The 40,760-nt window shown below is 35.0% G+C and carries 48 protein-coding genes (1 of these 48 only partly in view); 24 read left to right on the plus strand and 24 right to left on the minus strand.

The annotated features are described in order from the left end of the window. From rpsH to rplQ, 15 genes are all read left to right on the plus strand, one after another. On the plus strand, nucleotides 1–359 hold the 3' portion of the coding sequence (gene rpsH / locus HGC4_RS08470; protein ID WP_050709698.1) for a 30S ribosomal protein S8. The gene continues 37 nt to the left of window position 1, outside the view; 359 of the gene's 396 nt are visible here — the last part of the coding sequence; its start codon lies beyond the left edge, outside the window; it ends in the stop codon at nucleotides 357–359. A 17-nt stretch (nucleotides 360–376) separates the two neighbouring features. After that, nucleotides 377–931 carry a 50S ribosomal protein L6 gene (rplF, locus tag HGC4_RS08475; RefSeq protein WP_050709699.1) on the plus strand — a complete coding sequence of 185 codons (555 nt, stop codon included), beginning with the start codon at nucleotides 377–379 and terminating at the stop codon, nucleotides 929–931. 21 nt (nucleotides 932–952) lie between these two features. Next, on the plus strand, nucleotides 953–1,297 hold the full coding sequence (gene rplR / locus HGC4_RS08480; RefSeq protein WP_050709700.1) for a 50S ribosomal protein L18: 345 nt from the start codon (nucleotides 953–955) through the stop codon (nucleotides 1,295–1,297). 5 nt (nucleotides 1,298–1,302) lie between these two features. Further along, nucleotides 1,303–1,821: a 30S ribosomal protein S5 gene (gene rpsE / locus HGC4_RS08485; RefSeq protein WP_050709701.1), complete on the plus strand. Its 519-nt coding sequence runs from the start codon at nucleotides 1,303–1,305 to the stop codon at nucleotides 1,819–1,821. Between the two features lie 20 nt (nucleotides 1,822–1,841). Then, on the plus strand, nucleotides 1,842–2,018 hold the full coding sequence (rpmD, locus tag HGC4_RS08490) for a 50S ribosomal protein L30 (protein ID WP_050709702.1): 177 nt from the start codon (nucleotides 1,842–1,844) through the stop codon (nucleotides 2,016–2,018). Between the two features lie 31 nt (nucleotides 2,019–2,049). Further along, the gene (gene rplO, locus HGC4_RS08495; protein WP_050709703.1) at nucleotides 2,050–2,499 is read left to right on the plus strand and encodes a 50S ribosomal protein L15; all 450 of its coding nucleotides are present in this window, start codon (nucleotides 2,050–2,052) and stop codon (nucleotides 2,497–2,499) included. 1 nt (nucleotide 2,500) lies between these two features. Next, nucleotides 2,501–3,826 carry a preprotein translocase subunit SecY gene (gene secY / locus HGC4_RS08500; RefSeq protein ID WP_050709704.1) on the plus strand — a complete coding sequence of 442 codons (1,326 nt, stop codon included), beginning with the start codon at nucleotides 2,501–2,503 and terminating at the stop codon, nucleotides 3,824–3,826. 19 nt (nucleotides 3,827–3,845) lie between these two features. Then, a complete protein-coding gene (map, locus tag HGC4_RS08505; RefSeq protein WP_050709705.1) occupies nucleotides 3,846–4,646 on the plus strand; it encodes a type I methionyl aminopeptidase in 801 nt (266 codons plus the stop codon). A gap of 10 nt (nucleotides 4,647–4,656) precedes the next feature. Next, on the plus strand, nucleotides 4,657–4,875 hold the full coding sequence (gene infA / locus HGC4_RS08510; RefSeq protein WP_050709706.1) for a translation initiation factor IF-1: 219 nt from the start codon (nucleotides 4,657–4,659) through the stop codon (nucleotides 4,873–4,875). Nucleotides 4,876–4,886: 11 nt separating this feature from the next. Next, nucleotides 4,887–5,003, plus strand: a complete 117-nt coding sequence (gene ykgO, locus HGC4_RS18420) for a type B 50S ribosomal protein L36 (RefSeq protein WP_006800238.1) — start codon at nucleotides 4,887–4,889, stop codon at nucleotides 5,001–5,003. 30 nt (nucleotides 5,004–5,033) lie between these two features. Further along, the gene (rpsM, locus tag HGC4_RS08515) at nucleotides 5,034–5,414 is read left to right on the plus strand and encodes a 30S ribosomal protein S13 (protein WP_050709707.1); all 381 of its coding nucleotides are present in this window, start codon (nucleotides 5,034–5,036) and stop codon (nucleotides 5,412–5,414) included. A 9-nt stretch (nucleotides 5,415–5,423) separates the two neighbouring features. Further along, complete coding sequence (rpsK, locus tag HGC4_RS08520; protein WP_050709708.1) at nucleotides 5,424–5,813, plus strand: 30S ribosomal protein S11; 390 nt, start codon at nucleotides 5,424–5,426, stop codon at nucleotides 5,811–5,813. Nucleotides 5,814–5,920: 107 nt separating this feature from the next. Then, nucleotides 5,921–6,529: a 30S ribosomal protein S4 gene (gene rpsD, locus HGC4_RS08525; RefSeq protein WP_050709709.1), complete on the plus strand. Its 609-nt coding sequence runs from the start codon at nucleotides 5,921–5,923 to the stop codon at nucleotides 6,527–6,529. 4 nt (nucleotides 6,530–6,533) lie between these two features. Next, complete coding sequence (locus HGC4_RS08530; RefSeq protein WP_050709710.1) at nucleotides 6,534–7,526, plus strand: DNA-directed RNA polymerase subunit alpha; 993 nt, start codon at nucleotides 6,534–6,536, stop codon at nucleotides 7,524–7,526. Between the two features lie 6 nt (nucleotides 7,527–7,532). Then, nucleotides 7,533–8,063, plus strand: coding sequence for a 50S ribosomal protein L17 (rplQ, locus tag HGC4_RS08535; protein ID WP_050709711.1), 531 nt, complete (start codon nucleotides 7,533–7,535; stop codon nucleotides 8,061–8,063). A 331-nt stretch (nucleotides 8,064–8,394) separates the two neighbouring features. Here rplQ and HGC4_RS08540 read toward each other — a convergent pair whose 3' ends face one another. The 8 genes from HGC4_RS08540 to purB all read right to left on the minus strand — a co-directional run bounded on the left by HGC4_RS08540 (nucleotide 8,395) and on the right by purB (nucleotide 17,569). Then, a complete protein-coding gene (locus HGC4_RS08540) occupies nucleotides 8,395–9,114 on the minus strand; it encodes a DUF3667 domain-containing protein (protein ID WP_082204121.1) in 720 nt (239 codons plus the stop codon). 20 nt (nucleotides 9,115–9,134) lie between these two features. Then, a complete protein-coding gene (locus tag HGC4_RS08545; protein WP_050709742.1) occupies nucleotides 9,135–9,731 on the minus strand; it encodes an HAD family hydrolase in 597 nt (198 codons plus the stop codon). A 2-nt stretch (nucleotides 9,732–9,733) separates the two neighbouring features. Continuing rightward, on the minus strand, nucleotides 9,734–10,624 hold the full coding sequence (locus tag HGC4_RS08550; RefSeq protein ID WP_082204122.1) for a decaprenyl-phosphate phosphoribosyltransferase: 891 nt from the start codon (nucleotides 10,622–10,624) through the stop codon (nucleotides 9,734–9,736). 95 nt (nucleotides 10,625–10,719) lie between these two features. Next, entirely contained in the window at nucleotides 10,720–12,033 is a 1,314-nt protein-coding gene (locus HGC4_RS08555) for a DUF6080 domain-containing protein (protein ID WP_050709713.1), read from the minus strand. A gap of 17 nt (nucleotides 12,034–12,050) precedes the next feature. Continuing rightward, nucleotides 12,051–13,325 carry a DUF6080 domain-containing protein gene (locus HGC4_RS08560; protein ID WP_157258198.1) on the minus strand — a complete coding sequence of 425 codons (1,275 nt, stop codon included), beginning with the start codon at nucleotides 13,323–13,325 and terminating at the stop codon, nucleotides 12,051–12,053. Nucleotides 13,326–13,388: 63 nt separating this feature from the next. Beyond that, nucleotides 13,389–14,792: an asparagine--tRNA ligase gene (asnS, locus tag HGC4_RS08565; RefSeq protein ID WP_050709715.1), complete on the minus strand. Its 1,404-nt coding sequence runs from the start codon at nucleotides 14,790–14,792 to the stop codon at nucleotides 13,389–13,391. Between the two features lie 133 nt (nucleotides 14,793–14,925). Continuing rightward, nucleotides 14,926–16,164: a pseudouridine synthase gene (locus HGC4_RS08570; RefSeq protein WP_050709716.1), complete on the minus strand. Its 1,239-nt coding sequence runs from the start codon at nucleotides 16,162–16,164 to the stop codon at nucleotides 14,926–14,928. 61 nt (nucleotides 16,165–16,225) lie between these two features. After that, nucleotides 16,226–17,569 (minus strand): adenylosuccinate lyase, encoded by a 1,344-nt coding sequence (gene purB, locus HGC4_RS08575; protein ID WP_050709717.1) that lies wholly within the window; start codon nucleotides 17,567–17,569, stop codon nucleotides 16,226–16,228. Nucleotides 17,570–17,839: 270 nt separating this feature from the next. On the opposite strand from purB, the gene HGC4_RS08580 reads away from it, so the two are divergent. After that, nucleotides 17,840–18,442 carry a ribonuclease HII gene (locus HGC4_RS08580; protein ID WP_050709718.1) on the plus strand — a complete coding sequence of 201 codons (603 nt, stop codon included), beginning with the start codon at nucleotides 17,840–17,842 and terminating at the stop codon, nucleotides 18,440–18,442. An 82-nt stretch (nucleotides 18,443–18,524) separates the two neighbouring features. Here the strand turns inward: HGC4_RS08580 and HGC4_RS08585 are convergent, their stop codons facing one another. The 6 genes from HGC4_RS08585 to HGC4_RS08610 form a co-directional block, all read right to left on the minus strand. Continuing rightward, on the minus strand, nucleotides 18,525–19,103 hold the full coding sequence (locus HGC4_RS08585) for a DUF4468 domain-containing protein (RefSeq protein WP_050709719.1): 579 nt from the start codon (nucleotides 19,101–19,103) through the stop codon (nucleotides 18,525–18,527). Nucleotides 19,104–19,290: 187 nt separating this feature from the next. Continuing rightward, nucleotides 19,291–20,439, minus strand: a complete 1,149-nt coding sequence (locus tag HGC4_RS08590; RefSeq protein WP_050709744.1) for a hypothetical protein — start codon at nucleotides 20,437–20,439, stop codon at nucleotides 19,291–19,293. Then, nucleotides 20,439–21,428, minus strand: a complete 990-nt coding sequence (locus tag HGC4_RS08595) for a D-alanine--D-alanine ligase (protein WP_050709720.1) — start codon at nucleotides 21,426–21,428, stop codon at nucleotides 20,439–20,441. Before HGC4_RS08595 ends, HGC4_RS08590 begins: the two co-directional genes overlap by 1 nt. 39 nt (nucleotides 21,429–21,467) lie before the next feature. Beyond that, entirely contained in the window at nucleotides 21,468–22,529 is a 1,062-nt protein-coding gene (locus HGC4_RS08600; protein WP_050709721.1) for an RluA family pseudouridine synthase, read from the minus strand. Further along, nucleotides 22,526–23,149, minus strand: coding sequence for a PASTA domain-containing protein (locus HGC4_RS08605; RefSeq protein ID WP_050709722.1), 624 nt, complete (start codon nucleotides 23,147–23,149; stop codon nucleotides 22,526–22,528). The genes HGC4_RS08600 and HGC4_RS08605 overlap by 4 nt, the downstream gene beginning before the upstream one ends. 147 nt (nucleotides 23,150–23,296) lie before the next feature. Then, nucleotides 23,297–23,761 carry an Lrp/AsnC family transcriptional regulator gene (locus HGC4_RS08610; protein ID WP_050709723.1) on the minus strand — a complete coding sequence of 155 codons (465 nt, stop codon included), beginning with the start codon at nucleotides 23,759–23,761 and terminating at the stop codon, nucleotides 23,297–23,299. A 385-nt stretch (nucleotides 23,762–24,146) separates the two neighbouring features. Here HGC4_RS08610 and HGC4_RS08615 point away from each other — a divergent pair, with 385 nt between their 5' ends. Both HGC4_RS08615 and HGC4_RS08620 read left to right on the plus strand, forming a co-directional pair. Beyond that, entirely contained in the window at nucleotides 24,147–25,916 is a 1,770-nt protein-coding gene (locus HGC4_RS08615; protein WP_050709724.1) for a coiled-coil domain-containing protein, read from the plus strand. 17 nt (nucleotides 25,917–25,933) lie between these two features. Further along, a complete protein-coding gene (locus HGC4_RS08620) occupies nucleotides 25,934–26,683 on the plus strand; it encodes a BT1926 family outer membrane beta-barrel protein (protein WP_050709725.1) in 750 nt (249 codons plus the stop codon). Nucleotides 26,684–26,756: 73 nt separating this feature from the next. Here the strand turns inward: HGC4_RS08620 and HGC4_RS08625 are convergent, their stop codons facing one another. Together HGC4_RS08625 and HGC4_RS08630 are read right to left on the minus strand one after the other, a co-directional pair. Further along, nucleotides 26,757–27,761, minus strand: a complete 1,005-nt coding sequence (locus HGC4_RS08625) for an FKBP-type peptidyl-prolyl cis-trans isomerase (protein ID WP_050709726.1) — start codon at nucleotides 27,759–27,761, stop codon at nucleotides 26,757–26,759. 26 nt (nucleotides 27,762–27,787) lie between these two features. Next, entirely contained in the window at nucleotides 27,788–28,372 is a 585-nt protein-coding gene (locus HGC4_RS08630; RefSeq protein WP_050709727.1) for an FKBP-type peptidyl-prolyl cis-trans isomerase, read from the minus strand. 163 nt (nucleotides 28,373–28,535) lie between these two features. Here HGC4_RS08630 and HGC4_RS08635 point away from each other — a divergent pair, with 163 nt between their 5' ends. Further along, the gene (locus HGC4_RS08635; protein WP_050709728.1) at nucleotides 28,536–29,246 is read left to right on the plus strand and encodes an SIR2 family NAD-dependent protein deacylase; all 711 of its coding nucleotides are present in this window, start codon (nucleotides 28,536–28,538) and stop codon (nucleotides 29,244–29,246) included. 17 nt (nucleotides 29,247–29,263) lie between these two features. Here HGC4_RS08635 and HGC4_RS08640 read toward each other — a convergent pair whose 3' ends face one another. The 8 genes from HGC4_RS08640 to HGC4_RS08675 all read right to left on the minus strand — a co-directional run bounded on the left by HGC4_RS08640 (nucleotide 29,264) and on the right by HGC4_RS08675 (nucleotide 36,008). Further along, nucleotides 29,264–29,506 carry a DUF4834 family protein gene (locus HGC4_RS08640; RefSeq protein WP_050709729.1) on the minus strand — a complete coding sequence of 81 codons (243 nt, stop codon included), beginning with the start codon at nucleotides 29,504–29,506 and terminating at the stop codon, nucleotides 29,264–29,266. A 279-nt stretch (nucleotides 29,507–29,785) separates the two neighbouring features. Continuing rightward, nucleotides 29,786–30,496: a CDP-alcohol phosphatidyltransferase family protein gene (locus HGC4_RS08645; RefSeq protein ID WP_050709730.1), complete on the minus strand. Its 711-nt coding sequence runs from the start codon at nucleotides 30,494–30,496 to the stop codon at nucleotides 29,786–29,788. Next, nucleotides 30,493–31,167, minus strand: coding sequence for a phosphatidylserine decarboxylase family protein (locus HGC4_RS08650; RefSeq protein WP_050709731.1), 675 nt, complete (start codon nucleotides 31,165–31,167; stop codon nucleotides 30,493–30,495). Before HGC4_RS08650 ends, HGC4_RS08645 begins: the two co-directional genes overlap by 4 nt. A 149-nt stretch (nucleotides 31,168–31,316) precedes the next feature. Then, on the minus strand, nucleotides 31,317–32,252 hold the full coding sequence (locus tag HGC4_RS08655; RefSeq protein ID WP_050709745.1) for a ribose-phosphate pyrophosphokinase: 936 nt from the start codon (nucleotides 32,250–32,252) through the stop codon (nucleotides 31,317–31,319). A 140-nt stretch (nucleotides 32,253–32,392) separates the two neighbouring features. Next, nucleotides 32,393–33,199 (minus strand): patatin-like phospholipase family protein, encoded by an 807-nt coding sequence (locus HGC4_RS08660; RefSeq protein ID WP_050709732.1) that lies wholly within the window; start codon nucleotides 33,197–33,199, stop codon nucleotides 32,393–32,395. A 160-nt stretch (nucleotides 33,200–33,359) separates the two neighbouring features. Continuing rightward, nucleotides 33,360–33,848 (minus strand): CvpA family protein, encoded by a 489-nt coding sequence (locus tag HGC4_RS08665; protein ID WP_050709733.1) that lies wholly within the window; start codon nucleotides 33,846–33,848, stop codon nucleotides 33,360–33,362. A 107-nt stretch (nucleotides 33,849–33,955) separates the two neighbouring features. Next, the gene (gene rpmH, locus HGC4_RS08670) at nucleotides 33,956–34,108 is read right to left on the minus strand and encodes a 50S ribosomal protein L34 (RefSeq protein ID WP_050709734.1); all 153 of its coding nucleotides are present in this window, start codon (nucleotides 34,106–34,108) and stop codon (nucleotides 33,956–33,958) included. A gap of 187 nt (nucleotides 34,109–34,295) precedes the next feature. Beyond that, nucleotides 34,296–36,008: a SulP family inorganic anion transporter gene (locus HGC4_RS08675; RefSeq protein WP_050709735.1), complete on the minus strand. Its 1,713-nt coding sequence runs from the start codon at nucleotides 36,006–36,008 to the stop codon at nucleotides 34,296–34,298. Nucleotides 36,009–36,314: 306 nt separating this feature from the next. On the opposite strand from HGC4_RS08675, the gene HGC4_RS08680 reads away from it, so the two are divergent. The 5 genes from HGC4_RS08680 to HGC4_RS08700 all read left to right on the plus strand — a co-directional run bounded on the left by HGC4_RS08680 (nucleotide 36,315) and on the right by HGC4_RS08700 (nucleotide 40,721). Further along, nucleotides 36,315–36,977 (plus strand): DUF5715 family protein, encoded by a 663-nt coding sequence (locus tag HGC4_RS08680; RefSeq protein WP_050709736.1) that lies wholly within the window; start codon nucleotides 36,315–36,317, stop codon nucleotides 36,975–36,977. Between the two features lie 13 nt (nucleotides 36,978–36,990). Next, nucleotides 36,991–37,734 carry a tRNA pseudouridine(38-40) synthase TruA gene (truA, locus tag HGC4_RS08685; protein ID WP_050709737.1) on the plus strand — a complete coding sequence of 248 codons (744 nt, stop codon included), beginning with the start codon at nucleotides 36,991–36,993 and terminating at the stop codon, nucleotides 37,732–37,734. Between the two features lie 101 nt (nucleotides 37,735–37,835). Continuing rightward, the gene (nhaA, locus tag HGC4_RS08690) at nucleotides 37,836–38,975 is read left to right on the plus strand and encodes a Na+/H+ antiporter NhaA (RefSeq protein WP_087880157.1); all 1,140 of its coding nucleotides are present in this window, start codon (nucleotides 37,836–37,838) and stop codon (nucleotides 38,973–38,975) included. A 128-nt stretch (nucleotides 38,976–39,103) separates the two neighbouring features. Next, a complete protein-coding gene (locus HGC4_RS08695) occupies nucleotides 39,104–40,003 on the plus strand; it encodes an EamA family transporter (protein ID WP_050709739.1) in 900 nt (299 codons plus the stop codon). Between the two features lie 85 nt (nucleotides 40,004–40,088). Continuing rightward, nucleotides 40,089–40,721, plus strand: a complete 633-nt coding sequence (locus HGC4_RS08700) for a DUF3256 family protein (protein ID WP_050709740.1) — start codon at nucleotides 40,089–40,091, stop codon at nucleotides 40,719–40,721. Nucleotides 40,722–40,760: the final 39 nt, after the last annotated feature.

Consider the following 40,760-nt stretch of genomic DNA (forward strand, 5'->3'; position numbering starts at 1 on the left):
GAAATGCAATCCTTGCAAAGCACAGAGTGGTAGAAATACCAGCGTCAAATTTGAAAAGAGAAATTACTAAAATTCTCTTTGAAAAAGGCTACATACTTAACTATAAGTTTGTAGAAGAAGGTCCTCAAGGCTCTATAAAAATAGCTTTGAAATATGACCCCGTAAATAAAGTGAATGCGATTAAGAAATTAATTCGTATCTCAACTCCAGGTCTTCGTAAGTATACAGGATACAAAGAGATGCCAAGAGTACTTAACGGTCTTGGTATAGCTGTATTGTCTACCTCTCAAGGTATTATGACTGACAAAGAAGCTCGCGGTTTGAAAGTGGGTGGAGAAGTTTTATGTTATGTTTATTAATTAAGAGGAGGTATACTATGTCAAGAATTGGAAAATTACCTATTACTATCCCTGCGGGAGTTACCGTAAGTGTGGATAAAGACAATTTAGTTACTGTAAAAGGAGCTAAAGGTGAATTAACTCAAAGTGTAAATCCTGATATCAAAGTTTCTGTCGACGGTGAAGTGTTGACGGTTACTCGTCCCACTGACGAAAAAGAGCACCGTGCTTTGCATGGTCTTTACAGATCGTTAATAAATAACATGGTTATTGGAGTTTCTGAAGGATATCGTAAAGAGTTAGAATTAGTAGGGGTTGGTTACCGTGCATCTAATGCAGGGCAACAATTAGACCTTTCTCTAGGTTATACTCACAACATTCATATGTTGTTACCAAAAGAGATAATCATAGAAACTAAATCTGAGAGAAACAAGAATCCTCTAATCATTTTAGAATCTTGCGATAAAGAACTTATCGGTATGGTGTGTGCTAAAATCCGTTCATTCCGTAAACCAGAGCCTTATAAAGGTAAAGGTATTCGTTTTGTGGGTGAAGTTATACGTCGTAAGTCTGGTAAGTCGGCAGGTAAATAATTTACGTAAACTGTAAAAATCATGACAACGAAGACAGATAGAAGAAATAAGATAAAGTTAGATGTACGTAGTAAAATACAAGGTACAACTGAACGTCCACGTTTAACAGTTTTCAGAAGTAACAAGCAAATTTATGCTCAAGTTATTGATGATTTAACTGGAAAAACTTTAGCTTCTGCTTCTTCTCTTAAAATTGGAGATAAAGCTCCTAAAAAAGAGATGGCAGCAAAAGTAGGTGAACTAGTAGCTAAGGCTGCTCAAGAAGCAGGCGTAACATCTGTAGTATTTGACCGAAATGGTTATTTATATCACGGTAGAGTTAAAGAAATGGCAGATGCTGCCCGTAAAGGTGGACTTAAATTTTAATACAAATGGCAGGAATTAATAATAAAGTAAAATCGACCAACGATATCGAATTGAAAGACAGATTGGTGGCTATCAATCGCGTTACAAAAGTAACAAAGGGTGGTCGTACATTCAGTTTCGCTGCTATCGTCGTTGTAGGTAACGAAGATGGTATAGTTGGTTGGGGCTTAGGTAAAGCCGGCGAGGTAACTACAGCCATTGCTAAAGGTGTTGAAGCTGCTAAGAAAAACCTGATAAAAGTTCCAGTATTAAAAGGAACTATACCTCACGAACAACTTGCTCGTTTTGGTGGATCAGAAGTTTTCATCAAACCAGCTTCTCCTGGTACAGGAGTAAAAGCAGGTGGTGCGATGCGCGCCGTGCTTGAAAGTGTTGGTGTAACTGACGTTCTTGCGAAGTCTAAAGGTTCTTCTAACCCTCACAACCTTGTGAAGGCTACAATCGAAGCTTTAGGTGAACTAAGAGATGCTTATACTGTTGCTCAAAACAGAGGAGTATCTATGGCGAAAGTGTTTAAAGGTTAATTTGCAAGAAAATCAAAATTATGGCAACTATTAAAATTAAACAAGTTAGAAGCAGAATCAATAGCCCTATAGATCAAAAGAGAACATTAGATGCTCTAGGGTTGAGAAAATTGAATAGAGTGGTTGAACACGTAGATAATCCAGCAGTTAGAGGGATGATTGAAAAAGTAAAGCACTTAGTTTCTATAGTAGAGTAATAATCTAGTAAAAGATAAAAAATCTAAGCATATGAATTTATCGAATTTAAAACCTGCTGAAGGTTCTACTAAAACAAGAAAAAGAATTGGTCGTGGTACTGGTTCTGGTTTGGGTGGTACTTCAACAAGAGGTCATAAAGGTGCTAAGTCTAGATCGGGTTATTCAAAGAAGATCGGTTTTGAAGGAGGTCAAATGCCTATCCAACGTCGTCTTCCTAAATATGGTTTTAAAAATATCAATCGTATAGAATACAAACCTATTAATTTGAATGTACTTCAAGATTTGGCTGATGCTCAAAAACTAACAAAAATTGATATTCAGACCCTGATCAACGCTGGTTTTGTTTCATCTAAGCACTTAGTGAAGATTTTAGGTAATGGAGCATTAACTGTAAAGTTAGATGTTGAAGCTCATTCTTTCTCTAAGTCAGCAGAAGCTGCTATTACAGCAGTAGGTGGAACCGCAACAAAACTGAAGTAAGATGGGATTTGTAAAAACAATAGAAAATATATGGAAGATTGAGGATCTGCGCAAACGGATTCTCACTACTTTCTTTTTCGTAGTGATCTATCGTTTTGGTACACATGTAGTGTTGCCGGGCGTAAATCCAGCGGATTTGGAAGCTCTTCGCCATAGTGCGTCCGGAGGATTGTTAGGCTTGCTTGACATGTTCTCTGGTGGTGCTTTTGCAAACGCTTCTATTTTTGCATTGGGTATTATGCCTTATATCTCAGCTTCGATTGTAATCCAGCTGTTGGGTATAGCGCTTCCGTACTTTCAAAAACTACAAAAAGAAGGAGAAAGTGGACGTAATAAGCTTAACCAATATACCCGTTATCTGACATTAGTAATACTTCTTTTCCAAGGACCAGCCTATTTATTAGGTGCTTTGGGAGGAGCTGCTCCTGGAGGATTCTGGAGTTTTCTATTGCCTTCAACCATAATTCTGGCAGGGGGTAGTATGTTTGTACTATGGTTAGGTGAGCGTATTACAGATAAAGGTATTGGAAACGGTATTTCGTTTATAATACTTGTTGGTATCATCGCCCGATTGCCTCATGCCTTAGTTGGAGAGTTTACGTCTCGTCTAAGTGACAGTGCTGGTGGTTTGATCGTATTTTTGCTTGAAATGGTATTCTTACTGTTTGTTATTGCAATGGCAATACTTCTTGTACAAGGTACTCGTAAGATACCTGTACAGTACGCAAAACGTATCGTTGGTAATAAACAATATGGTGGTGCACGTCAGTACATCCCATTGAAAGTGAATGCTGCCAACGTGATGCCTATCATTTTTGCTCAAGCAATTATGTTTATCCCTGTTGCTGTTGCCGGATTTTCTACTGCAGATAAATCTGGATGGTTCATGCGTTCTATGACTGATAATACCAGTTGGTTATATTGTCTTATATTTGCTCTATTAATTATAGCATTTACATGGTTTTATACTGCGGTTACTATCAATCCAATACAAATGGCTGATGAATTGAAAAGAAATAATGGATTCATTCCTGGTATTAAACCCGGAAAGAAAACGGCTGATTATATCGATACTATTATGTCTCGTATAACTCTACCCGGTTCATTATTTTTAGCTCTTGTTGCTATCCTACCTGCTTTTGCAAGTTTAATTGGGATTAGTAAAGAATTCTCTCACTTTTTTGGTGGTACTTCTTTATTGATTTTGGTTGGGGTAGTATTGGATACTTTACAACAAATTGAAAGTCACTTGTTGATGAGACATTATGACGGTTTGTTAAAGTCAGGTAGAATAAAAGGTCGTTCAGGCTCGATTGCGGCATATTAAGTAAGTTTAGTATAGATCAATGATTTTCCTAAAAACAGAAGAAGAAATAGAATTAATGCGTGAGAGTAACCGCTTGGTTGGTATGACTCTAGGCGAACTTGCCAAACATATCAAACCAGGGGTTACTACTTTGCATTTGGATAAAATAGCTGAAGAATTTATCAGAAGTCATGGAGCAATTCCATCTTTTAAAGGCTATAAAGGTGCACCAGGTACATTTGATTTTACAGGAAGTATATGTGCTTCGGTTAATGATGTTGTAGTTCATGGTATACCTGGAGGTTATGTTCTTCAAGACGGAGATATAATATCTGTTGATTGCGGAACTGAGAAGAATGGTTTTTGTGGAGATTCAGCCTATACTTTTGCTGTAGGGGAGGTCTCGGAAGAAGCTAAGGCTTTGTTAAGAACCACAAAAGAATCTCTATATAAAGGTATAGAAAAAGCCATCGAAGGTAATCGTGTCGGAGATGTTGGTGAAGCCATTCAGACTTATTGCGAAAAACTACGATATTCGGTAGTGCGTGAATTAGTTGGTCATGGTATTGGACGCAAAATGCATGAAGCACCTGAAGTTCCAAATTATGGAAGAAGAGGTACTGGTCCTTTGTTAAAGAAGGGTATGTGTATAGCTATTGAGCCAATGATTAACCAAGGAAGCAAGAATGTTGTCTTTGAAAGTGATGGCTGGACAGTAAGAACAAAGGATAGAAAATTATCAGCACATTTCGAGCATACAGTTTCGATTCGTGAGGGTAAAGCAGATATCTTATCGACGTTCGAATTTATTGAGGCTGTACTAGGAAATAACGGAATCTAAATTAATTTTTATGGCTAAACAAGCATCAATAGAACAAGATGGCGTAATTATAGAGGCATTGTCTAACGCAATGTTTCGTGTAGAGTTAGAAAATGGACATGAGATTACTGCTCATATTTCGGGGAAAATGCGAATGCACTATATTAAAATATTACCCGGCGATAAAGTAAGAGTTGAAATGTCTCCATATGATTTGACTAAAGGTCGAATCTCTTTCAGATACAAATAAAAAAACAAAATATGAAAGTAAGAGCATCATTAAAAAAGCGTACTGCTGACTGTAAGATCGTCAGAAGAAAAGGTCGCTTATATGTAATAAACAAAAAAAACCCTAAGTATAAACAACGTCAGGGATAATTTACTAATTTTGCAAAAATAATCTAGTATATGGCTATAAGAATAGTTGGTGTCGATTTACCGCAAAATAAGAGAGGCGAAATTGCCTTGACATATATATATGGTATCGGACGTAGTAGTTCTAATAAAATTTTAGAACAAGCAGGTGTTGATAGAGATCTTAAAGTGAAAGATTGGACAGACGAACAAGCTGGTACAATCCGTGAATTAATTTCAAGCCAATTTAAGGTTGAAGGAGATTTGAGATCAGAAGTTCAATTGAACATCAAGCGCCTAATGGATATCGGTTGCTACCGTGGTATCCGTCATCGTATTGGTTTGCCTCTTAGAGGACAAGGTACTAAAAACAATGCTCGTACACGCAAGGGCAAAAAGAAAACTGTTGCAAACAAGAAAAAGGCTACAAAATAATAGTTTGATATGGCAAAAAAAACAGTCGCAGCTAAGAAGAGAAACGTTAAGGTTGATGCAAACGGACAAGTTCATGTGCATTCTTCATTTAACAATATTATTATTTCGATTACAAACAGCGAAGGTCAAGTGATCAGCTGGTCGTCGGCAGGTAAAATGGGTTTTAGAAGTTCTAAGAAAAATACCCCTTATGCAGCTCAGATGGCAGCGTCAGATTGTGCTAAAGTAGCATATGACTTAGGCTTGAGAAAAGTTAAAGTGTTTGTAAAAGGTCCTGGTAACGGACGTGAGTCTGCAATCCGTACAATACATGGTGCAGGTATAGAGGTGTCAGAAATAGTTGACGTTACTCCACTTCCTCACAATGGTTGTCGTCCTCCAAAACACAGAAGAGTTTAATCCCAATTTCTAAGTAGAAACATGAGTTGTGATTGATTGCAAGTAACCCTCTCTGTAATCGCGGCTGCACAATTCTCGCTTCTTTTTAATGTTTTAATTTAAAAAAAATGGCAAGATATACAGGACCAAAATCAAGAATAGCCCGTAAATTCGGTGAGCCTATCTTCGGACCGGATAAAGTTCTTTCTAGAAAGAATTATCCTCCGGGACAACATGGTAATGGTAGAAAGAAAAAGACTTCTGAATATGGTATTCAGTTGCGTGAAAAACAAAAAGCTAAATATACTTACGGAGTATTGGAAAAACAATTCCGTAACTTATTTGAAAAAGCTGCAAGTGCACGTGGTATAACAGGTGAGGTTCTATTACAATTCCTAGAATCAAGACTTGACAATGTTGTATTCCGCTTGGGTATAGCTCCTACAAGAGCTGCTGCTCGTCAGTTGGTTTCACACCGTCATATCTTAGTTGATGGAAAAATTGTAAATATTCCATCATACTCTGTAAAACCAGGGCAAATAATAGCTGTTCGTGAGAAATCAAAATCTTTAGAGGTTATTGATAATGCTTTATCAGGATTTAATCATAGTAAATATCCATGGATAGAGTGGGATAACTCTACTAAATCAGGAAAATATTTACATTTACCTGAAAGAGCAGATATTCCAGAGAACATAAAAGAACAGTTGATAGTAGAATTGTATTCTAAAGATTAATTTCATGGCGATATTAGCATTTCAAAAACCCGATAAAGTATTGATGTTAGAAGCGGACAACTTCTTCGGTAAGTTCGAATTTCGTCCGTTGGAACCTGGCTACGGTATTACTGTAGGTAATGCTCTTCGCCGTATTCTCCTTTCTTCACTTGAAGGTTTTGCTATTACCTCTATTAAAATTGATGGTGTTGAGCATGAATTTGCTACAGTACCAGGAGTTATAGAGGATGTAACAAATATAATCCTGAATCTGAAAAAAGTTCGATTTAAACAAATAGTCGAAGAAATAGAGAATGAGAAAGTAAGCATTACTATTTCGGGTTCGGAAGTGTTCAAAGCTGGAGATATAGGTAAGCATTTATCTGGATTTGAAGTTTTAAATCCCGAACTGGTGGTTTGCCACTTAGATCCAAGTGCGAATCTTCAAATTGAGTTGACCATTAACAAAGGTCGTGGATACGTTCCCGCAGACGAGAATCGTAGTCTTTCCGATGATGTTAATGTAATCGCAATTGACTCTATCTATACTCCGATCCGTAATGTAAAATACTCTATCGAGAACTATCGTGTAGAGCAAAAAACGGATTACGAAAAATTAGTGATAGAAATATCGACTGATGGATCTATACATCCAAAAGATGCACTGAAAGAAGCTGCAAAAATCCTTATTCACCACTTCATGTTGTTCTCTGACGAGAAAATCTTGTTGGAACAAACTGAAACTGATGGTAATGAGGAATTTGATGAAGAAATACTTCACATGCGCCAATTGTTGAAGAGCAAGTTAGTAGATATGAACCTTTCGGTTCGTGCTCTAAACTGTTTGAAATCGGCAGAAGTAGAAACTTTAGGAGAGCTTGTTCAGTTCAATAAGAATGACCTTCTTAAATTCCGTAACTTTGGTAAGAAATCTCTTACCGAGTTAGATGAATTACTAGATAGTCTGAACCTTTCTTTTGGCATGGATATTTCCAAATATAAATTAGATAAAGATTAATAAGCGATGAGACATAATAAAAAATTTAATCACTTAGGTCGTACTAATACGCATAGAAATGCCATGTTATCTAACATGTGTGCTTCTTTAATTATGCATAAGCGTATTTTTACAACTGTGGCAAAGGCTAAAGCTTTAAGAAAAGTTATTGAGCCTATAATTACTAAATCAAAGGAAGATACTACTCACTCAAGACGTTTAGTATTCCAAGATCTTCAAAGTAAGACAGCTGTAACAGAATTGTTCCAAAATGTATCTGTAAAGATAGCAGATCGTCCAGGTGGATATACTCGTATTATCAAAACTGGAAATCGTTTGGGTGACAATGCTTCAATGTGTTTTATTGAATTAGTAGATTATAACGACAATATGTTGAAAGAAACTACTAAAGCTGCAGCTAAACCTAAGACACGTCGTTCTAAAAAGAAAGCTGATGAAGGTACAGAAGTAGCTTCTGAAGTGAAAGAACCTAAAGCTAAAGCGCCAAAAGCAGCTAAAGCTAAAGTGGAAGGTGAAGACAAAAAGACTGAAGAATAATAATAAGATATTACTCTTTTATAAAAGCACTCTCATTTATGAGAGTGCTTTTTTTGTTTAAATTATTCTTTTCTAAACAAAAACAAAACTGTGATAAGAGGTTTTGCTGACAGCATTAAGGGGAGAAGTTGAGATAATAATTATATACTAGAATAGATTTGCTTTAAGCGATTATAATCACTTAACTCTAAGGGATGCGAATTTTGTGAGATAATAGACATAGGGGCTCTATTGTGTGTGAATCTTGAGTATTCACGACTAGTCTCAATAGATATTCTAAAATTTAATTAAGAATATTTACAAAAATCTCCTACCTTATTGGGATATGCTGTTATATAGCGAATAATAATCCTCCAAGAAGACCTAATATTAAGCCTAAAACACTGCTAAATATCGTGATTAATATTGTTTTAAAAATACTAATAAAGAAATGATTATTAAATGTTTGATGGAATGCCCATGCAAAATATAAGAAAGATACAATAGTTGGGAGAAAAAAGTAAAGGGATGTTGATATATAATTGAAAGGAAGAGATATTATTAATAGTATGATTTGGAATCCAATTAGATAAGCATTAATAACTAGATGTTCAAAATAGTTATACTTGCTTTTAAATAATAAGTATGACAATAATGCGTAAAATGGAATAAGTAAATATGTCGTTAATGCATAATGTTTATATAACCAATCAAAGGCTATGTCAGTTATTTTCTGTGATTGAGATGTGTCATTTAAAATTTGAATCTCAGGATAAATACGTAAATAATGGCTTAGCAAACCATATATAGTTGCTAGAATAGTTACAAAGGCAAATGGTTTGAAATGACTAGCTCTCTTCCCCGAAAGATATTCAGTTAATGTCTTTCCTGGTCTTAGAGCCAATTCTTTTATTGTATATAATATACCTTTGTCAACATGAAATATGCTATGTTGAATTTCATGAACTAGGTATTGTAAGTTGATGCGATGAGTATTCATTAATTGCCCACAAGAAGGGCAATATTTGCTATCTGATTGGTTATTGCAATTTTTACAATTCACTATATTCATTGTTATTATTGGCGCTAAGTTTACTTTATTAGAGTTGGATGGTCTGAGAAAGCTAACAATTCTTTATCTCCACGACTATCTCCGTAACCATATAGAACATACTCATCTCGGTTTGGATATTGGGCTATTAGACGATTTACTTTCTCTTGTCCATAGCAGTTCTTAGAGCTGAACACTCCTTCAATTATGTTGTTTTTGACTTCAATTTCAGTGCCAAGAACAGTTTTAATATTCATTTCTGAAGCCCAAGGTTTTATCCAATTTACGATGGAGGCACTTATAATAATAACAATATGATTCTGAGCTTGGTGCCATTTAATCTTTTCTAAGATCTCAGGTCTGACAATCTCTTTTATTCGTTTAGCATAGTCTATGCTAACTTTATTGAACTCCTGAATACTCTTGTCTTTGAAAAAATAAGAAAAGAGCTTTTGTTTTGCTATATCGTTTCTTGTAAAGCCTAATTTGTATGATATGAGTATTGGAGATAATATAATCAACCCTTTAAGTAAGTTGTGTTTTCCTATATAGAATCTAATGAAATCGAACAATGTATCTTTAGTGGTTATTGTTCCATCAAAATCAAAGGCTGCTATTGTTTTATTCTGTAATGACATTATTAAAGAGGCTTTAATATTGATATTGTAATGAAAGATATTATCCAGCATAGAATATCTATTTGCAAGAAACGATCCTTGAGGACTAGTTTAGTGGGGCTATCTCCTTTCTTTTCTACAAAAATAGCTTGAAGATATCTGAATAGTCCAAGTATTACAAATAGTGATGTAATATACATGTATTCACCATTTCGAACAACGATTTCAGGTGATATAGTATACATAATATAACTAAATATAATAATAGTTACAATTGTAATAATCATTGTATTTAGAAATTCAAGGTTGTAGCCTGATATACTTTTGCGTAATTCTTGTCCAGTCTCGCTGTATATTAAAACGTCATTGCGTCTTTTTCCTAATACTAACAATAGAGCCAAAAGGAAGGTTAAAATAATGAGCCAATGCGATAATATAATTGAAGTAACAATGCTTCCAATAAAGAGTCTGATAACAAATCCTATGGCAACAATTGTAACATCAATTATAGCGATTTGTTTTAATTTGAAGCAATAACAGATGTTTAATAAGAAATAGAAAGCCAATAGTGACGATGCAGTATAATCTTCTAAAACAAATAAATAAATTGAGAATCCTGAAATTACAAGAAGTAGACATGTGATAAAGGCATTCCTTATACTAATTGTTCCTGCAGCAAGTGGACGATTCTTTTTTGTAGGGTGCTGTTGATCAAGATGAATGTCTTTCCAGTCATTAATTATATATATTGAACTAGCAATCAGAGAGAAACCAATGAACGCGTAAAATGCGTTTACTATCGCTTCTATATTATAAAAATTAAAAGAAAAGAAGATTGGAGCAAATATGAAGAAGTTCTTAATCCATTGATGAGCACGAAGTAGCTTAAGATATGTATAAAGAGATTGAATCATTTTCTATTTATATTATTGGTTAGAGACATAATTTAAAATGCTAAAATACATCTAATTGATCAATTGAGACTATTATTCAGATACTAATATAATTACTAGGATATATTTCTTAGATCAACAGGATAGTGACTTTTCGCTAAATTTATAAATTCGAGTAAGGATTGAGTGTTATTTATTAATAGAACGATACACATCATAGTTAATAGAATAAGATAAGCTTTAGACCACTTATTCCCTAATGAGGAGTATAGCCAACCAAGTAGTAGTGGAATAACATATATCCAATGTCCTCCATAGATATAAGGCTCAGACGCTCCATATTTTAGGATAATATGTATAAGTATGTCTACGGAAAATAGAGAGGCTATTAAAAGAACTGTCTTATTATGCCTATTTCTAATAATAGAGATTAATAGTAGTAGTACCAATACAGATATGAATATATATTGCCATACTTGATTAAGAAATTTGACCTCTATAAGCTGTAAAGGATAGCTTATCCATTCTAATTGAACAGTTCTAGCATAGAGCTCAGAGAATATAATAGGTGTACCAATAAAAGATGCAATATACTCTAAGTAGGGTGTGTTATTTTGCTCTGTAGACACATATTTTAATCTGGTATCTACTTCATTTAATAAATTAATATTATTGATAAAGAGATATAGGATGGCTGCAATAAGTAGGATAGCTGCTATAATTCCTATCTTTCTAAAAATGAAATGTAATTTATCTTTAGTAAATAAGATTGGAATTATGCCTTTTATTGAGTTTGTTATGGTTATTCCACCTAAAATAATTGTAAAAATTAAGTTGGGTAGAAGTCTAACTTGCTTATTTGTGACAATGCAATGTGAATAATAATAAACCATAAAACTCAATAGAAATATAGATATAGTATATGTCTCAGTTGTAAAGCTTAAAATCAAATTTGTGAAAAAGATACTATAAAATACAATCAGTAGATATACAATATAGCCTTTTAAGCTAACAATCTCTTTGAGATATCTATATACATATATAATAGACATAGATATGAGAAAATTACATAACATCGTTAGTATGTATGTTTTGATTTTGTAATTTCCGACTAAAACCGTGATATTGTCGAGAATGTATATAATCGGGACACAAAATAACTTAAGAAGAGGATGAATACTGTTCTGATAGCTTTTTCCCTGATGGAATATAAAACCGGCATCAAAGCTAAAATAAAGATCACATTGTTTTAAAGAATAATCTTGTATTGATGTTCCATGAGCAATCATAAATCCAAAGAATCCATAGAAAGAAAAGAGAAATATGAAGAGTATTATTTCTTTTTTATCTTTAGGAAGCAATAAATTTAGAATGTTCTTTATTTGTTCAAAATTTGCTGTCCAGTTCCATTTTTCTAATAGTGCTGACATATTAATTAATTTGTCCTTCAACTTGCAGGGAAGAGTTCTTGTGCAAGCTTAATGAAAGTATTCATTTGAGTAATATTATTGACACAAAGAGCAATGAATAGTAAGGATAATAGGATTTCTAAAGCTTTTTGTTGAGCAGTCTTCAAAGATTTGTATAGCCATCCAATTAATACGGGAATAATAAAGATCCAATGTCCGCCATATATTATTCCTTCATTAATTCCATATTTCATGATAACATGTATAAATATATCTACCATAAAAAATAATATAGGGATGTATATTAATTTGTTTTTATAGTTTAAGATACTCCCTCCAATCATAAATATAAATATTAATGATACTATTAGGTATTGCCACCACCCCGTGTAAAAATCTGTAGAAATAACTTCAATAGGTCCTCCATAATAACCTGATTTTATAATTTCAGGAAAGAGGATAGCTGCGCCCCAAAAGAAATCAATAATGTACTTATAAACAAGAGTTGAATCAATAATAAAAAGATCGAGTCGGTTCTGAATATTCGAGAAAATATTCTCTTTGATTTCTAGGACAATAAGTATAGATATGAATATGGCACTGATTATCGAAACTCTTTTTATGATTAACTTTAGATCATTAGGAATAAATAAAATAGGAATTAAGCCTTTTACAAAATTAGTAATTGTTATTCCTCCTAATGATATTGCAAGTATAATATTTATAGAGAAAGGAGTTGCTAATTGATTTTTAATTCTATACGAATAGTAATATAAGCTAAATGTGAGAAGGAATAATGAATATGTGTACGATTCGAATGTAAATGATAAGATTATAAATGTGGATGTAGTTGCATAAAAAGAGATCAGAAGATATGTAATATAGCCATTTAAGTTTATAATCTCTTTTAGATAACGATATATATAGATAATGGATGAGCTAACTAAATATGTGCAAACTAATACAAGAAAAAGAGCCTTCGCTTTAACTGTTGCGAATGTTAAATTAAATATAATCCCAACATAAATAACTGGAAACGTAAATAATGCCATTAGAGGATGACCCTCTAAATTTTGAAATCCATGATGAGATATTAGAGCATTATCAAAAGAAAAATATGCATCGGTTTTTACTGTTGGTTGGTCTGTTATATTTGTAGCTAAAGCCATGAATGTGGCTAATGCTCCATAAATTAAAAAGAAAACAATAAAAAGAGTAACTTCAGATTTACCTCTTGGGAAAAATAATCTGAACATTTTCTTTAGTTGAGTTAAGTCTTCTTTATAATTCCAACCCTTTAAAAGTGATAGCATATTGTGGTGTGTAAAAATAGTGCAGCAGAATATAATTGATTCTGCTGCAAAATATTTGTTTCTTTAAAATTCAGCGTTGTGTGGCGTTCGAGGGAACGGTATTACATCTCTAATGTTAGCCATACCAGTAACGAATAGCATGAGACGTTCAAATCCAAGCCCGAATCCGGCATGAGGAGCTGTTCCAAATTTACGGGTTTCTAAATACCACCATATCGGATCTGCATTCATTTCTGTTTCTTTGATACGATTCATTAGTTTGTCGTAATCCGCTTCACGTTCAGATCCGCCAATTATTTCTCCAATTTTTGGGAATAAAACATCCATTCCACGAACAGTTTTGCCATCTTCATTTTGTTTCATGTAGAATGACTTGATCTCTTTTGGATAATCAGTCAAAATTACGGGACATTTGAAGTGTTGTTCTACCAAATAACGTTCGTGTTCTGATTGAAGGTCGGCACCCCAATAGACAGGAAATTCGAATTTATGCTTACTTTCCTCTAAGATCTTAACTCCTTCGGTGTATGTCAAGCGAATAAATTTATTATTGGTAACGAAGTTTAATCTATCAATTAATTCTTTGTCATATTTATCAGCTAAGAAAGCAATATCATCTTTACAATTTTCGAGAGCATATTTGATTAGATATTGTAAGAAGTCTTCAGCTAAATCCATGTTATCATTGATATCATAGAATGCTACTTCCGGCTCTATCATCCAGAATTCGGCAAGATGTCGAGGAGTATTAGAGTTCTCTGCACGGAATGTAGGGCCAAAGGTGTATATAGCACCTAATGCCATAGCTCCTAGTTCACCTTCTAATTGTCCTGAAACTGTAAGATTAGTCTGACGTCCGAAGAAATCCTGACTGTAGTCTACTGCACCAGTTTCGGTACGAGGTGTATTATTGAAATCTAATGTGGTTGCTTGAAACATTGAACCCGCACCTTCAGCATCAGACGCTGTAATAATAGGCGTATGCAGGTAATAAAATCCATGATCATTAAAATATTTATGGATAGCAAATGACATGTGGTGACGCATACGAAGGATTGCTCCAAAAGTATTTGTTCTTGGGCGCAAGTGTGCAATTTCACGAAGATATTCTAAAGACGGACCATTCTTTTGTTTTTGTAATGGATATTCTTCAGGATCGGCAATACCATAGATCTCTATTTCTTTAGCTTGTATTTCGCAATTTTGTCCTTGTCCTTGTGATGCTACTAAGGTTCCAACTACATGGATACATGCTCCGGTAGTTATCTTTTTTAGTATATCCTCATTAAATAGCTCATTATCTGCAACTACTTGTATATTATTGATTGTAGAACCATCATTTAAATGTATAAAGCTTACAAATTTGTTGCCTCTTCGGGTACGTACCCATCCTTTGGCACTTACGGTTGCTCCAAAATCATCTCTGCGGAGCAAGTCTGAAATTTTAGTTCTACGAATTGTTTCCATTTTTAATTTAAGTTTGTCCTAAACTAGGGTTATAAGTTCTCTAAAATATGTATTGCTGCGTTTTGCATGTATAGCCATCTCTGTCATTATACATGCAAAAGCAGCAACAAGGTTTGTTACCTTATACTATTGTTTATTCGAATGCACCCATGCGGAGCATGTTTACTTCCGATTCAGTTAAATATCTCCATCGACCACGTGTTACATTTTTCTTGGTAAGTCCAGCAAAATATACACGATCTAATTTTAGCACCTGATATCCTAATTTTTCGAATATACGACGTACTATACGATTTCTTCCTGAGTGAATTTCGATTCCTACTTCATCAAGTACATCTTCTCCAACGTACGCGATCGAATCTGCATGAATTTCTCCATCATCAAGCATAATACCGTCAGCAATAGCTTGCATATCTTCTATGGCCACTTCGCGGTCTAATCTTACTTGATAAATCTTTTTCTTTACATATTTTGGATGCATTAGCTTAGAAGCTAAATCTCCATCATTAGTAAGTAGTAATACTCCGGTAGTGTTTCTGTCAAGACGACCTACTGGATAAATACGTTCAGGACATGCTCCTTTTACTAAATCCATAACAGTTTTTCTGTTTTGTGGATCGTCAGAAGTTGTCACCGTGTTTTTAGGTTTGTTTAGAAGTACATAAACTTTACTTTCTAGACGAACTGGTTTGTCTTGGAAAGTAACAGTGTCACCTCTTTTTACTTTAGCTCCTAATTCTGATACAAGTTCTCCGTTAACTCTTACTACACCGGCTGTAATGAACGAGTCGGCTTCGCGACGAGAACATACACCTGCATTAGCTAAGTATTTATTTAAACGGATTGGTGTTTCTGGATCTAAATTTTCTTTGTATTTAACAGGTTTAAATAACTGTTTAGGTCCCTTAGATCTGTTTTGAGAATCGCCAGATCTTTGATCTCTGTCATAAGGTCTGCGATTATTGTCTCTTGACTGATAAGAACTGTTTCTACGGTCTCCCGAGTTATAATTACCACCCCTGTCTCCGCCCGCATTGTAATTACTGCGTCTGTCATCAGAGTTGTAATTACTTCTTCTTTCTCCTGAATTGTAGTTGCCACCTCTGTCTCCGCCAGAATTGTAGTTGCTACGTCTGTCATCGGAATTGTAATTACTTCTTCTTTCTCCAGAGTTGTAATCACTACGTCTATCATCCGCATTATAGTTGCTGCGTCTGTCGTCAGAGTTATTATTATCCCGGTTAATCACAGGGCGAGTATCGCCTACACGAGGACGTTTTTTCTTCGCTTCACTCTGATTATTCTTGTTAAGAGACGGTTTATTTGATGATGAGTAACCATCTCGGCTTTCATTATCTCTGTCTGTAATCATCTGTAATAAGATTTAAATTTTAATCAATCAATTAATTATAATAGCCTCGCGGCTATTTGAGTTATACTCCAGTATATGTATGAGGCGTTATTTTCCTTAATTCTTCTTTTATTTCGTCACAAACAGATAGTCCATTAATGAAATTAGAGATAGAAGTCATTGTAATAGCCTCATTGGTACGAGTCAATTCTTTAAGAGCTTCGTATGGTTTTGGATACCCTTCACGACGCAATATAGTTTGTATTCCTTCAGCTACCACTGCCCAATTTTTCTCTAGATCGTTATCTAAAGCATCTTTATTTAAGAGTAACTTTCCTAATCCTTTAAGTGTACTTTGCAATGAGATAATAATGTGTCCCACAGGAACACCCACATTTCTTAGTACTGTCGAATCGGTTAAGTCTCTTTGTAGACGAGATATTGGCAATTTTGCTGATAAGTGTTCTAATATAGCATTAGCTATGCCCAGATTACCTTCTGCGTTTTCGAAATCAATAGGATTTACTTTATGAGGCATGGCTGATGAGCCTATTTCTCCTGCTTTTATTTTTTGCTTAAAGTATTCCATCGAAATATACTGCCAGAAGTCGCGATTCAAGTCAATCATGATCGTATTTATACGCTTCAATCCGTCAAAGATTGCTGCCATATTATCATAATTAGAGATCTGTGTTGTATATTCTTCTCTTACTAATCCTAATTTATCAGATACAAATTTCGAGCCAAAGTCTTTCCATTTGTATTGAGGATAAGCAACAGTATGAGCATTATAATTACCAGTTGCTCCTCCGAATTTAGCTGAAAATGGAACTGATTTTACTAAATCAACCTGATTCTTAAGTCGACTCACAAAAACCATTATCTCTTTACCTAAGCGGGTAGGGGATGCTGGCTGTCCATGAGTCTTTGCTAACATAGATACTTCTTCCCACTCTTCTGCTCTGCTTTGAAGTAGGTTTATAAGTCCCTCTAAAAGCGGATAATACACATTTTCTAATGCTTCTTTCAAAGAAAGAGGGATTGATGTATTATTTATATCCTGTGAAGTCAATCCAAAATGGATGAATTCTTTGTATTGCTCTAAGTGTAGAACATCAAATTTTTCTTTGATGAAATATTCGACAGCTTTTACATCATGATTAGTTATGCTCTCAATTTCTTTGATGTGAGTAGCATCCTCTTTTGTGAAATTTGTAACTATTTTCCTTAATTCGGGAAAAATTGTATGATTGATATTCTTCAATTGTGGTAATGGAAGTTCGCATAAAGCTATGAAGTACTCAACTTCAACTAATACACGGTATTTGATCAATGCATATTCCGAGAAGTAGTTTGCTAATTCTTCGGTTTTGTTACGATAACGACCATCAATCGGACTAATGGCTGTTAGGGTATCTAATTTCATGATGGTTATTTTGAGTTTAATAGTAAGATATCATCCTTTTTGATGCTCCTAAGTGCCTTACAAAGGTAATTATTAAATCAATTATTTGTAGCCAATTACAAGAAAAAACTTGATAAAATATATGATTATTGGTGAAAATAGGATAATATGTTTATTTTTGAATGGATATATACTAATTCATATTTTAGTATTATATGCTCTAATATAGTTTCTGTCAATTCTATTGCTTCTTTATGAAGCAAGCAAATCTTACATTTCAATAGACTTAAAATGCTTCAATTATTCTTAAATCCTAATGTTGTAGAGGCTGGTTGTGATGAAGCCGGACGCGGATGCTTGGCCGGTCCTGTGTTTGCAGCAGCAGTAATTTTGCCACCCGATTTTAGTTGTGAATTATTGAATGATTCGAAACAACTAAAAGAAAAAACAAGGTATAGTCTACGAACGATTATTGAGGAGCAAGCTTTGGCATGGGCTGTTGGAATTGTCTCGCATTCAGAGATTGATGAGATAAATATTTTGAATGCATCTTTCTTGGCAATGCATAGAGCTGTGTCTGATTTAGCAATTGTCCCCGAACATTTACTCATTGATGGAAATCGGTTTAAGAAGTATGAAGATATACCTCATACTTGTATTGTAAAAGGTGATGGTAAATTTTTAGCTATTGCAGCAGCCTCTGTATTAGCAAAAACTTACAGAGATGACTTTATGATGAAATTAAATGAAGAATACCCTCAGTATGGGTGGAATCAGAATAAAGGATACCCCACTATGAAGCATAGGCTGGCGATTGAAGAACATGGGATAACGCCTTATCATCGTTTGACGTTTAATCTGAAAAACAAACAACTTAGTCTTGATTTTGAGTAATGTCAGCTTTTTGATGCTCTATATATGGTTGTAATAAACTACAGCTATTTTACTTGCCAAAGTAATAAAAAGGTCTGATTCCTTAAAGACTATCCGGTGCATTTAGTGCATCAGCTAAACTGTCGGCTAATTCGTTAAGGAAGAAAAGTGTGCTTCTTTGAATATTTACTCTTAGTTCTTGCTGTGGTCCTGCAGTTTCTAATGCCGATGGTGTAATAATATCTTCGGCTTTTACACTTTTCTTTACATTATGTAGTTTGTAAGTAATACCTTTTACTTCAAATACACATTTATCATTAAATATAAATGTATTGAGGTGGTAAGTCATAACCACTTTCTCTCTTATCTTATCATTATTTTCAGGAAGAAGAAGTTCTATTCTTGATTTTATAATAATCTCTTTATTAGTGTTATCGTATCTTATATTTGATATAAGAGGAGAAGAGGCATATCTTTCTTTACCCCATTCTTTTACCCTGTGAAAACTTTTTTCAATGTCATTATTATTTAGAGGGATCTCTCTTACCAATACTACTTGATTGTTGAATAGGGGGGCATAAGTAAATTTATCATTCTGAACTAATACTTGTGCAAAGATGTTGCCAGATAACAAGGTCAAGAAGAATACTAAACAGATTGTTATGCTTTTTAGTCTGGTCATAGTGTTTACTTATTTTATAATAATGAATTCCTGCTTATTTATGAGCTTGTTGTTGAAAGAAGTTTGTGTGAATTTTACTGCACTAGCTATACAGACAACAAAATAAGTCTTTTGTATTCTTGCAAATTTATGAAAAATATAATAGTGCAGTGGTAGTTTAACAATAAAAAAGAAAAAGGAAGAATAATTATTCTTCCTTTGCTTTTAGATAGTTTTTTAGCGTATTTGAGTACATCTCCAATATCTTATTCCTAAGGAAAGGAATATCTTTATTTTCGAGTTTTATCTTATCAATCTGTTTTGACATATACTCCTTGAAATCATTTATCTGTTGGTCGGTGTAATGCTCTTTGTATTTGTTAGAGCTTTCTAATAGATCGTGAGCAATGTAATTGCATGGATAAAATTCATAATTCAAATGAATTTCGCGATCAATAATTCGAGCTACTGCCGATGTACGTTCTTTTTTATCTAATGATTCTATTGAACCTAGCTTATCATTGATCTCATCACCAAAACGGAAGTGAATTTTTCCCTTAAAGCCAAGTAATCCGATTTCCATATTTCGAAGATCATCTATTTGAGCTTTTTTGTATTCGGGATTATCTCTTTTAAGCTGAAATTCCATAGCCTTAAGATAATCACAAGGGTCATATTCGTATGAAATAGACAGAGGTAATATGTTTAGGCTTTTAATTCTTTCAACGAATCCTCCTGATGGTGCAGATAATGCAAGCATTTTCAATACACTTTCCTGAGTTTTATCATTAGAATCTTTTGCACGTCCTTCTCTTTGAGCAAGCCAAACAGACTCCTTCTTTTCATTGATAACGTAATGAATATATTCCGACATATGGATTGATACTTCAAGCATTTGTCTAACGGATACACCACGTCTTACAAGGAAGCTTTTGTTGAGACGAACTAATTTCTCGATCCAAGGGTGGATTAGTAAATTGTCACCGATGGCAATTTCTGTTGTTTTCATCCCCTTCTCATTGCGGAGGATATTAAGTATCCCTGCATCCAGAATTATGTCCCGGTGGTTTGATATGATAAGGCGTGCTTTGTCTCCTAGTTTTTCCCATCCGGAACTAGTCACACCAGATGATGTTTTATTTGCTAATGCCCATACAGTAGGGGCAATCATTTTTGATTGAAAATCGAATTTTGTATTGTATTTCAACATCTCAGATGAAAACTCATCCCAATTTATATCCGGAAGTATATACTTAACAGCATACATAAACCCCGGATCTACTAGTAATTCTTGGATAGCTTTCTTTACGTCCTTGTCTTCTAAAGGGGCTATATCAACGAATTTATTATCGCTCATCATAAACTCTTTTGTGTTTTTTGAAATTCACATTCAATTATTTCACTTAAAACATCTGTCATGCTCAAACCGGCAGCTTTAACCTGCTGTGGAAGAAAGCTTGTCGTGGTCATGCCCGGTGTTGTATTCACCTCTAAAAAATAGGGGGTGTTTTCTGAAATTATAAAATCTGCTCTTATTATTCCTTTCGCTCCTACCAGATCATATACTTTAGATGTGAGCTGTTGTATATTCAATGTCATTTCTGGAGATAGATCGGCTGGAGTTATTTCTTGAACCTCTCCCATATATTTAGCATTGTAATCGAAGAACTCATTCTCTGTAATTACTTCAGTTATAGGAAATACTACTTCGTGTTCTTTCGTCTTGTAACAGCCACAAGTCACTTCTCTTCCACTTATAAAGCTTTCAATAATAACATCAGAGGCTTCGCCAAAAGCAAAATCTATAGCTTCTTGCATTTTATCGATCGATTTTACTTTAGTTGTAGCAAAACTCGATCCTCCTGTATTTGGTTTTATAAATACCGGGAATTTAAGGCTTTCAGCAATACTCTCGATATTGTACTTAGTTTCCCTTCTTAAGTATACTGATTTTGCAACGTTGAATCCGAAATTCTTCAAGAAATTATTGCATACAAATTTATTGAATGTAATAGCCGAAGTCATCCAGTCACAAGAAGAATAGGGGATGTCTAGCATGTCAAAATAACCTTGCAGACGTCCATCCTCTCCTGGAGTACCATGGATAGTTATATAGGCGAAATCAATTTTTATTTTTTCTGAATCGAAAGTAATACTGAAGTCGTTTTTATCAACATTATATTCTTTATCCTCAATATTTGCAGTCCATCCTTTTTTGTCTATTTTTATTTTATAGACATTATATCGGTCTTTGTCTAGGAACGAATATATTCCGTTCATGCTTTTTTCCGAGACTACAATCTCAGAAGAATATCCTCCCCATATAATTGCAACATTTTTCTTCATGGCAAGTATTTAATATTCTCAGATATATTATTGTTAAAGTTAAAAGTCTCTATTCGAAATGTAGCCTCTCCATTTATCAATCATAAGAGTCATATCTTCAGGTAGAGAAGATTCAAATAACATTTCTTCTCCTGTACGAGGATGGATGAAGCCCAATGATTTAGCATGGAGTGCCTGACGTGGACACAAATTGAAGCAGTTTTGGACAAATTGCTTGTATTTTGTAAAAGCAGTACCTTTTAATATAATATTGCCCCCATATCGCTCATCGTTAAATAACGTATGTCCTATATGTTTCATGTGGACACGTATTTGATGGGTGCGACCTGTTTCGAGACGACATTTAACTAGTGTTACATAGCCTAATCGTTCTAATACTTCGTAGTTGGTAACCGCAGGCTTTCCTAATTCGGGATCTTCAAAAACAGTCATTTGTAGTCTGTCTCTCACGTTCCTTCCTATGTTGCCTTCAATGCGACCAGAGTCTTGTTCGATTGCTCCCCAAACTAATGCGATATATTCGCGTTTAGTGCTTTTGTCAAAGAATTGTTTTGATAAGTGAGTTTTAGCTGCCGGATTTTTAGCAATTACTAATAAACCAGAGGTGTCTTTGTCTATACGATGCACTAATCCTAAACGAGGATCTTTAGCATCATATTCGGGAGTGTTTTGTAAGTGAAAAGCAATTGCATTCACCAACGTTCCGGTATAGTTACCGTGACCTGGGTGTACAACTAATCCTGCTTGTTTATTAATCACCATCAAATCTTCATCCTCATATACAATGTCAATCGGTAAGTCCTCGGGGATTATTTCAATCTCTCGACGAGGACGATCCATAACTATTGTTACGACATCGTTAGGCTTCACTTTGTAGTTTGATTTTACGGGTGTTCCGTTTACTAAAATACAATTTACATCTGCTGCATTTTGTATTCTATTACGCGATATTCCGTCTATACGTGTTGTTATAAATTTGTCAACACGCAGCAGTCCCTGTCCTTTGTCGGCTACAAACCGATAATGTTCAAATAATTCGGACGAGTCTTGTTCTGGATCTCCTTCTATGAGATCTTCTATATCTTCAAGCTGATTGGTCATTCGGTGGATGTTTCACTTCCTTCAATGTGTAAACTGTCTAGGGAAGTGTCGCTTCCATTGCCATTTCCTACTTTCAAGGTTACGGTTGAGCCCTTTGGTATTTTTTGCCCACCTTTAAGCGGAGTACCTTTGTATTCAACACCATAAACTAAATCTTGAAATTCGGATGGAACAGAAACTATATTAATTTGATAAATTCCTAATGCATTAAGCAGTGTTTCTGCCTGTCTTAAAGAAGCGTCTTCCAGATCGGGAATTGCTACCAAAGGTTCGTTTTTAGCTTGTATTGTGAGGTATATTGTACGCCCGTGTTTTACACTGGATTTTCCACTTGGGATTTGTTCTAGAATAGCTCCGGGTACACCGTCTTTTTGAAAAAGAGAGTCTACTATTTCGTATCTTAAGTTTTTCGCAGCAATCATAGCCGCTGCATCTTCAATTTGTAGTCCTTTCAAATCAGGAACTTCTATTGCCTGATCGTGGCGAGTGTATTTATTGACAAAAAAAAGCGTAATTCCGATAAGAACAATTGCAATGACAATCATTGCTGCTATGTTCTTTACGTATGTATTACTAATTACTTTTTTTAGAAAACTATTTGTTCCTTTATCTTTTCCCATCGTATCTCTAAAATCTCATGTTCTGAACTGCAAAAGTATTAAAAAAAAGACATGTAAGTTATAGCTTTTGTATTTTTTAGTAAACGAAAAGGATAATCTATTAGAATAGACTATCCTTTTTGTTTTATCTGAGTGTATATGTGTATGTTACTCAGGCTTTGTGATCGGAATCTGGCGTTTTACTCCTTGACTCAAAGAAATCATTGTTTCGGTTGCTACAACACCGGGTATCTCCTGTATTTTATTATTCAAGAGCTCCATTAAATGTTCGTTATCCTTAGCATATAATTTAACCAAAATAGTATAAGGTCCTGTTGTAAAGTGAGACTCTACTACCTCAGGTATCTTATCAAGTTCAGGTATTACAGTTTTATACATCGATCCTTTTTCTAATTTTACACCGATATATGTACATGTATTATAGCCTAAAACTTTAGGGTTGATAATATATCCTGATCCTACGATTACTTTCATTTCGATCATTCGCTGTACACGTTGATGTATAGCTGCTCTGGATACACCACATTCTAGGGCAACATCTTTGAATGGAATCCTTGCATTCTGCGAAATAATTTCGAGAATCTTTTTGTCAAGTTTATCAATCTTTTCCATATTCTTTCTTTTTATTCTATTTATGTGTCAAATATAGTAGTATTTTTTTAGCTACGTATTTTTTTAGGAGAAAAAATGGCTCTTTTGCTAGCATATTATTAAAATAATACGGCTTTATCGCATTGTAAAATGTAAGATAGGGTCATTTAAACTAAACTATATCTTTTTTTGCTCATTTATTTCTTGATATTGTGCTTGGTAAATTTCGCATTGTTAATTTAAAAGTATATTTTCGCACACAAATTAACCTTGGATAAGGTTTTTTAATAAAATATTTAAAATTGTCGTTTGATAATTGAGCCTTATTTCCGAAACATTAATAATTTATCACATACTAATTAATAACTGATTATATACTATTCACTACTAATAACAACAAAGCTCAATGAAAAAAATTAAGATTTATGTTTCGGCACTGATGGTGCTAGGAGGTTCCTTTGCGTTTACGTCATGCGTAGATGATAACGAATCGTCAAGTGTAAAGGAAGTTAGAGAGGCTTATGCAAATCAGCTAAAGGCTCAGGCTGAATTATTGAAAGCTCAGCTAGAAGCTGATAAGATAAAGGGGGCTGTTGAGGTCTTATTAATGGAGGCTCAAGTAGAGCAGGTGAAAAGCCAGACTAAACTAAATGAGGCTAATGCTGCTTTAGCAATTGCGCAAACTGAAGGAGAGAAGAAGAAAGCTGAATCGGATCAATTGATTGCAGCTGAAGAACTGAAAAGCCTTCAAGCAAAAGTTAAGTATGAACTTGAAGAGTATAAGTATAAACTTGAACAGGTTCAGATTGTAGCTGAGATTGAAATGTTGAAGCTTAAAGCTGAATTGGATAAAGCTAAAAATCAACAGGATGAAGTTCTTAATAAAGCTGTAAATGATTATAAGGTTTACATCGGAGAAGTAAATTTACTTAAAAAGACATTGGCTCAGGCAGAATTAAACTTAGCCTATGATAAAGCAGTATTGGCAGATCTGAAGATAACAACAGAAGCAAACACAGAAGCAAGTATTCGTCTATATAATGATTGGATTGTAAATCTGGAATCTAGAATAGCAAATGATAAGAAACGAATAGCTTCATGGAATCAGATATTAACAAATGTTGATGCTGCGAAACTTGAAAAAGAGATAGCTGAAAAGACCAAAGAATACGATGCTCTTTTGATTAAGCAGGCTACACTATATAAGGAGTATAATGCTGCTCAAGCCAAATTTGCAAATGGAGCAAGGAAAGATCTTGTCGATTTTCAAGATTTAGTAGGTAAGAATAGCACTTGGAATTCGATGCCTTATAATATGACTTATTATTCGATAGAAGAAATAAATGCAACTATAACCGAGACCACAAAAAATATTGCTGCTTATAAAACACAGATAGAGCAGAAAAATGCAGATGTAGCTAAATACAGAGCGAAAACGGCAACATTATATACTACTCTCAAGAGCACAGAGGCCGAAAAAGACAAACTTTATGCTTTGTATGATGAAGCCAGAAGTGCATACTATAACGATTGGTCTACTGCTAATTATAATAAAATGAATGCTGCTTACGATAAGTATCAAGCAGCATATAATACTTATAATAACGCGTCAAGCGCCTATTCTTCTAATCAAAGCATGATCAGTAATTTAGAATACAATATTTCGGATTTGCAGTATTCATTGAATTCGACTCAAAATTCATTGACCAAGGCTAATAACCAGAAAGCGGCTTACGGTGGAGATGCAAACAAAGCTACAAAATTAGCAGAGGCTTATATTGTTGCCGAAAAGATCTATAATGCAGCTTATACCGCACATGTAAACAATCGAAATGAAGTGTATAGTATGTCAGCTTATATTCAGGAGTTAACTACTATATATTATAGTGGAGATCTGATATATCCTGGAGGTAATAGCATTTGGACAAGTTCATTAGAGCAAGTGAAAGCGAGAATAAAAGAACTTGAAGCTAATGTTGTTAATAATGAAGCTAGTTTAGCTCAGTATAAGAGAGATATTACCAATGCTAAAGAGTTGAATAAACGTGCTCTTGCTGAACTTGATCAAAAAATCAAAAATGCAGATGCTGAAATTGCTACTCTAAAAACATTGCTTCCAATTGCTGAAAAACAGGCTAGTGATGCCAAAGCGATTATTGATGTACGTATGAAATAAATAAAAACAGAGAAATAATGAAAAAAATATTTAGTTCTATTGTGTTTTTATTTATCGGGTTTGGGAGTGTGTTATCTGCTCAGGAAGATGTAGCTAATTATGCACCCGAAAAAGGAGATGTTATGCTTTCAGTCAATTTTGGAGTAGGTTCTTATATTGGGATGTCTGCGCCAAAACCAAATCTATCTGAATATACTCTTTCTGCGCCCATGTCTGCTTGGTTTGATAAAAAGCCAATTTTAGATGTTGAAGCAAAATTGTTTGTTTCAGATGATTGGGCACTAAAGCTTACAGGAGGATTTACTTATAGTAATAATCCAGGGTATAGCGAAGTTGTAGGGACTGTAGGGATAGAATCGGGGTCAGGGTCAATACCAACTTACAAAGCTGTACCGAATAGCGATAATATTCAGTATGCTATTGGATTAGGTGCCGATCGTTATTATGCATCTAGGAGTGATCGTTTGTTCATCCGCTTTGGAGGAGAAGTAGGTTTTGCTTATGGTAAAGTGACAGCTAAGGCTGACAGCCAAGAGTATATGGGGGCTTCTATTGCCGAAGCGTATGGTTTTCGCATAGCTCCAGTATGCGGATTCGACTATTTCTTTGATAAATTGTTGTTTGTAGGTGTGGATGTACGTCCCGTGGCTTACCAATACACAGTTTATAAAGAACGCCCTCAAGCAGGATTAGGTAATTTATCTTCTGATAATCATACTTTCTCGTTTATCTCACAACCGATGATAAAGTTGGGGATTAAATTTTAAAGAAGAGATTGATCTATCATAAAAAAAGAGACTGATATATATCAGTCTCTTTTTTTATGAAGTTTTCGAAAAATTATTTTTCGATGCTCACTAATTCAATATCAAAGATAAGAGTTGAGAATGGAGCGATAGAACCAGCTTGTTGTGCACCGTATGCTAGGTCGTAAGGGATGTATAAAGTCCATTTTGAACCTGCAGGCATTAATTGAAGAGCTTCTGTCCATCCTTTGATTACTTGACCAACGCCAAATACAACAGGATCTTTACCTTCGTTAGTTTCAAACACAGTACCATCAATCAATGATCCTTTGTAGAATACCTTAACTCTATCGCTAGCAGTTGGTATTGCACCTGTACCTTGTTTTACTACTTTGTATTGAAGACCACTAGGAAGTGCTACAACGCCATCTTTAGCTTTGTTTTCTTCTAGAAATTTATTAGCCGCTTCGATTTGAGGACCGTTTTGTTTCTTAAGTTCTTCTTCTTGTTTAGCTTGAGCTTTAGCTTGAGAAGCCATCATTTTACCTTGAACTATTTCAGTTGCATTTTCAATAGCAAGTTTTTCATGTTTCAGAGAGTTAAGTAAACCTGCAAGTAAAGCTGATTTATTAACTTGTGCCGAATCTAATACTTGATTTTGGAAACCTTCAGTCATTTGTTTTAGTTGGCTTCCGATTTGAAGACCGCTAAAATATGCATCTTGATCTTTGCTATTGCTGTTGAAGCTTTCGCTTAATCCTTTGATGAATTGAACTAGGTTCTTAGAGTTAGCTTTGTTTAAAGAATCTATTTTTGAAACTAGAGCTTTTTCAAGTTGAGCTTTTTTTGCAGGATCTGCTTCTGCAGCAATACGTTGTCCTTCTACTGCTTTGAACATAGCAGTGTCTTGGATCACGCCTAGTTGTGATAGATACTGATTTAGTCCACCTTCTGATAGTTGTACTCCATAAGCATAAGAAAGAGAATCAACCTCAGTCTTTAAGGTTGCATTAGGAGTGCCGGCGCCTCCTTGACAAGAAACAGCCATTGTACCAATAGCAGCAATTGCACTAAGTGCAAGGATTTGAAATTTTTTCATTTGAAAAATTAATTATGATTTAATTATTATACAATATCCAATACTTCTACTTCGAATACTAATGCAGAGTTAGGTTCGATAGATTGTCCAGCTCCAGCTTTGCCATAAGCAAGATCAGCAGGTATAAACAATTTCCATTTTGAACCTACGGGCATTAATTGAAGAGCTTCTACCCAACCTTTGATTACTTGATTTACACCAAAAGTAGCAGGTGTGCCACGTTGTACGCTACTGTCAAATACAGTACCATCGATAAGTGTACCGTGGTAGTGACATTTTACCTGATCGGTAGCTTGTGGAAGTTTACCTTCTCCTTTAGTGATGATTTCGTATTGTAATCCGCTAGGAAGAGTTACTACTTCTGGGCGTTTTTTGTTGATTTCTAAGAATTCTTGACCAGCTTTTTCGTTGATGTCAAGTTTTTCTGCTTGTAGATTTGTAAAGTAGTCATTAATAACGCTCTTAGCTTCGTCGTAGCTCATAGATGGTTGATTATCGTTTAATACATCTGCAAGTGCTTTAGCAAATACTTCGATGTCGATTTTTTTGATACCTGAGCTTAAAAAATTGTTTCCAATACTAAGTCCTAAAGCGTAGCTTATTTTATCCATTGTTTTTCTATTATTCGGGATTTTCCTTTTTATACCCTACGTTGATTTCTGATTTTATAATCTTGCAAAAATAACTCTTTTAGCGATATTTTATCTAACTTTCATGCTTGAAAATCAAAGATCTTCGTGATTTATTTGTTAAATCTTATAAAAAATATTTGAAGTGAAAAATATTGTTGTTTTAACAGGGGCAGGAATGAGTGCCGAAAGTGGAATTGCAACCTTTAGAGACTCAGGTGGATTATGGGCACAACATCGTGTAGAGGATGTGGCTACACCCGAGGGTTTCCAAAGAAATCCTCAATTAGTTTTAGATTTTTATAATAAAAGAAGGAGGGAGTCTTTATTAGCTAAACCTAATAGAGGGCATATAGGGTTGGCTGAAATGGAACAAGAGTACAATGTGCAGATTATAACCCAGAATGTAGATAATTTGCATGAAAAAGCGGGAAGCTCTAGTGTTATTCATTTACATGGCGAATTGATGAAAGCCAGATCTTCAATAAATCCTTATAAGGTTTATCCTTTAGATCCTGATAATCCCGATATAAGTGTAGATGATAAGTGTGATGATGGGTCTCCACTTCGTCCGTATATAGTTTGGTTTGGAGAGGCTGTGCCATTAATGACCGAAGCTGAGGAGATTGTAAGAAGAGCAGATGCTTTGGTTGTTATAGGAACTTCTTTGAATGTGTATCCTGCAGCAGGACTTATTAATTATGTATATGCCGAAACTCCTATTTATGTAATAGACCCGAATGATGTATCGGTTTCTCGAGGTAGAGTGCATTTTATACGTAAGGGTGCATCGGAAGGTGTAGCTGAATTGAGAGATCTGCTTAAAGAGCAATTTGGACATAATAAAAATAAGTAATAAGTATTAACTTCTGCTTATTTTACTTCTTCGTAATCAATGTATTCGCCTTCTTCTTTGCTAAATACTTTTTGATGATTATTCTCTGTATGTGATCGTTGATCTTGCTGATCGTCGTATCTATTATTATGAGCTGATCTACTGTTATTGAAACCGCTTGTTTGCTTGGTAAACAAACGCACAAATCTCAATACAAAAGCTCCGATCAAGCCTATGATTGCAAAGAATACTACTAATATAAATAAAAAGAAACTTCCCATTTAGTATTTTACTAAGTTTACATTAAATGTTTATTGCTCTATTTTAATATTATAACCTTCTTTTTCGGTTATTGTTTAGCAAAGCAATAAAAGGCTTATGACCTTTTTTTAATCTATGAATGTAAATATACAATGAATACCGATTCAATAAAAAGCTTTTTGGAATATTTAACGACCTATTACCAATTCTAAGTAATTTCAACTCTTTAGTAATATAGCCTCTGTTTGTAGCAAATTGTCCTTCTTATGCTCATCAAAGAGATAAAAAGGTCTGAGGTCTTAAGGTTGCTTTAAGAATTTAGAAGTTGTTGCAGATAGTATTATGTAAAGTATTATCCCTGCCGAAATACCCAATACTCCCCAGAAGGAAATGGCTATTATCATAAAAAGAGCTAGAACGTATCGTAGCTCGTTTCCTCTTAGCTTCAGGCTCTTTATTTTTAAAGAGAACATCGGGATTTCCGCCGTTAGTAGAAGAGAAAATATAATAACAAGAGCTATTATCGGATAGAAACTTATTGTTTGAGTAAACTCGTCTCTTACACTAATTCCATAGCAGAAACTAATCCAGAAAAGAGCATTAGCCGGAGTTGGTAATCCAATGAATGATGTAGATTGGCGCTCATCTATATTGAATTTTGCCAATCGGAGTGCTGAAAATATAACCAAAAGAAAACTGATAAATGGTATATATTCGGCAATTGAGCAATCAAGAGTAGCGAGTACAGGTGAATCTGATAGAAATCTGAATACAACAAGGGCCGGTGCTACTCCAAAGCTAACCATATCAGCTAAAGAATCTAATTCTTTGCCGATTGGCGAATAAGCCTTAAGGATTCTAGCTGCAAACCCATCAAAAAAATCAAATATCGCAGCAATTATAACCCATATAACAACCCATAGATAATTACCATTGAATGCCATAACGCATGCTATGCAGCCCGAAAGGACATTCATTGATGTAAGTAAATTGGGGATATGTTTTTTCATGCGTTGTTTTGTAGAGGTAATTCGCCTATTACTGTTTGATTACCTGTAACTTTTTGATCCAGAGTTACATTTATTTTAGTGTCAAGTGGTAGAAATAAATCAACACGTGATCCTAATTTAATGAAACCCATGTGCTCATCAATATGTGCTTCATAGCCTTCGTCAGGATATGTTACAATTCGTTTAGCCATAGCACCTGCTATTTGACGCATAAGTATTTCTACACCATCTTCGCGTCTAATAACAACAGTGGAGCGTTCGTTTTCTGTGCTCGACTTTGGTAAGTATGCAGCTTGAAAACGTCCGTTATGATGTTTCTTCAATATAACAGTACCATTAATTGGATACCAATTGGCATGCACATTTAATGGAGACATGAATACGGATACTTGTAATCTGCTATCTTTAAAATATTCGGGCTCGAATACCTCTTCTATGGCAACAATTTTCCCATCGGCGGGAGCAACAATAGAATTGACCATATCACCTGTAAAGCGACGGTATGGGCTTCTGTAAAAATTGAGTACGATAAAGAAAAAAGTAACAGATGCACCTAATATTAAAAAGGTGAATAAGTTTTTTCCAAAAAAGTAAACCAAACTACCATTGAGTACCAATAGTATGCAGATTAGTATTGCTAGTTCGCTGCGCCCTTCGTGATGGAGCTTCATCGTTTAAATATATATTCGTTATTATTTAGCCTTCCAACAAGCAAAAATATTCTTATTTGCTGACATGGCAAAACATTATTTGCTTTTTCAAAAATAAAGATTGGGTTCAGTAATAGAATTACGAACCCAATCTTATTATATTTGTTGGTTTACAGAACGTACAAAGAGCTGATAGACTCGTTGTTGCATACTCTTCTGATTGAATCTGCGAAAACATCAGCTACGGAAAGAATTGTAACTTTTTCGCATTTCTTAGAGTAAGGAATACTGTCTGTAAATATAATTTCAGATAGGGCTGACTGGTCTACACGTTCCGATGCTGGGTCAGACATTACCGCGTGGCTAGCGATAGCTTTTACCGAGCGTGCACCATGCGATTTCATCAAATTGGCAGCTTTAGTAATGGTACCTGCAGTGTCAACAATATCATCAACAAGTAATACATCCATTCCTTCTACATCTCCAATGATTTGCATTTCAGATATTTCGTTTGCTTTTTTGCGAAGTTTGTAACCGATAACCATAGGAACACCAAAATATTTAGCGTATGAGCTGGCACGCTTTGTTCCACCTACGTCAGGAGTTGCTATTACAAGATTCTCGCGATCTAATGTTTTGATGTGATCAGAGAAGATTGCAGAAGCATATAAATGGTCTACCGGTACATCAAAGAAACCTTGTATTTGATCGGCATGTAAATCCATTGTAATAAGTCGGTTGATTCCTGCTGCACTTAGCATATCTGCTATAAGTTTAGCTCCGATAGATACGCGAGGCTTATCTTTACGATCTTGTCTTGCCCATCCAAAGTAAGGAATTACTGCAACAATAGAACGAGCTGAGGCTCTTTTGGCGGCATCCACCATTAATAATAGTTCCATCAGATTGTCTGAAGAGGGGAAGGTTGATTGAATCAGGAATACCTGACGTCCTCGGATCGACTCTTCGTATGATACTGAGAACTCGCCGTCAGCGAAGCGTTCGATATTCATATTGCCGAGTGGACAACCTAAACTATTACAGATTTTTTCAGCTAAGTAACGAGAGTTGGTTCCCGAGAAGATTTTGAATGGTATCTGTTCCATTTGTTCCATTGATGAGTTGTTTTATTGTAATTGTAGATTTATCGAGTGCAAATTTATAAAACTATTTGTTAGGAAATGAATATCAATGCATAAATTATGCCATTAACACTATTTCGGATATTCTTTGGGCTAGTTATTTGTTAGTAGGGAGCTAGTAAACTCTCGTATAACACCTTGTTTTTCTCTTTTTCTAACTCCTGCATAGCAACTTCATAGCCTACATTGAAAATATCTTTGGTGTGTTCTAAAGTGAACATGGCATAAGATGATAATCTATCGGGTTCTATTAATAGATCGCATAGTTTTCGATCTGCCAGAGAATTAGATACTGATATGTAGTGGAATGATCGCTCTGCAATATATAACAGCGAGTTTTTGTATTTTAGTTTAGTTAGAGGTGCTACATTTACACCTATTATGTTTTCGCATTCGAAGCGAATGGGTGTTACCGGAAAGTTTTTAAATAAACCACCATCTACATAGTGTACTTTTTCTATTTCTACGGGAGTAAACACAATAGGGTAGGCGCACGATGCGGTGATTGCCGGAATAAGTGGACCTTTGTCAAATACGGTACTTGTTCCATTGGCTATGTCAGTTGCCACTACTTTTAAAGGTGTTTTCAACTCTTCAAAAGTTCTGGCTTTTAGATGCGTTTTCAGAAATTGTCTGAATCGATCAGCCTTGAATATGCCTGTATGTGGAATAGTAAGCTCAGCAAATTCTTTGAAAGCTTTTTTATGAAAAAAAGAAAGTATTTCATCTGGACTATTACCATCGGCATATAATACTCCGGCAAAAGCTCCGGCGCTTGTTCCTGATATAATTGAAGGTGAAATTCCTTTTTCCTCAAGGGCTTTAAGTACGCCCAGATGTGCAAAGCCTTTTGCACCACCACCACTTAAGGCTAGTCCTAATTTATATTTATAAGTATTGGCTGTGCTCATAAAGAGTATATCTCAATTGAAATATAAAAGTAAAGGTTTTAAATGGAATACGAGGGCTAATTTGAATAATAACTAATAGAGGGTGTCTATTGTAAGTTTATTTATTCTGTAAATGCTGTACTATTTTAATGTGATAGTGCAGTAAAGAGGTGTTTACTTCTTAATCGAGACTAAATTTAAGAAAAGGAACTAGTTTAGGTGCAAAGGGTTGAATGTACTTATATGTAGCAGACCCATTCTGAATTTTAGGTGCTAATAATTGATGGTGCTCATCGGCTTGTACTATAAGATTTACAACAATACTTATAGCGAATAGCCATTTGGTAAGGCATAATGCAATCCCTGCTAATTTATTTAATGTACCCATTTTTACGGTCTTGAGTATTTCCTCCATCATAGTTCCGAGTAAGTAGAAGGATGTAATGATTATGAGAAAAGTTAAGGCGTATGACAATGGGGCTGCCATGTACTCGGGTATTTGTTTGATGTGTTGTATGTATGGAAGTACTAAGATAGAGAGTTTGCCAGACAGAACGGCTCCTACTATAAGACCTGCAAGTGTAGATAATTGCTTAACTAAACCTGTTTTATATCCTTTTATGATACAATATATTATCACTATGACTATGCAGATATCAAACCAATTCATCTATCGTAATTAGGTAAGTAATGGTACTTATATGAATGACAAAAGTAAGAATTAAAATTAATTCCTACTTTCATTTATACAGAAGACTAAACGAATAGTCTATTCAATTATTTCGCAGCTTCGTCAGATACAGTTAATTTGCCTCTGCCTTTTGCTCTACGAGAAGCTAATACTCTACGACCGTTAGCTGTAGCCATTCTCGAGCGGAATCCGTGTTTGTTTATTCTCTTTCTTCTAGAGGGTTGAAAAGTTCTTTTCATTGCTATATTATATTATTCGTTATTGTTTCTGATCGAATTTGGCTTGCAAAAGTAGATAGTTTATTTTAAATATACAAGTATATCTTTATTTTAAGTAGTGTAAATTATTTTATTGCTGTATTTTAATACTTTTACAATCCATCTATTTTGCAGCTAGTCTTTTCTGTTGTAAATAGTACGAGACACTTTAATCAATTGGTGTTTTGTTTGCCATAGCTTGCTCTCTTAAGATTTTTTCAGCTTTTGCCATAGCCAGATTAATATTGGGGCATATATTCTTTTCGCCTAATAGTTCACAGAATCCAAATTTTTCGAGTGCAGCCCTTACGTTTGGTCTTACCCCCGAAAGTATCATTCTTATGTCTTCGTCCTGAGATTTTTTACATAAACTTTCCAGATTGTGCATTCCCGTAGAGTCTATAAAAGGGACTTTACGCATACGTATGATTCTGACCAGAGGTTTATCTTCTATAACCCGCATACTTTCCTCAAACTTATTTGCTATACCAAAAAAGAATGGACCGTCTATTTCATATACTTCAACGCCTTTGGGAATGATGAGGTTGTCGTCGGAAGATGCTCCTTCTTTGTCCGAAGGGTTTAACTCGTCTGTAATAACCGATATTTCAGTAACATCCATGATGCGTTTCATAAATAGGAATACAGCTAGTAATAAGCCTATTTCGATAGCAATAGTAAGGTCGAATATTACAGTAAGTAAAAATGTTGTAACTAATACGATAACGTCAGCCTTTGAGTTTTTTAGTAAAGCTAAGAAAGATCTCCACTCACTCATGTTGTAAGAAACAACAATGAGTATTGCTGCTAAACAAACCATAGGTATATGCTGGGTTAAACTCCCCAAGAACATAACAACTAATAATAAAAATACAGAATGAACTATACCTGCAATCGGGGTTCGTCCTCCATTGCTAACGTTAGTCATAGTACGAGCTAAAGCTCCCGTTGCAGGTATCCCTCCGAATAGAGGTGCTACAATGTTTGCGATTCCTTGTGCTATCAGTTCCATATTCGAATTGTTCTTTTCGCCTGTAACGCCATCTGCAACATTGGCTGAGATGAGTGATTCTATTGATCCCAAAATTGCCAATGTGAATGCATAAGGGAATAGCGTATTGATTGCCTTTATGCTAAAGGTGATTTCTTGCATATGAGGTAATTCGCTATTTATGCTAAAACGGTCACCGATGGTTTGAACAGTATCGATATTTAGATAGTAACGCAGGAAGTACACAACTACGGTTATAAGAACTACGGCTATGAGCGATCCCGGGATTTTCTTCGAAACCTTATGGGCAAAGATAATGATGAGTAGACTTGAGACTCCAATACCAACAGTTACTAAATCGAGAGTGTTGAAATTGAGAATATATTGTTGCCATTTGCCTAAAAAGTCGGGAGGGATATTTTTTATGTCAAGCCCTAAGAAGTCTTTTATTTGAGTGGAGAATATCGTGACAGCTATACCACTCATGTAACCAACAATGATGGGGTAGGGTATATATTTTATAACAACACCAAGTTTTACAATGCCCATCAGAATGAGAATTACTCCAGACATAACTGTTGTAATAACCAACCCCTGAAAGCCGAATTGCTCTATAATATTATATACTATAACAATAAATGCACCTGTCGGACCTCCGATCTGGACTGTGCTTCCACCAAAAACTGAGATTATAAACCCTGCGATAATTGCCGTGTAAAGTCCTTTTTCGGGACTCACCCCTGATGCGATACCAAATGCAATAGCAAGGGGAAGTGCGACAACTCCAACAATGAGACCGGCCATGAGGTCGGCCATAAATTTCTCCTTATTGTAGCCTTTTAAGGAATCAATAATTTGAGGCCTGAATGTTTTTAAAAAATCCGTGTTCATAGCTTTATATCATAACCTATAATTATGAGTTTGCAAAGGTATGAAATGATTTCTGGTTTACCTCATAATAGAAAATCGATTTGTTTTAACATTCTTGATTCGTCCGAAAATCGTTTATTTTCTTTAAATTTGTGACTCAATGAGCTTTCCTAGATAAATGTATCCTGTCTTACGGGATTTTACCTATATATAAGTGCAATTAAAATGGGAGTTTGTATTTACACTGCATTCTTAAATTATAATAGTTTGTTGTACTTATACTCTCTAAAATTACTAATGGGTCTGTGACCTGATTAAAATATATTGATGAACTTTCGTGTTTTATTTTTCTTATCCGTTTTTTTCTTTCTGTTTGGAGCTTGCAAAGGCAAAAAAGAAGAGTCTACATCTGTCGATAATGTTGATGTCAAAAAATATACCCGATTTAGGGGAGCGTATAAGTCGTTTAATGATATGCCCGAATTGCATTTGGAGGCAGCTCAACGAAAAGGTATTCTTCCTATGGGAGTGAGAGGCGATACCTCTCGGGTGCTGAACGAGATGGTACATTTACCCATGGAGTTGGATTTATATAAAATAGCTAAATTGTCACATTCTGTCCCATACTTGGTGAACGATGCATCTAAGTTATTAGTACAAATCAGTTCCAATTTTAGAGATTCGCTTATTAGTAAAAAACTTCCCGTTTATAAATTAGTAGTGACAAGTGTTACTCGTAGTCTCGATGATGTGGCTTCTTTAACCAAGAGAAATGGTAATGCGAGTCATAATTCGGCACACTGCTATGGCACAACTTTTGATATTTCATGGAAAAGGTTCGAAAAGAGAGGACCTTCGGGAACGAACGACGTTACTACCGATCGATTGAAGCTTGTTCTGGGAGAAGTTTTGCATGACTTGAGACAGAGAGATCAATGCTATGTTGTGCATGAGAAAAAACAGGCTTGCTTTCATATAACAGTCAGATAAGAAAATTTAGAAGATGAATAGATACTTCATGTACTTAGGCTACAATGGTGGTAACTATTGCGGATGGCAGGTTCAACCAAATGGAGTTTCGATACAAGAAGAGATCGAAAAGGCATTAGCTATATTGTTACGTGTACCAACACCTATTCTGGGTGCCGGTCGCACAGATGCAGGAGTGCATGCCCGTCAGATGATAGCTCATTTTGATGCTGATGTTGAAGATACTGTCATGCTGACAGAGAAATTAAACAGAATCTTACCTAAAGATATTGCAATATATAAAACCGTTAGGGTGAAAGACGATGCTCATGCTCGTTTTGATGCTACATCGCGTTTATATAAGTATTATATAACTACACAAAAAGACCCGTTTATGTATCCATATAAATACAAGGTACATGGGAATATCGATTTGGATATAATGAATAGGTGTAGTGATATTTTATTTGACTATGCAGACTTTACGAGTTTTAGCAAGTTGCATACCGATGTCAAAACAAACGATTGCACAATAATGTATGCCCGATGGGAAAAAGAGGGAGAAGATTACATATTTACAATCAAAGCAAATCGATTTCTGAGAAATATGGTTCGTGCAATTGTTGGTACACTATTGGAAGCCGGACGGGGAAAATTGGATGAGGCAGGAATGCGACGGATTATAGAAGCTAAAGATAGAAGTGTTGCAGGATGCTCGGTACCGGGAAATGCATTGTTTCTGGAAGAGGTTGAATATCCCGATGAGATTTTTGGTTAAACGAAGAAATTAAAAATGAAAAGTTTGAGAGGTAGATATTAATGTATAAAGACCTTATACTATATCATAAGAATCAAAAGAACTTTAATTGAATGAATAAAATGTATAAACAACTGCAGAATATACTTAAAGATGAGAAATCTGGTGGAGTCATATTAATAATATGTACAATAGCATCATTGATAATCGCCAACTCTGCTTTTAAGGACCAATATCTTCATTTTTGGCATATCGCATTTGCAGGGCTAAGTCTTGAGCTGTGGATTAATGATGGATTAATGGCAATTTTCTTTTTAATGATCGGACTCGAACTGAAAAGAGAAGTTGCTGTTGGAGAATTTTCACGTCCGCGAAATGCAATATTGCCTGTCGCTGCGGCTTTGGGAGGAATGATAGTTCCTGTTGCTTTTTTTCTATTGTTTAATCTAGGTTTACCCTCTCAATCGGGTGTAGGTATACCTATGGCTACCGATATTGCGTTTGCATTGGGAGTGCTTTCATTGCTAGGGAAAAGAGTACCAACATCGTTAAAAGTATTTTTAATGGCTCTAGCTGTGGTAGATGATCTGGGTGCTATTATGGTTATTGCTATTTTTTATACCAAAGACCTTATGCTTCTCGATTTATCTATTGCATTGGGAATCTTCGCTTTCCTAGCTGTATTGAATAAGTTCAAAGTATATTCGCTTATACCCTATTTTATTGGAGGTGCAGCCATGTGGTATTTTATGCTAATGTCAGGTGTTCACGCTACTATTGCTGGTGTGCTACTTGCTTTAGTTATTCCTTCTGCCGATAGAAAGGATGGACGTTCTCCTGCTTTTTATGTGATGCATAAGCTACATTTTCCGGTTACTTTTCTTATACTTCCTATATTTGCGTTGGCAAATACAGCTGTAACAATATCCTCAGATTGGCATACTCTTTTTGCTGAGCCTATATCATTAGGTATTCTTAGTGGATTGCTTTTGGGGAAACCAATCGGTATAACATTGGCATCTCTGATTGTTATTGTTGCAAAATTATCGAAACTGCCCGAAGGAGTCAATTGGTATAATATGATTGGAGCAGGATTGCTCGGAGGAATAGGATTTACGATGTCTATTTTTATTACACTTTTAGCATTTGACGATCAGCAAATAATAAATACATCTAAGATAGTTATTCTTACAAGTTCTCTTTTAGCAGGAGTGCTTGGGTATATATGCTTACATATGACCTTAAAGAAGTCGTCGAATTGATATAATCATGAGAAGTTGTTTTAGTTGTAAGGGTAGATCTTTGTTTGTCTATCTATAAAGGCGAACGTATCGGTTTGCCTTTACTTGAATAATAAAAAGGGCTGAGGCCTTAAATGAACAAATAAATTATGTGGTTAGGTTTAGCGTTTCTGTCGGCTTTCTTTTTAGGGTGTTATGATATAAATAAAAAAATGTCGGTTCATAATAATGCGGTGATTCCTGTGTTATTTCTGAATACATTTTTTTGTACTTTATTTCTGTTGCCTTTATTCTTATTGTCCCGCGTTGCTCCTGCAACAATAGAGAATACTATTTTTTATGTTCCAACAGTCAATTTCGAGGCGCATGTTTATATTATACTCAAATCTATAATTGTATTATCGTCTTGGATATTTGGCTATTTTGCTGTTAAGCATCTGCCATTAACCATAACAGGTCCTATTAATGCAACTCGTCCGGTGATGACTTTAGTGGGTGCATTACTTATATTTGGAGAACGTCTCAACTTTTATCAGTGGATAGGTGTTATACTGACTATTGTTTCGTTCTTTTTATTGTCGGCTACAGGAAAGAAAGAGGGAATTAATTTTCGCCAGAATAAGTGGATATTTTTCATATTCATTGCTGCTATTTTAGGTGCCGCAAGCGGATTGTATGATAAATACCTGATGCAGCGAATAAGCTCTACGTCGGTTCAGTTCTGGTATAACCTCTATCAATGTATCATGATGTTTGTGATACTGGTTATATTATGGTATCCGAAACGAAAAAACTCGACTGCTTTTAGTTGGAAATGGAGTATTCTTCTTGTTTCACTTTTCTTGACTATTGCAGACTTTGTTTATTTCTATGCATTGACCGATCCAGATGCAATGATTTCTATTGTGTCTATGGTGAGACGTAGTTCAGTAGTAGTTTCTTTTATTGGTGGAGTATTTTTCTTCCATGAAAAAAACTTAAAAGGAAAGGCTATAGATTTGATCTTAATAATTATAGGAATGTTTTTCCTATATTTGGGTACAAAATAATTGATAGAAAGGATTTAAGGCTTAAGAGTTTTTTGTTTTTGTTAGAGTAACAAATGGTTTTGAGATCTTAGAAGATACACAACATATGAAAAAAATAGTATATACGTTTTCTTTATTGTTTATAGGTTTAGTGGCTCAGGCGCAGAATATAGCTCCTTTGGTTATTGCAATGCCCGACGATATGTTGATTGGTGTAACTTTAGAGCAACGTAAGCAACTTATTGCACCTGAAAAAGATACGGCTCAGGCTGTTGTTGTAAACGCAGTGGGTGATACAATAAAACGTCTCGGTTTTACGGATGATTATATTGCACTGCAAACATCTAAAGTTGGTACCTTGGAGGTTAAACTCTTGTCATTGGTAAATAACTCGCAGATTATTGGCGTGATTACAACGGTTTGTGGACCAGCTTGTGATAGTAGAATTGATTTTTATACAACCGATTGGAATCCTTTAGGGCAGCCCGATCTGTTTCCTCAAATAAATAAAGATATTTTCTTAAAAGGTGATATAGATCGTACATCGGACGATTTTCTGAATGCTTATGCATCATTGGATATGACTCCTGTAAAGTTGAATTTTTCTTTTTCTGATAAAAATATTGTGGCAACTTACGATATAAAGAATTATTTGTCGAAGGATGATTACAAGAAACTAGAGCCTTTTCTTAAAGAAGCACCACAAGTTTATACTTGGGATAAATTTGCTTATAAGTAAACAAGTTCGAAGATCTGATATAAGAGAAAAGGTTGACTT

The organism is Dysgonomonas sp. HGC4 (assembly GCF_001261715.1).
Taxonomy (GTDB): Bacteria; Bacteroidota; Bacteroidia; order Bacteroidales; family Dysgonomonadaceae; genus Dysgonomonas_A.

What these genes read in the sequence shown, in the direction of transcription:
- HGC4_RS08605 (WP_050709722.1), bottom strand. Translation starts at nt 23,149, where the DNA reads ATGGGAAAAGATAAAGGAACAAATAGTTTTCTAAAAAAAGTAATTAGT.
- purB (WP_050709717.1), bottom strand. Translation starts at nt 17,569, where the DNA reads ATGAAATTAGATACCCTAACAGCCATTAGTCCGATTGATGGTCGTTAT.
- rpsK (WP_050709708.1), top strand. Translation starts at nt 5,424, where the DNA reads ATGGCAAAAAAAACAGTCGCAGCTAAGAAGAGAAACGTTAAGGTTGAT.
- HGC4_RS08595 (WP_050709720.1), bottom strand. Translation starts at nt 21,428, where the DNA reads ATGAAGAAAAATGTTGCAATTATATGGGGAGGATATTCTTCTGAGATT.
- rplR (WP_050709700.1), top strand. Translation starts at nt 953, where the DNA reads ATGACAACGAAGACAGATAGAAGAAATAAGATAAAGTTAGATGTACGT.
- HGC4_RS08700 (WP_050709740.1), top strand. Translation starts at nt 40,089, where the DNA reads ATGAAAAAAATAGTATATACGTTTTCTTTATTGTTTATAGGTTTAGTG.
- infA (WP_050709706.1), top strand. Translation starts at nt 4,657, where the DNA reads ATGGCTAAACAAGCATCAATAGAACAAGATGGCGTAATTATAGAGGCA.
- HGC4_RS08590 (WP_050709744.1), bottom strand. Translation starts at nt 20,439, where the DNA reads ATGAGCGATAATAAATTCGTTGATATAGCCCCTTTAGAAGACAAGGAC.
- HGC4_RS08540 (WP_082204121.1), bottom strand. Translation starts at nt 9,114, where the DNA reads ATGAATATAGTGAATTGTAAAAATTGCAATAACCAATCAGATAGCAAA.
- HGC4_RS08530 (WP_050709710.1), top strand. Translation starts at nt 6,534, where the DNA reads ATGGCGATATTAGCATTTCAAAAACCCGATAAAGTATTGATGTTAGAA.
- HGC4_RS08665 (WP_050709733.1), bottom strand. Translation starts at nt 33,848, where the DNA reads ATGAATTGGTTTGATATCTGCATAGTCATAGTGATAATATATTGTATC.
- HGC4_RS08695 (WP_050709739.1), top strand. Translation starts at nt 39,104, where the DNA reads ATGTGGTTAGGTTTAGCGTTTCTGTCGGCTTTCTTTTTAGGGTGTTAT.
- HGC4_RS08555 (WP_050709713.1), bottom strand. Translation starts at nt 12,033, where the DNA reads ATGTCAGCACTATTAGAAAAATGGAACTGGACAGCAAATTTTGAACAA.
- rplQ (WP_050709711.1), top strand. Translation starts at nt 7,533, where the DNA reads ATGAGACATAATAAAAAATTTAATCACTTAGGTCGTACTAATACGCAT.
- rplO (WP_050709703.1), top strand. Translation starts at nt 2,050, where the DNA reads ATGAATTTATCGAATTTAAAACCTGCTGAAGGTTCTACTAAAACAAGA.
- HGC4_RS08620 (WP_050709725.1), top strand. Translation starts at nt 25,934, where the DNA reads ATGAAAAAAATATTTAGTTCTATTGTGTTTTTATTTATCGGGTTTGGG.
- rpsE (WP_050709701.1), top strand. Translation starts at nt 1,303, where the DNA reads ATGGCAGGAATTAATAATAAAGTAAAATCGACCAACGATATCGAATTG.
- HGC4_RS08675 (WP_050709735.1), bottom strand. Translation starts at nt 36,008, where the DNA reads ATGAACACGGATTTTTTAAAAACATTCAGGCCTCAAATTATTGATTCC.
- HGC4_RS08580 (WP_050709718.1), top strand. Translation starts at nt 17,840, where the DNA reads ATGCTTCAATTATTCTTAAATCCTAATGTTGTAGAGGCTGGTTGTGAT.
- ykgO (WP_006800238.1), top strand. Translation starts at nt 4,887, where the DNA reads ATGAAAGTAAGAGCATCATTAAAAAAGCGTACTGCTGACTGTAAGATC.
- map (WP_050709705.1), top strand. Translation starts at nt 3,846, where the DNA reads ATGATTTTCCTAAAAACAGAAGAAGAAATAGAATTAATGCGTGAGAGT.
- HGC4_RS08545 (WP_050709742.1), bottom strand. Translation starts at nt 9,731, where the DNA reads ATGTCATTACAGAATAAAACAATAGCAGCCTTTGATTTTGATGGAACA.
- rpmH (WP_050709734.1), bottom strand. Translation starts at nt 34,108, where the DNA reads ATGAAAAGAACTTTTCAACCCTCTAGAAGAAAGAGAATAAACAAACAC.
- HGC4_RS08585 (WP_050709719.1), bottom strand. Translation starts at nt 19,103, where the DNA reads ATGACCAGACTAAAAAGCATAACAATCTGTTTAGTATTCTTCTTGACC.
- HGC4_RS08615 (WP_050709724.1), top strand. Translation starts at nt 24,147, where the DNA reads ATGAAAAAAATTAAGATTTATGTTTCGGCACTGATGGTGCTAGGAGGT.
- HGC4_RS08640 (WP_050709729.1), bottom strand. Translation starts at nt 29,506, where the DNA reads ATGGGAAGTTTCTTTTTATTTATATTAGTAGTATTCTTTGCAATCATA.
- HGC4_RS08655 (WP_050709745.1), bottom strand. Translation starts at nt 32,252, where the DNA reads ATGGAACAGATACCATTCAAAATCTTCTCGGGAACCAACTCTCGTTAC.
- rpsD (WP_050709709.1), top strand. Translation starts at nt 5,921, where the DNA reads ATGGCAAGATATACAGGACCAAAATCAAGAATAGCCCGTAAATTCGGT.
- HGC4_RS08560 (WP_157258198.1), bottom strand. Translation starts at nt 13,325, where the DNA reads ATGCTATCACTTTTAAAGGGTTGGAATTATAAAGAAGACTTAACTCAA.
- secY (WP_050709704.1), top strand. Translation starts at nt 2,501, where the DNA reads ATGGGATTTGTAAAAACAATAGAAAATATATGGAAGATTGAGGATCTG.
- HGC4_RS08680 (WP_050709736.1), top strand. Translation starts at nt 36,315, where the DNA reads ATGAACTTTCGTGTTTTATTTTTCTTATCCGTTTTTTTCTTTCTGTTT.
- HGC4_RS08570 (WP_050709716.1), bottom strand. Translation starts at nt 16,164, where the DNA reads ATGATTACAGACAGAGATAATGAAAGCCGAGATGGTTACTCATCATCA.
- HGC4_RS08650 (WP_050709731.1), bottom strand. Translation starts at nt 31,167, where the DNA reads ATGAAGCTCCATCACGAAGGGCGCAGCGAACTAGCAATACTAATCTGC.
- HGC4_RS08630 (WP_050709727.1), bottom strand. Translation starts at nt 28,372, where the DNA reads ATGGATAAAATAAGCTACGCTTTAGGACTTAGTATTGGAAACAATTTT.
- truA (WP_050709737.1), top strand. Translation starts at nt 36,991, where the DNA reads ATGAATAGATACTTCATGTACTTAGGCTACAATGGTGGTAACTATTGC.
- asnS (WP_050709715.1), bottom strand. Translation starts at nt 14,792, where the DNA reads ATGGAAACAATTCGTAGAACTAAAATTTCAGACTTGCTCCGCAGAGAT.
- HGC4_RS08645 (WP_050709730.1), bottom strand. Translation starts at nt 30,496, where the DNA reads ATGAAAAAACATATCCCCAATTTACTTACATCAATGAATGTCCTTTCG.
- nhaA (WP_087880157.1), top strand. Translation starts at nt 37,836, where the DNA reads ATGTATAAACAACTGCAGAATATACTTAAAGATGAGAAATCTGGTGGA.
- rplF (WP_050709699.1), top strand. Translation starts at nt 377, where the DNA reads ATGTCAAGAATTGGAAAATTACCTATTACTATCCCTGCGGGAGTTACC.
- HGC4_RS08610 (WP_050709723.1), bottom strand. Translation starts at nt 23,761, where the DNA reads ATGGAAAAGATTGATAAACTTGACAAAAAGATTCTCGAAATTATTTCG.
- HGC4_RS08600 (WP_050709721.1), bottom strand. Translation starts at nt 22,529, where the DNA reads ATGACCAATCAGCTTGAAGATATAGAAGATCTCATAGAAGGAGATCCA.
- HGC4_RS08660 (WP_050709732.1), bottom strand. Translation starts at nt 33,199, where the DNA reads ATGAGCACAGCCAATACTTATAAATATAAATTAGGACTAGCCTTAAGT.
- rpsM (WP_050709707.1), top strand. Translation starts at nt 5,034, where the DNA reads ATGGCTATAAGAATAGTTGGTGTCGATTTACCGCAAAATAAGAGAGGC.
- rpmD (WP_050709702.1), top strand. Translation starts at nt 1,842, where the DNA reads ATGGCAACTATTAAAATTAAACAAGTTAGAAGCAGAATCAATAGCCCT.
- HGC4_RS08550 (WP_082204122.1), bottom strand. Translation starts at nt 10,624, where the DNA reads ATGATTCAATCTCTTTATACATATCTTAAGCTACTTCGTGCTCATCAA.
- HGC4_RS08625 (WP_050709726.1), bottom strand. Translation starts at nt 27,761, where the DNA reads ATGAAAAAATTTCAAATCCTTGCACTTAGTGCAATTGCTGCTATTGGT.